The organism is Modestobacter sp. SYSU DS0290, assembly GCF_054050955.1.
In genome coordinates, this window is record NZ_JBJHAI010000005.1 from 1 (window position 1) to 55887 (window position 55887).

The following is a 55887-nucleotide window of genomic DNA, read 5'->3' on the forward strand; positions in this document are numbered from 1 at the left end:
CCCCCCCCCCCCCCCCCCCCCCCCCCCCCCCCCCCCCCCCCCCCCCCCCCCCCCCCCCCCCCCCCCCCCCCCCCCCCCCCCCCCCACGACTGTGCCGGGGAGAGCCTCTGGCTCCCGGGCTCAGCGCTTGCGGCGGCGACGCAGCACGAGGGCGAGCAGCACCAGGACCGCGGTGACCCCGGCGGCCGGCGCCGCGTAGCGCGCCATCGCCGCGCCGCCGGCGACCTCGAGCAGGTCGATCGGCTCGGGCTCGGGCGCCGGGGCGACCGCCGTCGGACGGGGCGTGGCCGGCGGGGTGCTGGCGGCCGGGGTGCCCCTGGCCGGCCCGCCACTGGCGGGCCGGTTCGGCGGCGCGGTGGTGCCGGCCGGCGGACGGCTCGGCGCGGACTTCTTCGCCGGGACGGCCGGGGTGTCGTCCGGCGCCTCGGCCGCGGGGACGGTGTCCGGCGTGGTCACCCCGGTGGGCGAGGCGGCCTTGGCCGGGGCGGCCTTCGACCGGCGCGGCGGCGCCAGCGGGTCGGGCACCGAGGTGGTTTCCGCGGCGGCCGTCCCCTCGGCGGCGCGGGCCGCGGCCGACTTCGCCGGCGCGGCCTTGGCCGCCTTGGCCGGCGCGGCCTTCTTCGCCGGGCCGGCGGCCGCCTCCGCGTCCGCGGCCTTGTCGGCGGCCGCGGCGGCGGTCTTCTTCGCCGCCGCGGCAGCCTTCTTCGCCGGACCCTCCCCGGCACTGCCCTCGGCGGAGGTGGCCACCTCCTCGACGACCCCGGCGGTCGTCGCGGCGGCCTTGGCCGCGGCGGCGGCGACCTTCTTGGTGGCCGTCGGCTCCTGCGGGGTGGCGGCGGCCGCCTGGTCGACGGCGACGTCGCCACCGGTGCTGGCCAGCTGGGCGGCGAGCTTGTCGGCGAACTGGCCCAGCAGCTTGTTGCCCACGTCGGTCATCACGCCGCGGCCGAACTGGGCCGGCCGGCCGGTGATGTTCAGGTCGGTGAGCACGTCGACCCGGGTGGTGCTGCCCTCGGCGGCCAGCGTGGCGGTGATCGTCGCCGCCGCCGTGCCGTTGCCCCGCTGGTCCTTGCCCTTGGCGTCGATGACCGCGCGGTGCGCCGCCTCGTCCTTCTCCACGAACGCCGCCTTGCCCTGGTAGGTCAGCGCGATCGGGCCGAGCTTGACCTTGACCCGGCCGGTGAACTCGTCACCGGTCACCGAGTCCAGCGAGGCGCCGGGCATGCACGGGGCGATCCGCTCGATGTCCAGCAGCACCCGCCAGGCGTCGTCGATCGGCACCGGGACGGTGAACGAGTTCTCCAGCTGCACTGCAGGACCTCCGGGGACGGGTGTGCTCGTGGCCCCCCATCCGACCACGTCAGCAGGGAGTGCGCAGCAGTTCGGCCTGCGGCGCGCCGGACGGCCGGACCGGTGGGACGGACCGGTCCGGCTCGCCGGCGGCGCTACAGGCCGGCCGCCGCGGCCACCGCCCGCCGCGTGAGCACGGTGGCCAGGTGCTGGCGGTAGTCGGCCTGGGCGTTGAGGTCGCTGCTGGGGCTGGTGCCCTCGGCGGCCTGCGCGGCGGCGGCGGTGATCGTCTCCATGCCGACGTCGACGCCGATCAGGGCGGCCTCGGTGGCCCGGGCCCGCAGCGGGGTGGGCCCCATGTTGGTCAGGCCGATCCGGGCCTCGGCGATCCGCCCGTCCTCCCGGCGGACGGCGGCGGCGACCGCGACGATCGACCAGGCCTGGGCGACCCGGTTGAACTTCTCGTACCGCACCCCCCACTCCTCGCCGAGCTTCGGGATGCGCACCTCGACGAGCAGCTCGCCGTCGGCCAGCGCGGTGGTGAGGTAGTCGACGAAGAAGTCCGCCGCGGCGACGGTGCGCCGTCCGGCCGGCCCGGCGATCACGAACTCCGCGTCCAGCGCCAGCGCGACGGCGGGCAGGTCGCCGGCCGGGTCGGCGTGCGCCAGCGCCCCACCGAACGTGCCGCGCCGGCGCACCTGCCGGTCGGCCACCGTCTCGGTGGCCTCCACCAGCAGCCGGCCGTACCGGGCCAGCAGCGGGTCGGTGAGCACGTCGGCGTGGGTGGTCATCGCCCCGATGGCCAGCACGTCGCCCTCCTCCCGGACGCCGCGCAGCTCGGGCACCCGGGTGAGGTCGACGACGGTCTCCGGCGCGGCCAGCCGCAGCCGCATCACCGGGATGAGCGACTGCCCGCCGGCCAGGACCTTGACGTCCTCACCGCCGTCGGCGATCGCCTGCAGCGCCTCCTCGACGGTGGTCGGCCGGGCGTAGGCGAAGGGTGCGGGTATCACTGGGCTGCCTCCTCGACGCCGGACTCGGTGGTGCGGGCGCCGCCGTAGGCGTTGCTGCCCGCGGCGGCCCGGTCGCCGCCGTCGCCACCGCCGTGCAGCGCCCGCCAGACGCGTTCGGGGGTCAGCGGCATGCGGATGTCGCGGACGCCGAGGTGCCGGACGGCGTCGAGGGCGGCGTTGACCACCGCCGGGGTGCTGGCGATGCACCCGGCCTCGCCGACCCCCTTGGCGCCCAGCGGGTTGCCGGTGGCCGGGTGCACGGTGGTGCCGGTGTCGAAGTGCGGGAGGTCGCTGGCCGAGGGCACCAGGTAGTCGACGAAGGTGCCGGTGGTCAGGTTGCCCTCGGCGTCGTAGACCGCCTCCTCGTACAGCGCCTGCGCGATCCCCTGGGCCAGGCCGCCGTGCACCTGGCCCTCCACGATCAGCGGGTTGACGATCGTGCCGACGTCGTCGACGCAGGCGTACTTCCGGATCTTCACGAAGCCGGTGTCCGTGTCGACCTCCATCGCGCAGATGTGCGTGCCGTGCGGGAAGGAGAAGTTCTCCGGGTCGAAGGTCGCCTCGGCGTCGATGGAGGGCTCGATCCCCTCCGGGTAGTCGTGCGCGGCGAAGACGGCCAGCGAGACCTCCTGGATGTCCATCCCGGCCCCCGGCGTCCCGCGGACGGAGAACCGGCCGCCGGTGAACTCCAGGTCGTCCTCGCTGGCCTCCAGCAGGTGGGCGGCGACCCGGCGGGCCTTGGCGACCACCTTCTCCGCGGCCTTGACCACCGCGGTGCCGCCGACGACCAGGGAGCGTGAGCCGTAGGTGTCCATCCCCCGGGGGGAGACCGAGGTGTCCCCGTGGAGCACCTCGACGTCCTCGAACGGCACCCCCAGCTGGTCGGCGACGATCTGGCTCCAGGCTGTCTCGTGCCCCTGGCCGTGCGGGGTCGACCCGGTGACCACCTCGACCTTGCCGGTGGGCAGCATCCGGATCGACGCGGACTCCCAGCCGCCGGCGCCGTAGGCCAGCGAGCCGAGCACCCGGGAGGGCGCCAGGCCGCACATCTCGGTGAAGGTGGAGAACCCGATGCCCAGCTGCACCGGGTCACCGGCCTCACGGCGGCGGCGCTGCTCGGCGCGCAGCTCGTCGTAGCCGATCAGCTCCAGCGCCTGCGCGGTGGCGGTGGCGTAGTCCCCGGAGTCGTACTCGAGCCCGGCGACGGTGGTGAACGGGAAGCTCTCGATCCAGTTCTTCCGCCGCAGCTCCAGCGGGTCCATGTCCAGTTCGACGGCGAGCTCGTCCATGATCCGCTCGATCGCGAAGGTGGCCTCCGGCCGGCCGGCGCCGCGGTAGGCGTCGGTGGGCACCTTGGTGGTGAAGACCCCGTCGCACTCGAACCGGTAGGCCGGGAACCGGTAGATGCCGGGGAACATGAACGCCCCCAGCGCCGGCACCCCGGGGGTGATCAGCCGCAGGTAGGCCCCCATGTCGGCGAGCAGCCGCACCCGCAGGCCGCGCACCGTGCCGTCGCGGTCGGACGCGATGTCGATGAACTGCACCTGGTCGCGGCCGTGGTGGGCGGTCATCAGCGACTCGCTGCGGGTCTCGGTCCACTTGACCGGCCTGCCCAGCCGGCGGGCGATCAGCAGGCAGAGGATCTCCTCCGGGTTGACCTGCAGCTTCCCGCCGAACCCGCCGCCGACGTCGGGGGCGATCACCCGGAGCTTGTGCTCGGGGATGCCGGTGACCATCGCGGCCATCACCCGGAGGATGTGCGGCACCTGGGTGGCCGACCACATCGTGTAGTTGTCGCCGAGCGGCTGGACGACGACCGAGCGCGGCTCCATGAACGCCGGGATCAGCCGCTGCTGCACGAACCGGCGGCTGACCACCACCTCGGCGTCGGCGAACGCCTGGTCGGTGTCGGCACCCGTGCCGGCCTCCCCGGCGTCGAAGACGAAGTGGTAGCTGGTGTTGGACGTGGTGTGCTCGTGCACCAGCGGGGCGCCGTCCTGCACCGCCTGCTCCATGTCGAGCACCACCGGCAGCGGCTCGTAGTCGATCTCGATCGCCTCGAGGGCGTCCGCGGCCGCCGTCCGGCTGCGCGCGACGACGACGGCCACCGCCTCGCCGACGTGGTTGACCCGGTCGACGGCGATCGAGGGGTGCCCGGGGTTGACCATGTCCGGGGTGACCGGCCAGGCGCAGGGCAGCGAGCCCTGCTCGTCGGCGAGGTCGCGGCCGGTGTAGACGGCGACCACGCCGGGCCGCTCCCGCGCGGCGGTGACGTCGACGGCGGTGATCCGGGCGTGCGCCATCGGGCTGCGCAGCACCGCCAGGTGCAGCATGCCGGGCAGCACCAGATTGTCGGTCCACTGCGTGCGCCCGGTGATGAGCCGGGCGTCCTCCTTGCGCCGCCGTGCCTGCCCGACCTCGGGGGCGGGGGCGCCGGGCTCCTCGGTGACGGTCATGCCTGCACCACCACGTGGTCGGCGGCCGCGGTGTCCACCTGGGCGGGGACGACGTGCGCGTCCTCCGCCCGCATCTCCGCGGCGGCGGCGCGCACCGCCTTGACGATGTTCTGGTAGCCGGTGCAGCGGCAGAGGTTGCCCTCGATGCCCTCCCGGACCTCGTCGTCGGTCGGGTCGGGGTTGTCCTGCAGCAGGTCGATCGAGGCCATGATCATCCCCGGGGTGCAGAAGCCGCACTGCAGGCCGTGCATCTCGGTGAACGCCCGCTGGACGGGGTGCAGGGTGGCGCCGTCGGCCAGCCCCTCGACGGTGGTGACCTCGCAGCCGTCGGCCTGGACGGCGAAGACGGTGCAGGACTTCACCGCGTGCCCGTCGAGGTGGACGGTGCAGGCACCGCAGTTGCTGGTGTCGCAGCCGACGACGGTGCCGACCTTGCCCAGCTGCTCCCGCAGGTGGTGGACGAGCAGGGTCCGTGGTTCGACGTCGTCCGTGTAGGACACCCCGTCGACCCGCACGTTGATCTGGGTCACCGAGTCCTCCGCTCCGTTGCGTGGCAGGTGTGTCCGGCGTCACAGCCGGTGCGGAGCTGAGTGTGTCAGCGCAGGTCGGGAGATGGCCACCCCGGGGCGCACGGTCGCTACGGTGCCGTCGTGGCGCCTTCCCACCAGCTCGCCGAGTTCAACGTCTCGCTGCCCGCCGCACCGCTGACCTCCGCCCGGCTGGCCGGGTTCGTGGCCCAGCTCGAGCCGGTCAACGCCCTGGCCGACGCAGCGCCCGGGTTCGTGTGGCGGCTGCAGACCGAGGACGGCGACGCCACCGCGGTGCGTGCCCTCGACGACGACCGGCTGATCGTCAACCTCAGCGTCTGGGAGTCGGTGGAGTCGCTGGGTGACTTCGTCTTCGGCGACCTGCACCTGGCGGTGATGCGGCGCCGCCGGGAGTGGTTCGAGCACGTCCGGGAGGTCATGACCGTGCTCTGGTGGGTGCCCGCCGGCACCCGGCCCACCGTCGCCGAGGCCGAGGACCGGCTGCGCCGGTTGCGCGCGGACGGCCCCACACCGGCCGCCTTCACCCTGCGGCGGGCGTTCCCGCCGCCGGGGAGCACGGCCGAGCAGGCTCCCAGCGACGACTGGTTCTGCCCCGCCTGAGCGGTCAGCGGGCGGCGAGCTCCCGGCGGCGCAGCAGGGCGGAGGCGAGCAGGAAGCCCAGCCCCAGCACGGCCAGCCCGGCACCGACGCCGCTGGGCGCGCGGTAGCCCCAGCCGGCGGCGATGACCAGCCCGCCGAGCCAGGCGCCGAGGGCGTTGGCCGCGTTGAGCGCGGAGTGGTTCAGCGCGGCGCCGAGCATCTGCGCCTCGCCGGCGACCTCCATCAGCCGCAGCTGGAGCAGCACCACCATGGTCGAGGCCGACGCGGCGACCAGGAAGACGTTCGCGAGCAGCGTCGCGGCGTGCAGCGACCCGACCAGCATCAGCGCCAGCAGCGCACCGGTGGCGAGGGTCGCCCCGACCAGGGAGGGGAAGAGCGCCCGGTCGGCCAGCCGGCCGCCCAGCGCCGTCCCCAGCACCCCGCCGACGCCGAAGGCCAGCAGCACCACCGGGACGAAGCCGGCGGACATGCCGGTGACGTCGGTGACAGTGGGCGCGATGTAGCTGTACATGGCGAACAGCCCGCCGAAGCCGACGGTGGCCACGCCCAGGGTGAGCAGCACCTGCGGGCGGCGCAGCGCCCCCAGTTCGGCGCGCATGGAGGCGTCCCGGCGGCCCGGGGTCGAGGGGACCACCAGCAGGATCGCCACGATGGTGACCACCGCGATGCCGACCACCGCCCAGTAGGCCGACCGCCAGCCCAGGTGCTGGCCCAGCCAGGTGGCCGCCGGCACCCCGGCGACGTTGGCCGCCGCCAGCCCGAGCATCACCGAGCTCACCGCGCGACCGCGCAGGTTCGGGGCGACCAGGGAGGCGGCGATCAGCGAGGCCGCCCCGAAGTACGCCCCGTGCGGCAGCCCACCGACGAACCGGGCCAGCAGCAGGGTGCCGTAGCCGGGGGCGAGGGCGGCGAGCGCGTTGCCCACGAGGAACGCGGTCATCAGGCCGACGGCGAGCGCGCGGCGGGGCAGCCGGGCGCCCAGCGCGGCGATCACCGGGGCGCCGACGACGACGCCGAGGGCGTAGGCGGAGATGTAGTGCCCGGCGTCGGGGATGGTGACGCCGGTGCCGCGGGCGATGTCGGGCAGCAGGCCCATGGTGACGAACTCGGTGGTGCCGATGGCGAAACCGCCCAGCCCCAGGGCCCCGATCGCCAGCGTGGCGGTGCGTGCCGAGGGCAGCCCCGGGTCCCGGGTGGTGGTCGGGGACGTCGTGCTCGTCGGCGCTGCGCTCACAGCCGGTGCCAAGGTCGCTCCGGCGTCCCGGCATTCCCGGTCGCCGGTGTGGGACGCGCCTCGACCGCGGTCGCCGTTTCGGCGCGAGCCCGGCGCGCTGCTGCCGAGACTCCCGGGAGGACCCGAGGAGAGGCGTTGATGGCCGGAACCCGCAGGACCACCGCGACGCGCACCACCACCCCGAGGCGCCGGGCGCGACGCCGGGCGCGCCGCCCGGGGCGGTGGGTGGCGCCCACGCTGGCCGTCGCCGGTGGGCTGCTGGTGGCCGCCACCCAGGTGGCGCCCGCGGTGCTGGAGGTCAGCACCGCCAGCCGGGCGGTGGCCGTGGGCGCCCAGCTCAGCGTGAACAGCCCCGTGGGCACCGACCCGTTCACCGCGGCCGTGACCAGCGAGGGGCTGGCCCACGCCGGCTCGGCAGCAGCGCAGCAGGCGGAGACCGGCCTGGTGGTGCCCCAGCCGCCGCGGCCGCACCGGATCGTCGTGGTGCCCAACGCCAACGTGGGCCGGGCGCCGGAGCTCGAGCACCGCCCGGACCCCTGCGGCGGGTCCACGTCGCCGCGGCGGATGGCCCCCGGCGTCGTCGCCGGGCCGGGCTCGGCGACGGTCAGCTGGATGTCGGACGGCCGGGCCGAGGTGCTGTCGTACCGGGTGTCCGCGGTGAGCCAGCGGCTCGTCCCGGGGGAGCAGGCCGAGCCGGTCCGGCAGGTGGTCCCGGCCGCCGAGGGCTGCCAGGAGCAGGCCGTGGTGCTGGCCGGCCTGGCTCCCGGCGTCCCCTACGTGTTCTGGCTGGAGGAGGAGACCCTCAGCCCCAGCACCGGGGTGGCCCGGCTGTACCAGGTGGGCACCTCGGCGCCGGTGGTCATCGGCTGACCACCGGCGCCGGGGTCAGTGCGCGACGGCCGGGGTGTCGGCGGCGTCGACGTCGGTCAGCTGCCACGGCCGGACCACGGTGAACAGCACCACCAGCGCGAGCGCCAGCGAGCCCACGATGACCGTGCCCATGGCCACCGCGTCGTTGCCGAGCAGCCCCACCAGCGGGGAGACCGCGGCGCCCACACCGAACTGGACCGCGCCCAGCAGCGCCGCGGCGGTGCCCGCCGCGTCGCCGTGCCGGGACAGCGCCAGCGCCGGGGCGTTGGGCAGCGCCAGCCCGCACGCGGCGAGCACGGCCCACAGCGGGACGGCGACGCCGAGGAGCCCGCCGAACCCGGTGGCCGCCGTGAGCAGCAGGACCGCGCCGGCGACCGCACCGGCGATCGTGGCCGACACCAGGATCTGCGCCGGGCCGAACCGACGCAGCAGCACCGGGTTGAACTGGGTGGCGCCGATGAGGAAGAACGCGCCGGCACCGAAGAACAGGCCGAACTCCTGCTCGCTGAGGCCGAAGTCCCGCTGGTAGACGAACGAGGACCCGGAGACGTAGGCGAACAGCCCGGCCATGGTCAGGCCGGCGACCAGCACCAGGCCGACGTAGGCCCGGTCGCGCAGCAGCGCCCGGTAGCCGCGCAGCGTGCCGACGACGCCGTTGCTGCGCCGGCGCTCCGGCGGCAGCGTCTCGCGCAGCGCGAACCAGCCCATGACCAGCAACAGCGCGCCGTAGACGGCCAGGATCACGAACACCCCGCGCCAGGAGGTGAACCGGAGCACCTCGCCGCCGATGGTCGGGGCGAGCACCGGTGCGGCGCCGATCACCAGGAACAACCGGGACAGCATCGTGGCGGCCGCCCGCCCGGAGAACAGGTCGCGGACGACGGCGATCGCGATCACCGCGCCGGCCGCGGCGCCGACCCCCTGGAAGAACCGCAGCGCGCCGAGCACGGCGACGTTCGGGGCGAGGAGCACCAGCAGCGAGGCGAGCACGTGCACGGCGGTGCCGGCCAGCAGCGGGCGGCGGCGGCCCAGCGCGTCGGCCAGCGGGCCGAGCACCAGCTGGCCCAGCGCCAGGCCGACGAGGGTGCCGGTGAGGGTGAGCTGGACCGTGGCCGAGGTGGTCTGCAGGTCCTCGGTGATGGTCGGCAGCGCCGGCAGGTACATGTCGATGGTCAGCGGGCCGAGCGCGACGAACGCGCCCAGCACCAGCGCGGTGCGCGCCTGGCCGAGCGGTGCGGGCTCCGGTTCGCGGTGCGCCCGGGCGCCGGTGGTGCGCGCCGCGGCAGCGGTGTCCTGGGTGGTGCTCAAGTGGGGCTCCCCGTGGTCGGTCGTCTTGCGGGGCCGACGCTGGCGTCACCGCACCTTCGCGCTCTCCAAGGCCGGGCCGCGGCGGCTTGTTCCACCTCGTCCGTACGCCGGGTGGTTGTTCACCGAAACGTCACCCCGGCGTGTCCGCCGGCCGGGGCGTGTCAGCCGGCGACCGGCGGTGGCGCGACGGGGAGCAGTGCGGTGGCGTCCCGGGCCCGCCAGGCACCGGCCCACAGCCCGGCGCCGTAGGCGAGGTCCTCCAGCCGGCGCCCGGCGGCGAAGGCCGGCAGGTCCACCTCCGCCCGGTGCGGCCACCAGGCGGCGACGGCGTCCCCGGCCAGCACCGCGAGGACCAGCGCCCGCGCCCGGCGGGAGACCAGCGCCGCGGCGAGCGCGAGCGGCCAGTGGTGGCGGGTCACCGAGCGGGCCAGCATCCGGCCGGCCCCCGCCGTCCCGCGCAGCACCAGCCCCGCCGCCCACCGGTACGGCGGCCGCCGGCCGGGGACGGCCACCCGGACGGCCAGGCGGCGGGCGGCCTCGGCGAGCACCGCGGTGGCGGCGAGCGCCCCGGCCGGCCGGCCGGTGAGCGCCAGCGCCCAGGCGGCCCCCGACCAGGGCGAGAGCACCACCGGCGCGACGAGCGGACCGTGCCGCTGCGCCAGCAGCGCCGCGCCGCTGCCGTAGAAGGCGCGCCGGGTGAGGAAGTCCCGCGGGTCGACCCGGTGCTCGTGGGCCACCCGGGCGGCGGGTTCGTAGCGGACCCGCCATCCCGCGCCGATCAGCCGCCACACCAGGTCGACGTCCTCGGCGACCTGCATCGCCTCGTCGAACCCCCCAGCCAGTGCCGACCGCCGGGCCAGCAGCGCCGCGCTGGGCACGTACGGCACGGCGCTGCGCGGGTGCACCAGGGCCGTCCGCTCCCCCATGTCCAGCGCGCTGGACAGCGCCTCGTAGCGGGCGACCCAGCCCTCGACCCGCGCCGGCAGCGCGGTGATCCGGGGCGCGACCAGCGCGAGCCGCGGGTCGGCGCCCAGGTGCCCGGCCAGGTGCCCCAGCCAGCCCGGTTCGGGCACACAGTCGGAGTCGATGAAGGCCACCAGCGGCGTGGTGGCCGCCCGCAGCCCGGCGTTGCGGGCCGCGGCCGGGCCGCGGGCCTGCTCGTGCCGGACCAGCCGGGCCCCGGCGGCGGCCGCGGCCACCGCGGTGGGGTCGGCGGAGCCGTCGTCCACCACGACCACCGGGCAGTCCGCCGTCCCGGGGTCGGCGCGGAGCGCGGCGAGCAGCCGGGTGAGCCCGTCGGTGCGGTCCTTGACCGGGACGACGACGGTGACGTCGTCGGCGGACGCGGGCGATGCCTCCGGATGGGCGATGCCGGCGCCGACCAGCCGGCCGGCGAGGGTGGCGCTGCGCCGATCGGTGACGGTCACCCGGTCACCGTGCAGCAGTGCCCGGGCGGCCGGGGCCAGGCGCAGCTGCCGCAGCGGTGAGCCGCCGACCAGCACCGCGCCGTCCTCCCGGCGCTGGACGGCCGGGTCCAGCCGGACGACGAGACCGGTGGGCAGCGGCTCGTCCGGCGGGGCAGGCAGCGCGGTCACCACCCGGCGGACCCTAACCGGGAGGGACCACCGCTCAGCAACTCGATGCATCGACAGCCGAGGTATGGCCTCGCTACCGTCGCCCCATGGCGTCCCGCCCGCTCACCGAGCCCGCCTTCCTCGTGCTGGCCGCGCTCGCCGACCGCCCCCGGCACGGGTACGGGGTGATCGGCGAGGTCGAGCAGCTCTCCGGGGGCCGGGTCACCCTCCGCGTGGGCACCCTCTACGGCGTGCTCGACCGGTTGGTCGCCGAGGCGCGCGTGGAGCCCGACCGCGAGGAGGTCCACGCCGGCCGGGTGCGCCGCTACTACCGGCTGACCGGCGCGGGCCGGGAGGCGCTGGAGCAGGAGGTCACCCGCCAGGAGGCGAACGCCCGCGCGGCCCGGGCCCGGCTCGCGGTGCGGCCGGCATGAGCCCGCTGGAGGAGCGCTACCGGCGGCTGCTCGGCCGGCTGCCCGAGCCGGCGCGCTCGCAGTGGGCCGACGACATGACGGAGACGTACCTGTCCGTCACGACGGCCGACGACCCGGAGTACGCGGAGTTCGGCAGCCCGACGGTGGCCGACCGGCTGGACGTCGCCCGGCTGGCCCTGCGCCTCCGGCTCGGTGCGCCCGGCGCCTCGGTGCGCGCGGTCGCCACGGGGGCGACGGTGCGGCTGGTGGCCGTGGCCGGCACGGTCGCGCTGGCCGCCACGGCCCTGGTCGGGCTGGTCTCGACGGCATGGCTGCACGGCGCGCTGCCCTTCGTCGACGCCCCCGACGTGGGTGGGCCGGTGCACTGGGGGCCGGAGGACGCCCTCCGCACGGTGGGGAGTGCGCTCACCGTCGTCCTGGCCGGGTGCGTGGTGCGCGGGCTGGCCGTCACGCGGCCGCTGGCCCTGGTGGTCCTCGTCGGGGAGCTGGTCCTGGCACTGCTGCGGCCGGTCCAGCCACTGGACCTGTTCCCCCTGCTGACCCTCGCGGTGCCGTTGGTCGCCGCCGCCCTGGTCCCCACCGGTCGCCCGGTCCGCCACCCGGGGTGGCTCTCCTGGCTGGGCCTGCTGCTCCTCTCCCCCTGGGCCTTCGGCGCGGCGGCGGTGGCGTCGTCGCCGGGTGAGCCGGCCGGCTGGCTGCTCGCCCTGGGCGACCCGTTCGTCCAGCTGGGGATCGTGCTGGTGGGCAGCGGCGCAGTGCTGCTGGCCCGCCGGCGGACGGCGCGTGGCCCGGCCGAGCTCGCCGTGGCGGTCCTGGCCGCCGCGCTGCTGCCCGCCCTGGCCGTCCACCTGCCCTACGCCGCCCCGGCCGGGTACTCCCCCACGGTGCTGGCGGTGGCGATCGGCACGGCGGGGACGGCCGCCCTGACCGGGGTGGTCGGCCTGCGCGCCGTCCGGACCCTGCCGGCCGACGTCCCGGCCTGACCCGACACCGCCCAGGACGCAGCGACGCCCCCGCCGGCCCGGGGAGGGCCGACGGGGGCGTCGGGAGAGCGGAGCGGTCAGCCGCGGGTGCGGGCGCCGTACCGCTGGTTGAACTTCTCGACCCGCCCGGCGGTGTCCAGCACGCGCTGGTTGCCGGTCCAGAAGGGGTGCGAGGAGGCGCTGATCTCGACCGGGACCACCGGCAGGGTCTCGCCGTCCAGCTCGACCGTCCGCTCGGTGGCGATCGTCGAGCGGGTGCGGAACGTGGCACCGGTCGACGTGTCCTGGAAGACGACGGTCCGGTACTCGGGGTGGATGCCGTTGCGCATGGTGGGGTCCTCTCGGTCTGCGCGGGACGTCCGCCCCCGGCGGGGCGGGCTGATCGCGACTGCCCGGTACAACCGGCCGCTGGGGTCCGCTGTTCCCCGCCGGCCGCCGTGCGGGTCAACCCGCACCAGCGGACGTGTGGCCGCGCCGTGGCACGGCTCCACGTGAGGTTGCGCGGGTCGACCCGGACGACGGTCGAGCCAGCTCAGAGCCGGGGGTCGACCGGCTCGGACTCCAGCGCCAGCACGGCGAACACGCACTCGTGCACCCGCCACAGCGGCTCACCGCGGGCCAGCCGCTCCAGGCCCTCCAGCCCCAGCGCGTACTCCCGCAGCGCCAGCCCGCGCTTGCGGCCCAGGTTCCGCTCGCGCAGCCGGGCCAGGTTCGCCGGCTCGGTGTACTCGGGGCCGTAGACCAGCCGCAGGTACTCCCGGCCGCGCACCTTGAGCCCGGGCTGCACCACGCCGCGGCGTCCGCGGGTGAGGTTGCCGGCGGCCTTGACCACCATGCCCTCCCCGCCGCCGGCGGTCAGCTCGGTCCACCAGGCGGTCGCGGCCTCCTCCTGCGCCGGGTCGGTGACGTCGACGAACCGGTGCGTGGTGCTCCGCAGCAGCTCCGGGTCGGCGGCGGCCAGCCGGTCGGCGAGGGCGAGGTGCTCGGCGTGCGGGCGGTCGTGGAAGGTCGCCCCGGCGGCGGCGAGCAGCTGGAACGGGGCGAACGCGGTGCCGGTGAGCCCGTCGGTGGGCCAGCAGTAGCGCCGGTAGGCGGCGGTGAACCCCTCGGCGTCGGCCCGGCGGGAGCGCTGGCGGGCCAGCAGCGCACCGACGTCCTGACCCCGGCCGGCCGCCTGGGCGAGCACCGCCTCGGCCACCGGCAGCGCGGCGCGGGCCGCGGTGCCGACCGGTGCGTACTGGCCGCGGATCAGCTCCCCGGCCTTGGCCGACCAGGGCAGCAGCTCGCCGTCGAGCAGCAGCCAGTCGCTGCCCAGCTCGTCGAAGAGCCCGGCCGTCCGCGCCGCCACCGCCAGCCGGGCCAGGAAGGCCGCGGTCAGCTCCGCACCGAAGAACGACCGCCCGGTGCGGGTGTACAGCGCCCCGCGCTCGGTGACCGGCCGCGCCGGGTCGCCGTCCGCGTCGGCGCGGCGGACCAGCGCCACCGCCCGGGAGCCCATGTGCTTCTCCTGGCAGACCACCCGGTCCACGCCCTCGCCGCGGTAGTAGGAGAACGCCTCGGCCGGGTGCTCCAGCAGGTCCTCCCGCGCAGCGGTGGCCACCGGGCTCATCGTCGGCGGCAGGTACGCCAGCTGCTGCGGGGCGAGCGCGAAGCGGCTCATCACCTCGATCGCGGCGGCCGCGTTCTCCTCGCGCACGGTCACCCGCCCGGACAGCCGGGTCTCCACGACCCGCTTGCCCAGCACGTCGGCGACGTCGAGGACGGCGTCGGGGCGCGCCGGGGGCTGCTCGTCGGGGGTGAGGAACGGGCGGGCGGGCTCGTACCAGGTGCGCTGCGCGGGCACCCCGACCAGTTCGCGCTCGGGGTAGCGCAGCGCGGTGAGCCGCCCGCCGAACACGCAGCCGGTGTCCAGGCACATCGTGTTGTTGACCCACTCCGGCTCGGGCACCGGGGTGTGGCCGTAGAGCACCATCGCCCGGCCGCGGTAGTCCTGGGCCCAGGGGTAGCGCACCGGCAGGCCGAACTCGTCGGTCTCCCCGGTGGTGTCCCCGTACAGCGCGAAGCTGCGCACCCGGCCGCTGGACCGCCCCTGCAGCTTCTCCGGCAGGCCGGCGTGCGCGACGACGAGCGCACCGCCGTCGAGCACGAGGTGGCTGACCAGGCCGTCGCAGAAGGCCTCGACCTCGGCGCGGAACTCCGCGCTCTCCCCGGCCAGCTGCTCCAGCGTCTCGGCCAGGCCGTGGGTGAGCTGCACGTCCCGGCCGCGCAGCGCCTTGACCAGCTTGTTCTCGTGGTTGCCGGGCACGCACAGCGCGGTGCCGGCACGGACCATGCCCATCACCAGCCGCAGCACGCCCGGGGAGTCGGGTCCGCGGTCGACCAGGTCGCCGAGGAAGACCGCCGTCCGGCCCTCGGGGTGGTGCGCCCCGACCGGCCGGCCCGCGTCGTCCCGCGTCAGCTGCCAGCCCAGGGTGCTGAGCAGCTGCTCCAGCTCCGCCCGGCAGCCGTGCACGTCGCCGACGACGTCGAACGGGCCGGTGAGCTCGCGCTTGTCGTTGTACTGCTTCTCCCAGGTGACCACCGCCGACTCGACGTCCGCCACCGAGCCGAGCCGGTGCACCTTGCGGAACCCCTCCCGGGACAGCCCGCGCAGCCCGCGGCGGAGCTCGGCGCGCTGCCGGCGGACCACGCCCGGGTCGAGGTCGCGGTCGGTGCGGGCGGCGTTGCGCTCCTGGCAGACGCCCTCGGGCAGGTCGAGCACGATCGCCACCGGCAGGACGTCGTGGTCGCGGGCCAGCTGCACCAGCGAGGCGCGGTCCTCCCGCTTGACGTTGGTCGCGTCGACGACGGTGAGCCGGCCGGCGCGCAGCCGGGTCGCGGCGATGAAGTGCAGGACGGCGAAGGCGTCCGGGGTGGCCGCCTGGTCGTCCTCGTCGTCGGCGACCAGACCGCGGCAGACGTCGCTGGAGAGCACCTGGGTGGGGCGGAAGTGGGCACGGGCGAACGTGGACTTGCCCGAGCCGGAGGCGCCGATCAGCACCACCAGCGCCAGCTCCGGGACGGCGAGCTCGGTCATGCCGCCACCTCCACCGTGGCGCCCCGGCGGAAGACCGCCAGCTGGGTGGGCGGGCCCACCTCCGGGTCGTCCTCGCCGACGCCGAGCAGGCGCACGGTGTAGCCGTTCCGCTCGGCGACGCCCTCCGCCCAGGCGGCGAACTCCGCCCGGGTCCACTCGAAGCGGTGGTCGCGGTGCCGGAACCCGCCGGCGGCCAGCGCGGGGTAGCGCACGTTGTGCTCGACGTTGGGCGTGGTGACGACGACGGTCGCCGGTGCGGCCGCGGCGAACAGGGCGTCCTCCAGGGCGGGCAGCCGGTCGGGGTCCAGGTGCTCGACGACCTCCATGAGCACGGCGGCGTCGTACCCGGCCAGCCGCGCGTCCCGGTAGGTGAGCGCGCTCTGCAGCAGGGTGAGCCGGGCACGCTGGCGGTCGGGCATCCGGTCCAGGTGCAGCCGGCGGGCGGCCACCTGCAGCGCGCGGGCGCTGACGTCGACGCCGACGACCTCGGTGAACGACGCCTCGGCGAGCAGCGCCGGCAGCAGGGCGCCGCTGCCGCAGCCCAGGTCGACGACCCGGTGCGCGCCGGCCGCCCGCAGGGCCGCGAGCACCGCGCCGGCCCGCAGCTGGGCCAGCGGGGTGGGCCGGTCGGCGGGCGCGTCGTCCACCGGGGCCACCACCTCTGGGGTCACCACCTCTGGGGCAACCGCGTCGTCGAACGCCTCGGCGGCCGCGTCGTCGACCTCGGCGAGCCGGGCGAGGGCCTGTCCGGCCAGGGCACGGCGATGCGCCAGGTAGCGGGCGGTGATCAGCTCGCGCTCGGGGTGGCCGGCGAGCCAGCCCTCGCCGGCGCGCAGCAGCTTGTCGATCTCGTCGGTGCTGACCCAGTAGTGCTTGGCGTCGTCGAGCACCGGCAGGGCGACGTAGAGGTGGTTGACGGCGTCGGCCAGCCGCAGCGTGCCGGTCAGCCGCAGGTCGACCAGCCGGGAGTCGCCCCACTCCGGGAACTGCTCGTCCAGCGGCAGCGGGGTGGCCCGCACGGTCCAGCCCAGCGGGGCGAAGAAGCGCTCGGCCAGCTCCGCGCCGCCCCGGCAGGACAGCGCCGGCAGGTGCACCTCCAGCGGCAGCGGCTCCCCGACCAGGTCCGGCCGCTCCTTGCTGATGCCCCGGCGCGCGCTGGCGAAGGCCTTGCCCAGGGCGACCGCGAGCAGGCTGGAGGCGGCGTAGGGCCGGTCGTTGACGTACTGGCCGAGGCTGAAGCCCTCGGTGGTGCCGCGGGCGCCACGGACCAGCCCGATCGGGTCGACCTCCAGCAGCAGCGCGACGGTGCAGCGCTGCTCGGTCGCCTCCGGGTAGAAGACGTGCGCGACCCCGGTGGACACCTCGACCTGCTGCGCCCGGGCGGGGTTCTTGTGCAGCAGGAAGCCCAGGTCGGTGGCGGGCTCGTGGGTGGTCGACAGGGTCAGCAGCACCGCGGCAGTCTGGCGGTTCCGGTACGCCTCCGGCCAGTGCGTTCCCGGGTAGCGCGGTGACCACTTCGCGACCTCCACGTGGTTAGGTGAGCCTCACCTGACCTGTCCACGAGGAGATCACCTTGCCCCACCGCCCCGCGCGGCTCGCCGCCGCCCTCCTGACGAGCGCGCTCGCCCTCACCGCCTGCGGCTCCGCCGACCCGGCCGACGCCGACACCGCCGCCGACAGCTCGACCAGCGCCTTCCCGGTGACGATCGAGCACGCGTTCGGCGAGACCACCATCGAGGAGGAGCCGCAGGACGTCGTCACCTGGGGCTTCGGCAGCACCGACGCCGCCCTGGCGCTCGGCGTCGTCCCGGTGGCCATCCCCTTCCAGGCGTACGGCGGCAACGAGGAGGGGCTGCTCCCCTGGATCGCCGACGAGCTGGCGGAGCTGGGTGCGGACACCCCGACGGTCCTGCCCGACTCGGTCGAGGTGCCCTTCGAGGCGATCGCGGCCGCCCAGCCCGACGTCATCCTGGCCAACTACTCCGGCATCACCGCCGAGGAGTACGAGCTGCTCAACGACATCGCGCCGACGGTCGCCTACCCCGGCGAGGCGTGGGCCACCCCCTGGCGGGACGTCGCCACCACCGTCGGCCTGGCCCTCGGCAAGCAGGAGGAGGCCGCCGAGCTCGTCGCGGAGACCGAGCGGGCGGTCGCCGACGCCGCTGCGGAGCACCCCGAGCTGCAGGGCAAGACCGTCGCGGCGGTGTGGGACACCGCCGGCACCTTCTACGTCTACGAGGCCGCCGACCCCCGGGTGGAGTTCCTGACCGACCTCGGACTGGAGGTCGCCCCCAGCGTCCGCGAGCTCTCCACCGGGGAATCGACCTTCTACTACACACTGAGCCTCGAGGAGGTCTCCAAGCTGACCAGCGACATCCTCCTCAGCTACGCCTCCACCCAGGAGGAGTCGGACACCTTCGTGGCGCAGCCCTACGCGCAGACGATGGAGCAGATCACCACCGGTCATCACGCCACACTGATCGGCGACGAGCTCATCGCCGCCGTCTCCCCGCCGACCGTGCTCTCCATGACCTGGGGTCTGGACGAGTACCTGGCCGCACTCTCCGCGGCCGCCTGACCCCGACCTCACCAGAACCAGGAGCTCCTGCATGTCCTCCCGACCCGCCCTCCGCGCCACGGCCGCGCTGGCCGCCGCGCTCGTCCTGGCCGGCTGCGGTTCCGACTCCGGGGAGGAGTCCGGCACCGCCGCCGGCACCGACCCCACGACCAGCTCGTCCGACGCCTTCCCGGTCACCGTGAGCACCGCCTTCGGTGACGTGGAGGTGCCCGAGGAGCCGACCCGGGTGGTGGCGCTGGGCTGGGGCGACGCGGAGACGGCGCTCGCCCTGGGCGTGCAGCCGGTGGGCGCCAGCGACTGGCTCGGCTTCGGCGGCGAGGGCGTCGGCCCCTGGGCCGAGGGGCTCTACGACGAGGCCCCGGAGCTCATCGCGACGATCGAGCCCAGCTATGAGGCGATCGCGGCGCTCGAGCCGGACCTGATCCTGGACACCAAGTCCCCGGCCACCCAGGAGCGCTACGACGCGCTGAGCCGCATCGCGCCGACGATCGGGCAGCCCGAGGGCGCCGACCAGTACCTGACCAGCCCGGAGCAGCAGCTGGAGATGATCGGCGCCGCGCTCGGCAAGAGCGAGGAGGCCGCCGAGCTGCAGGCCGAGGTCGACCAGGCGTTCGCCGACGCCGCTGCCGCCCACCCCGAGTTCGACGGGAAGACGGTGGTCGTCGGCACCCGCACCGCCGAGGGCTACGGCGCGTACGTGGAGGGCGACACCCGGGTGGAGTTCATGGAGCAGCTGGGCTTCACCAACTCCCCGGCGGTGCAGGAGCTCGCGGAGGACAGCTTCTCCATCTCGCTCAGCAACGAGCAGCTCCCGCTGCTGGACGCCGACCTCACGGTGATGTTCCCGATCTTCATCGACGCCGCCGAGATCACCGACGACCCGCTGTTCCAGGCGGTGCCCTCGGTGCAGGACGGCCGCGCGGTGGTGCTCGACGACACCACGCTGACCAACGCCTTCTCGATCGGCACCCCGCGGGCCACCCAGTACGCGCTGGAGAACGCCGTCCCGCTGTTCGCCGGCGCCCTGAGCTGACGAACCCCGCCGACATGGCCATTCTGGCGCCCGGAGGAGCCGCCAGAACGGCCATGTCGGCACTCAGGGGGTCAGCCGCGGAGCCGGCCGGTGGGGTCGACGTCCCAGCCGGCGACGGCGGTCAGCAGCCGCCGCACGATGCCCGCGAGCAGCTGCGCCCCCTCGTCCGCCGAGGCGCCGGTGGGGTCGCCCAGCACGCCGTCCGGGCTCACCCCGCGCACCCCCTCGGTCCGCAGCCGGGGCAGCAGCTCCGCGATCGGCGTGGTCTCCCCGGGGGCGGCGAGCGCCTCGCGCACCTCGTCCGGTTCCACGTGCAACATCAGTGACGTCTCGGTCCGGCCGGCGTGCGCGTCGCCCCCGGCGACGCCGCAGGGGAACCAGGCGACGTCCCGCCCCTCGGTGCGCAGCAGCGGCACCGCCGCCCGCAGCGCGTCGAGGTTGCCGCCGTGGCCGTTGACCACCAGCACCCGGCCGGCCCACCGCCCGGCCGAGCGGCCGTACTCGGTGAGCAGGGCGGTGAGCGCCTCGGTGCCCAGCGAGATGGTGCCGGGGAAGCCCTCGTGCTCGCCGCTGGCCCCGTAGCCCAGCTCCGGCGCGAGCCAGGCGCCGTCCAGGTCCGGGACGACGGCCTCGGCCACCGCACGAGCGACGACGGTGTCGGTGGCCAGCGGCAGGTGCCGGCCGTGCTGCTCGACCGACCCCAGCGGGACGACGACCAGCGGCCGCGACCCGATCTCCGGCCAGGTGGCCTCGCTCAGCCTCACGGCCGGGAACCCTGCCAGACGGGGTGTCGCCGCCACCGGCACGGGGCACGGGGCAGCCCATGACCACCGACGGCACCCGCAAGGTCGCCGAGCTGCTGACGGGCCAGCGGCTCGGGATGCTCACCACCACCGCACCGCAGGGCACGCTGACCAGCCGCCCGATGGCGCTGCAGGAGGTCGAGTTCGACGGCGGCGAGAACGAGACCGTCCGGCTGTGACGGACGGCGGCGCACTCCGGTCGTTCGCCGACCGGGCGTTCACCGTCGACCCGGCGCTCCGGCACCGCGTCGCCGACGCCACGGTGACCGTCCGCGGCGCCGACGGCCGACCGCTGACCGGGGCGGAGGTGACCGTCGCCCAGACCCGGCACGCGTTCGGCTTCGGCTGCATCGGCTTCGACTTCGTCCCGCTGGCCAACGGTGAGGTGGGGACGGCGGGCGGCCCGGGCTCGGTGTTCGGGGCGGCGGCCGACCCGGCGGGCGCCGAGGAGCTGGCCGACCGCTGGTTCGACCTGTTCAACACCGCGACGCTGCCGTTCTACTGGGGCGACTTCGAGCCCGAGCGCGGCCGGCCGGACACCGCGCGGCTGCGGCGGACCGCGGAGTGGTTCCGCGCCCGGGGTGCGGCGGTGAAGGGCCACCCGCTGGCCTGGCACACGCTGGCGCCGGACTGGCTGCTGGAAATGTCGAACACCGAGATCGAGGCAGAGCTGCGGGGCCGGATCCGGCGGGAGGTCGCCGGCCTGGCCGGGGTGGTCGACACCTGGGACGCGATCAACGAGGTCGTGATCATGCCGGTGTTCGACAAGTACGACAACGGGCTGACCCGGCTCGCCCGGGACCTGGGCCGGATCGGCACCATCCGGCTGGCGTTCGAGGAGGCGCGGGCGGCGAACCCGTCGGCCACCCTGCTGCTCAACGACTTCGACATGTCCACCGCCTACGAGTGCCTGATCGAGGGCGTGCTCGAGGCGGGCGTCCAGGTCGACGCGCTCGGGCTGCAGAGCCACATGCACCAGGGGTACTGGGGCGAGGAGCGGACCCTGGCGACGCTGGAGCGGTTCGCCCGCTACGGCCTGCCGATCCACTTCACCGAGAGCACCCTGCTCTCCGGTGACCTGATGCCGCCGGAGATCGAGGACCTCAACGACTGGCAGGTCGACGAGTGGCCGTCCACCCCCGAGGGCGAGGCACGGCAGGCCGACGAGGTGGTGCGGCACTACCGCACGCTGCTGTCGCACCCCTCGGTGGAGTCGGTGACGTACTGGGGCCTGTCGGACGCGGGGGCGTGGCTGGGTGCGCCGGTCGGGTTCGTCCGCGCCGACGGCTCACCGAAGCCGGCGTACGACGCGCTGCACGGGCTGGTGAAGGGCGAGTGGTGGCGGCCGCCGACGACGCTGCGCACCGACGACGCCGGCCGGGTGCCGGTGCGCGGCTTCCTCGGCGACTACGAGCTCACCGCCGTCGGGACGACGGCGGTGTTCAGCCTCGACCGACCGGGCCCCGTGGCGCCGGAGGCTCGGCTGACCGCGGGATGAGCGCGGCCCGGCGCTGCACCCAGAGCACCAGGGGGGCGGTTCCCGCTCCGGCGATCAGCCCGGTGACCACCGTCGTGGTCGTCGACGACCAGTCGGTGACCAGCAGCACGACGACGGCCACCAGCACGGTCCAACCGAACAGCAGCGCGGAGCCGAGGACGATCAGCCGCCGCCGGGTCACCGCGGCTCCCCATCGGCTCCCCGGGACCCGAACCGCACCACCAGCAGGCCGGCCAGCCCACCACCGAGCAGAGCCAGGCCGAGGAGCAGGTACGCCAGCGGCGCGTCGGCCGAGGCGAGGTAGAGCACGAGCCACCCGAGGCCGACGACGCCGTTGAGCAGCGTGACCACCCGCAGGATCGTGATGCTCTCCACGCGCGGCACCCTGGCAGCCCGCCGCGCCGTGGGCAACAGCGCGGCGGGCGGCCGGGTCAGTCCAGCTGCAGGCCGGCGAGCGGCGACTCGTCGCAGATCTTCGCCGGCGGGATCGACGGCATGCCCAGCAGGGTGGGCTGGCCGCGCACCGGGCCCTTGTGCGAGTGGTCCAGGTGGCTCTTGGGCGTGACCAGCTCGAGGTCCCGGGCCGCCAGCGCGCTCTCCCCGTAGCCCTGCACGCACTCCGGGTCGGGCCCGTCCAGGGGCAGGCCGGTGAAGAACTTCGCCGCCATGCAGCCGCCCCGGCAGGCGTCGAAGTGGGCGCACTTGGTGCAGGCGCCGCCGGTCTGCGGGCTGCGCAGCTCGGTGAACAGGTCCGAGGTCTGCCAGACCCGCTGGAACCCACCGGGAGAGCGCACGTTGCCGGCGAGGAAGTTCTCGTGGATGGCGAACGGGCAGGCGTAGACGTCGCCGACCGGGTCGATCAGGCAGACCACCCGGCCCGCGCCGCACAGGTTCAGCCCGGGCAGCGCCTCCCCGAACGCGGAGAGGTGGAAGAACGAGTCGCCGGTGAGCACGTTGTCGCCGTTGGCCAGCAGCCAGGAGTAGAGGTCCTTCTGCTGGGCCATCGTGGGGTGCAGCTGGTCCCAGACGTCGGCCCCGCGACCCGACGGGCGCAGCCGGGTGATCCGCAGCTGGGCGCCGTAGCGGTCGGTGAGCTCCTTGAACTCGTCGAGCTGCCCGGCGTTCTCCCGGGTCACCACGACGGAGACCTTGAAGTCCTTCATGCCGGCTTCGGCGAGGTTCTCCAGCGCCCGGGTGGCGGTGGCGAAGGAGCCGGCCCCGCGGACCCGGTCGTTGACCTCGGCGGTGGCGCCGTCCAGGGAGATCTGCACGTCGACGTAGTCGGTGCGGGCCAGCTGCGCGGCGCGGGCCTTGTCCAGCTTCACGCCGTTGGTGGAGAACTTGACCCCGACGTCGTGCCCGATGGCGTAGTCGAGCAGGTGCCAGAAGTCCGGCCGGACGGTCGGCTCGCCACCGCCGACGTTGACGTAGAAGACCTGCATCCGCTGCAGCTCGTCGATGACCGCCTCGGCCTCGGCGGTGGACAGCTCCCGGGGGTCACGCCGCCCGGAGGAGGACAGGCAGTGCACGCACGCCAGGTTGCAGGCGTAGGTGAGCTCCCAGGTCAGGCAGATGGGGGCGTCGAGGCCGTACTCGAACTGGTCGACCAGCCGGCCGCCGACGGGACGGTCGTGGGTGGGGCGTGACGGCAGCACTGCGGTCATGCGGGGGTTCCCTCCGAACGAGGTTCGATCATCTGCGACCGGGCGAGGTCGGCCAGCGCCTTCACGTAGGCCGGGTGCTGGGCGTCGGGCACGTCGCAGGCGGCGAGCGTGGCGGCGACGTCGGGGTGGTCGGCGAGGGACTCCACGACGCGGACCAGCGCCTTCGACTTCAGGAAGGAGAGCTTCCGGTTGCCGAAGTGGTAGACCAGCGCGCCGAACGGCTCCGGCCGCAGCGCGACCGACCGGGCCCGCCGCCAGGGGAGTGCGGGGTCGAATCCGGCTGCGGCCGGAGCGGGGGCGGTCACGGTCGGCTCAGTAGACGCCGCACATGCCGTCGATGGAGACCTCCTCGACGAGGGACTCCTCGACCAGCGCCTCCTCGGCGGGCACGGCGTGGTCGATCTGGCTGTCCTGCTGGGTGGTCTCGGGCACCATTGCCTCCGGGTGAGCTGGGTCACGTGGACTCCGGCGACGCTAGGTGACACCCAGTGCCACGGACAAGGGCGATGAGGGCCCCTTTCCGCGCGGCGGAAGAGAGAGGATGGCGGGGTGGTCGAGACGGTGGTCGGGGACGCGCGGGACCTCACGCGGGCCCGGATCGAGCAGGCCGCGCTGGAGCTGTTCACCGGCACCGGCTTCGAGCAGGTGACCACCGACGAGGTCGCCGACGCCGCCGGGATCAGCCGGCGCACCTACTTCCGCTACTTCGCGACCAAGGCCGACGCGGTGTGGGGCGACTTCGCCGGGCACGTCCGCCGGCTGGAGGAGCGGCTGGCCGCCACCGATGGCCGGCAGCCGGTGATGGCCTCGATCTGCGCGGCCTACGTGGAGGTCAACGACTACGCCGAGGCCGACCTGCCGATGCTGCGGCAGCGAATGCGGCTGATCCTCACCGAGCCGGCGCTGCAGGCGCACTCCCAGGTGCGCTACGCCGACGTCGACCGGGTGGTGGCCGAGCACGTGGCCCGGCGCACCGGGACGACGCCGGACGACCTGCTGCCGCGGCTGGTCGCCACCAGCACGCGCGCGGCGGCGACGACGGCGTTCGAGGTGTGGCTCGCCGACGGCGGCATCACCCTGGCGACCTCGCTGCACAGCGCCTTCGACCAGCTCGCCGACGGCTTCCCCGCCCTGCGCCGCTGATCCCCGGGGCTCCCCCCTCCGGGTGGCCGCCCCGGCGGAGGTGGCCAGCAGTCGCCCGCAGGAGCCGATGACCCCGGGGTGACCACCAGCGCCCCCGCGAGCGACGTCGCCGGGCAGCGCCGGGACGATGTCCGGGTCGCGGTGCGCCGGGAGGCGCTCGACCAGGCCCGCTCCTCCGGACTGCTCGTCGGCGCGATCGCGGCGGTCGGCTACCCCGCGTGGAGCGTGCTGGACCTCCTCCTGGAACCCGCGGTCGCCGGCTCGCTGGTGCCGGTCCGGACGGTCGGCACGGTGCTCATCTGGATCGCGCTGGCGCTGCTGTGGCGGCACCCGCTGGGCCGGCAGCAGCCGGGGCTGCTCGGCTTCGCCGGCCTGGCGGTCGTCCAGCTGACCACCGCCTGGATGCTCGCGCTGGTCGACCACGTCGAGTTCTACCTGCTCGGCCTCTCGCTGGCCCTGCACGGCAGCGGCGTGCTGCTCACGGCGCGCTTCCGGTGGACCGTGGCCCTGGTCTCCACGACGTGGGCTGCGGTGGGGCTGGCGGTCGCCGCTGCCCCCTCGCAGATGAGCGGGCGCACCACCGCGGCCGTCGTCGTCTACATCGCGCTCACCTCGCTGGTGGCCCTGCTGGCCCACTGGCGGCGCGGCAGGCTCGCGGCGGCCGAGCTGGCCACCCGCGTCCGGTTGGACGCCGAGCAGCGCCGCACCCAGCAGCTGCTCGTCCGGCTGGAACGGCTCAGTCACGAGGACCCGCTGACCGGCCTGGCCAACCGCCGGCGCTGGGACGCCGAGCTCGCGGAGTGCTGCACCCGAGCCCGGGAGACGGGTGCCCGGCTGGCGGTCGTGCTGCTGGACGTCGACCACTTCAAGCGCGTGAACGACCGGCTCGGCCACGCCGCCGGCGACGCTGCCCTGCAGGCGGTGGCCGGACTGCTGCGCAGCCGGGTCCGCGCCGGTGACCTGGTCGCGCGGCTGGGCGGCGACGAGCTGGCCGTGCTGCTGCCCGGGGCCGGGCTGGACGACGCGGCCCGGCTGGCCGAGCGGGTCCGGGCCGACTCGCACGCGCTGTGCCCCGAGGGCTTCACCGGGCCCGGGGTCAGCCTCTCGCTCGGCGTCGCCGCCGCCGTGGGCGCCGGAGCCGATCCCCGTGGCCTGCTGGCCTCGGCGGACGCCCAGCTCTACCGGGCCAAGGGGAGCCGGGACGCCGTTCGCACGGCGGACGCCGCGCTCGTCTGACCCGGGGTCAGCCGGCCGACGAGTCGCCGGTGAGCTCCGCCCGGCGCCGCCGCAGCCGCGCCGGCTCCCGGTACCAGGACACCGCCGCGCCGAGAACGACCGCAGTGCCCAGCCACCACCACGGGGTGCCGGTCAGCGCGAGCACCACGGTGTAGCCACCGACCAGCACGAGAACCGCCAGGGTGACTCCCGGGAGGTGCGTCGCCGCGGTCAGCCGCCCGTCGAGCAGCCGGACGGCGGCGCCGCGCACCCGCGGGTCGGCCGGCACCGGCCCTCGTCGCGCGGCGCGGTGGGCGGTCCGCGCCTCGTCGTCGCCGAGCCCTTCGGTGACCTCCCGGTACAGGGCGTCGTCCCGGCGGGCGTTCGGCACGCGGCCCAGCGCACCCGCCACCCCCACGACCAGCCCGCTCAGCAGCACAGGGGGCAGAGAACGGGCCGGGTCGTCGTCGGTGACGAGCAGCGCCGCACCGAACGCGGCGGAGGCACAGAGGAGCCCGACCAGGAGGGACTGCGCCCACCACGGCAGACGCGGAACGGGAACGGCCACTGCGCGAGAGTGGCAGGCCGCGACGCGGGACACCAGCTCCCGCGCCACGGCCGGTGGCCCACCCGGTGCGACTCAGGCGGTGGTGGCCTTCTGCGCGATGCCGCGCTGGACCTCCGACGGCCGCTGCTGCTCGCCGGCGTAGGAGCTGACCACGACCAGCGCGCCGGTCAGCGCCGGGATGACCCACTGCAGCTGGTCGAGCCGCTCCTGGGCGGCGGCGATCTCGGCGCGCGCCCGCTTCGAGGGCTTGGTGCCCCGCCTGGACGGGGTGGCACCGCCGGCGGCGACGACCTTGCCGAGCAGGCGGCTGTAGGCGGTGACGCCCAGGGCCGCGGCGGTGAGCACCGTCTTCACGGTGGACATGGCGCCGGCGCCCTGCTGCTGGGCGACGCGCTGCTTGTTGGCCTGGAGCTGCCCGACGCTGCCGATCAGGTGGGCACCGATCGCGGCGGCGTTGACCGGGGTCCACCGGTTCCAACCGGCGTTGGCGACGGCGCCGGTGGCCTTGGCGCTGCCGGCCTCGGCGGCGGCCTCGTTCAGGGCGACGGCGTTGGCGAGGGTGCCGCCGAACCAGGCCGCGAGGCCGACGTCGTGCAGGGAACGGGACAGGGTGTTGCGGGCCATGGGTGATCTCCAGTCGTCCGGGGTGGGGCGGTGACCGGGGGCCACCGCACATGATCCGCCCGGTACCCCGTGGTTCCGCATCCCACCCACCGACACGCCAGCGGCCCCCGGACATGGCAGCCTCGGGTCATGGCCGACGCCGACCTGCACTTCTACTTCGACCCGGTGTGCCCCTTCGCCTGGATGACCAGCAAGTGGGTGCGCCTGGTCCAGGCCCAGCGCGACTACACCGTCGACTGGCGGTTCATCTCGCTGCGGCTGGTCAACGCGCACGTCGACTACGCGGCCCAGTTCCCGCCGGAGTACGAGGCCGGGCACACCGCCGGGCTGCGGCTGCTGCGGGTGGCCGCCCGCACCCGCGCCGAGCACGGCCGCGCCGCCGTCGGCACGCTGTACGAGGCGCTCGGTCAGCGCATCTTCGACACCGCGCCCGACCCCGGCGCCACCGGCGCCGAGCGCGGTACCCGCGGGTACCTGACCCCGGTGCTGGAGCGCGCCGGCCTCCCGGTCGAGCTGGCCGACGCGCTGGAGGACTCCTCGTACGACGCCGTCGTGCAGGCGGAGACCGACGAGGCGCTGGCGCTCACCGGCAAGGACGTCGGGACGCCGATCCTGCACGTCCAGCCGCCGCACGGGCTGGCCTTCTTCGGCCCGGTGATCAGCCGGCTGCCCGCCGAGGAGGACGCCGTCCGGCTGTGGGACCACGTGGTCGGCCTGGCCGGCTTCCCCGGGTTCGCCGAGCTCAAGCGGAGCCTGCGCGAGCTGCCCCAGCTGCGCGGGCTGGGGGTCGAGGAGGGCGAGGTCGGCGCGCAGGAGGACTGGCACGGCGGCAGCCGCCGGCAGCACAAGTAGAAACTCCCCATGGACAGCCACGCCCACTCCGACTCCGTCGTCGTCCGCGCCACGCCGGAGGCGCTCTACGACCTGGTCTCCGATGTGACCCGCACCGGCGAGTGGAGCCCCGTCTGCACCGCCTGCTGGTGGGACGAGGGCGCGACCGGGCAGGTGGGCGACTGGTTCACCGGACGCAACGAGGTGCCCGGCCGGACCTGGGAGACCCGCAGCCAGGTGGCGGCCGCCGAGCGGGGCCGGGAGTTCGCCTGGCTGGTCGGCGGGAAGCTGGTGCGCTGGGGCTTCACCATGACGCCGGTCGAGGGCGGCACCCGGCTGACCGAGTCCTGGGAGTTCCTCCCCGCCGGACTGGCCTTCTTCGCGGAGAACTACGGCGACCAGGCCCAGGCCCAGATCGAGAACCGGACGAAGGCCGCGCACGAGGGGATCCCGGCCACGCTTGCCGCGATCAAGCGGATCGCCGAACGAGGCTGACTCAGGTCGCGAGCCACTCCCGCAGCCCGGCGAGCAGCCGGTCGACGTCGGCGTCGTCGCTGTAGGGGGCCAGCCCGACCCGCAGGCCGCCGGCGTCACCCAGCCCGAGGTGGCGGCTGGCCTCGAGCGCGTAGAAGGAGCCGGCGGGGGCGTTGACGCCCCGCTCGGCCAGGTACCGGTGGGCGTCCCGGGGGTCCCGGCCGGCGAAGGTCAGCAGCAGCGTGGGGGTGCGCCGGCCGGCGCGTGACCACAGCGTCACCCCGGGCAGGTCCCGGACGCCGTCCTCGATGCGGGCCCGCAGCCGGTCCTCGTGCTCCTCGACGGCGGTCATCGCGGCGGTCAGCCGGGCGCGCCGATCCCCCTCGGGGCCCGCGATCCCGGCGAGCACGTCCACGGCGGCGGTGGTGCCGGCGAGCAGCTCGTAGGGCAGGGTGCCCAGCTCGAACCGCTCGGGGACGGCGTTCGTCGAGGGCAGCAGCTTGTCCGGGTGCAGCGTCTCCAGCAGCGCGGGAGAGGCGACCAGGCAGCCGCAGTGCGGGCCGAGGAACTTGTACGGCGAGCAGACGAAGAAGTCCGCGCCGAGAGCGGCGACGTCGACCGGGGCGTGCGCGGTGAGGTGCACGCCGTCGACCCAGGTCAGCGCGCCGACGCCGTGGGCGAGGGCGGTGATGGCTGCGACGTCGGGCCGGGTGCCGATGAGGTTGGAGGCGCCGGTGACGGCGACCAGCCGGGTCCGCTCGGAGAGCAGCGCGCCCACGGTGGCCGGGTCCAGCTCGCCGGTGGCGGGGTCGAAGTCGGCCCAGCGCACGGTCGCGCCGCGGGCCGCGGCGGCCTGCACCCAGGGGCGGATGTTGGCGTCGTGGTCGAGCCGGGTGACCACCACCTCGTCGCCGGGGCCCCAGCCGGCCGACAGCACCCGGGACAGCTCGTAGGTCAGCGCGGTGGCGCTGCGGCCGAAGACGACGCCGCCCGGGTCGCCGCCGGTCAGGTCGGCGATGGCCTGCCGGGCGCCGACGACCACGGCGTCGGCGTTCCGCTCGGCCTGGGTGACCGAGCCGCGGTTGGCCATCGGCGCGGTCATCGTCGCGGCGACCGCCTGCGCGACGGCCAGCGGCGTCTGCGACCCGCCCGGCCCGTCGAAGTGGGCGGCCCCGCCGGCGAGGGCGGGGAACTGGGCGCGCAGCGCGGCGACGTCGAAGCTCACCCGGCCACGCTAACCGTGGGAGTCGGGGCCCACTGCCGCTAGGTTCCGCCGCATGGTCGACCTCCCCCGAGCCACCCAGCTGCTCGTCTTCGGCGGCGACCGCCTGCCGCGGCCGGAGGAGAGCACCCTCCTGCTGCTGGCCGAGGGAGTCGTGCACGTCGACTTCGGCGACCCCGACCACGTCTTCCTCGCGACCGTCACCCGCGTCCCGCGCATCCACCTCCCGACCGGCGACCCGGTGGTGGCCGAGCTGGGCAGCGTGGAGGTACGGCTGACCGACGTCGAGCTCGCCAACCACGTGACGATCGTGCTCGAGGGCACCGGGCCGGTCGCCGAGGAACAGGTCCGGGCCTACACCGACGCGTTCACCGCGTGGGGTGCGGCTCCTCAGCACCTCGAAGCGCCACCCCCTGCTCCGGGGGAGCGCCTGAGTGCGCTCCGGTACGGGGTCACCGACGACGTGGGGACGGCGTACAGCGTCTCGACCGGGGAGTTCGGCGGCAGCGAGCACCCGTGGCGGGCACTGCTGCAGTTCGTGCCCACGCCCCCGACGGACGCCCGCCGGCTGCAGATCACGGTCGGGGACGGCCCCGCCATCGACGTGCCGCTGCGCGAGCGGCGGTGAACGGGCGGGTCGTGGCGGTGCACACCGCCGCCGAGCACGCGTTCTCCAAGCCCACCGTGGCCGCGATCGAGCTGGTGGCCGGCTGGGGAGTCCGGGGCGACGCGCATGCGGGGGTGACGGTCCAGCACCGGTCCCGGGTGGCGGCCGACCCGTCGCAGCCGAACCTGCGGCAGGTTCACCTCATCCAGGAGGAGCTGCACGACGAGCTGCACGCGCTCGGCTTCGACGTCGCGCCCGGCCAGCTCGGGGAGAACGTCACCACCCGGGGCATCGACCTGCTCGGGCTCCCGCGCGGCGCGCGGCTGACCCTGGGCGACCGCGCCGTGGTCGAGGTGACCGGGCTGCGCAACCCCTGCCAGCAGATCAACGACTTCCGCCCCCGGCTGCTCTCTGCGGTGCTCGACCGCGACGACGACGGCACCGTCCGCCGCAAGGCCGGGGTCATGGGGGTCGTGCTCGACAGCGGCGTCGTCCGCCCGGACGACCTGATCGGGGTGGAACTGCCGAGCGGACCGCACCACGCCTTGCAGCGGGTGTGAGGCTCAGCTGGGATCGGGAGTCGCTCCACCCGTGCGGAGCCGGCCGGTCAGCGTCGAGAGCCGGGTGCCGACCACCACGAGGTTCAGCACGATGACCGCCAGCCAGACGGCCCGCCATCCACCGGTCTGGGTGACCGCCCCGATGGACAGTACGACCGTGGACACGATCAGCCAGCCGAGCTCCGCGGTCAGCAGCCACTGGGTTCGACGCCGGGACATGCGCGGATGATGGCCCAGCCGGGTGCACCGGTACAGCTCTGCGGGAGGATGCGGCTCGTGTCGGGAGCCCCTCCGGTCGTACGCGTCGCCGAGCCGGACGACGTCCCGGGCATCTGCCGGTTCGGTGAGGCGCACGTCCCGCCCCACTACACGCCGCTGATCGGCGCGGGGGCCGCTGCCGACCAGGTCCGCCGGTGGTGGACCGAGACACAGATCGGCCCTGCGGTGGCCGCGGGCCTGGTGGTCGTCGCCGAGGTCGACGGGGAGCTCCTCGGTGTCGCCCAGCGTGGGCACGACGGCAGCGACCACGTGCTCTGGAAGCTCTACGTCCACCCCGGGCACCGCAGCCGCGGGCTGGGTCCCCAGCTGCTCGACGCGGTCATCGGCCAGCTGCCGGACGACGCCGAGCGGCTCTGCATCGAGCACTTCGCGGCGAACGAGCGCGCGGGTGCCTTCTACGAGCGACTGGGCTTCACCGTCGAGCGGATCGAGCCGAGCCCCGCCGGGGACCCCGCGCTCGCGGTGGTCTGGCGCGCCCGGCCGCTGGCCCGTCCGGACGCCGGGGAGCCCCGCCACACGTAGTGCAGTCGGGCTCCCGCTCCTCGTTCCGGCTGCCGTCGTCCTCGTCGACCAGGACCGAGCCAGCGGCATCGGAGAAGTGGGCGGTCGCCCCGGTCACGACGAGCGGTCCTCGAGGAGCCGTCGCCCCGGCCCGTCCAGCTCCGGGAGGACAGCACCGCGACCGCAGGCGGCCAGCAGCAGGTCGACGCCCCGCCCACGGACCTCGGCGCCGTCGCCCGCCGACCAGTCCAGGTCGGTGGCGACCAGGCGGAGGCCGCGCAGCCGGCCGCGCGGCACGAACCCCACCGGCCGGCCGGTGGTGACGAACTCCAGCGCCACCCGCACCGCTGCGGGATCCGGGGCGAACGGCAGGCCGAGCGGGAGCCGCATGTCGCCCTCGTGCACCAGCACCTCGGTCAGCGGCGCCCGCGGCCCGGTCACCGGCGGGGTGAACCGGCTGTCCGCCCGCTCCCGCAGCAGCGCCACCGTCTCGGCCACCGGACGGCGGCCGGCCCGGCGCGCGGCCTCGTCGTTGGCCCGGTGCAGCCGACCGCGGGCCCGCACCAGGTCCCGGGCGAACTCCCCCAGGGCGCCGGGTGCGGCGGCGTCGGCGAGGTGGGCGCCGACCGTCCGCACGTCCCACCCCGCGCACAGGCTCGGCGTCGCCAGCTGGGCGTCGTCCAGCCCGGCGATCAGGTCCGCGACCGCCCGCCGCCGCACCGCGGCCAGCACGAACGGGTCGGGATCCTGCACGGCGCTGCTCCTCCCCTGCGGTCAGCTGACGCGCGCCGCGATGGCGCGGGCACAGTCCAGCGCCTCGGTGCGGGTGGTGTCCACCTCGACGTCGTAGCGGACGCCCCGGTGCACCACGTCGGCCTGCGCGGCCGCCATCCCGGTGACGCGGTCGCCCCGGGCGACCTCGCGGCCCGCGGCGACCACCGGATCGCAGCGCACGCCGACCCACAGCACCGCCAGCCCGGACAGGTGGGCCCGGATGCGCTCCTGGGAGGCCGCCCCGCCGAGGAACACGTCGTCGATGATCACGCGCGCCCCCGCCCGGGCCATCGCCGCCACCCCCGCCAGCCAGGCGTCCTCCAGGTCCCGGAAGGCCGCGCCGACCGCCACCTCGCCGCCCTGCCCGAACGCGATGCCGTCGGAGCCGTCGAGCAGCGCGGGTGGGAGCCGGTCGACCAGGTCGTCCACGCCGAGGCGGAGCCACGGGTCCGGCAGCACCACCTGCAGACAGCGGGCGATCCCGGACTTGCCGGAGCTCGATCCGCCGTTGAGCACGATGACCTGCGTCGTCACCGGGCCACCGCCGCGACGACCCGGTCCGGCCGCACCAGCACGGACCGGCCACGCAGCCACCGGACCAGCTCGGGCGAACCGAGCGCAGCCGCGTCGACGACCGGCCCGGGCCAGTCGGCGGGCACGCGGCCGCCCGCGGCGAGGACCGCCCACCCGTCGCCGAGCACGTCGTCCAGCCGCGCACCGGCCACCGCCGGCTGCGGCACCAGCGTGCCCACCGGCGACCCCGGCGCGAACCGGCGACGCCGCACCAGCGGCCCCGGCCGCAGCGGCGGCGTCCGGCTGTCCGCGGCGAAGCCGGCGACCCCGGGCAGCGCGAGCACGCCCCGGCGGAGCAGCGCCGCGGAACGCCCGCCCCCGTTCATCAGCCGGCCGAGCAGCACCGCGAGCCGGATCAGCGCGGTCGCGTGCGGCGCCCGCTCCGCCTGGTGGGTGTCCAGCAGCGCGTCGTCGGCCCCGGCCAGCACCGCCGCCAGCTTCCAGCTCACCTGGTGGGCGTCCCGCAACCCGAGCCCCAGCCCCTGACCGATGAACGGCGGGGTCAGGTGCGCCGCGTCCCCGCACAGCAACACCCGCCCGCTGCGCCAGCGGTCGGCCACCTGCGCGCGGTAGGTGTACTCCGCCGTCCGCACGACGGTGCAGCCCGCGGCGCCGAACCGGCCGAGCAGCGCCGGGAGGTCCAGGTCCGCGGCCGACTCCCCCGGCGCGAGCCGGAACTCCGCCCGGTACCGGTCGCCGGTGACCGGCATGAACGTCGCCGGCCGCGCTGGGTCGCACACCTGGTGCACGCCGGGCCACACGTCCAGCGACACCTCCGACGTCAGGTCGACCACCAGCCAGCGCTCCGCCGGGCCGAGGTCGCGCATCCACCCGCCGATCAGCCGGCGCACCGTGCTGTTCGCGCCGTCGCAGCCCAGCACGGCCTCGGCGACCAGCTCCTCCGCCGCCCCGGTCGCCCGGTCCCGCACGCCGAGCCGGACCGCTCCGTCCCGCTGTTCCACGTGCAACACGTCCACCCCACCGCGCAGCGACGCCCGTGGCTCCGCGTCGAGCGCGGCGCGCAGCACCGCCTCCAGGTCGGGCTGGCTGAACATCGAGCCCTGCGGCCAGCCGTTCACCCCGTCCCCCCGGGTGGCCTCCAGCAGCACGCGGCGGTCGGCGTCCAGCAGGCGCAGCCCGGCCATCGGCCGGCTGACCGCGGCGAACGCGTCGGCGACGCCGGCCGCCTGCAGCACCCGCAGCGACTCGTCGTCCAGGTGGACGGCGCGCGGCTGCGGGTAGGGCGCCGGGTGGCGGTCGAGCACCAGGACGTCGACGCCGCGGCGGGCGAGCAGCAGCGCCGCCGTCACCCCCACCGGGCCCGCGCCCACCACCACCACGGTCACCGGAGGAGTCTCGCTCAGCGCCCCGCGCGCCGGTCGAGCACACCGGCGAGCAGCACCAGGCCACCCCAGGCCGCCGCCGAGGCGGCCACCGGGCCGCGGGTGCGCCGCCCGGCCAGCCCGGCGCCGAACAGCACTGCGTCACTGCCGTCGGCGAGCACCCGGGCCGCGGTGGCCAGCGTCCGCGCGCGGCCGGCGGGCGCGGCGGCCAGCAGCAGGCCCAGGGCGACGTCCCGGGCGCCGAGCACCCGGGTGAGGGTGCGGGTGTCCCGGGAGTCCTCGATCCCGGCGGGCCGGATCAGCACCCCGGGAGCAGCCACCAGGACGGCGGAGTACGCGGCGGTGGCCGCGCCGACGAGCGAGGTGAGCGAGGGCATGGGCCCATCCGACCAGCGCCGTCCCGGCCGGGCCACCGGAGCCATGCCGTCTGGTGGAAGGCAACTCGCCGGAGGTGTGACCGGCGGCATAGGTTCCGGCTCCGGGCGCGGGAGCGCGCCCGTCCACCGACGCCCTCGACGAGGAGGGCAGGAGGAGGTCCCCGTGCCCGTCCCCACCCGCGGCGCGATCCTGCGCGAGGCCCCCGGCACGTGGGAGGTCACCGACCTGCTGGCCGACGACCCCCGCTCCGGCGAGATCCAGGTGAAGCTGGCCACCTCGGGGCTCTGCCACTCCGACGACCACATCGCCACCGGCGACATGCCCAGCGGCCACTACCCGATCTGCGGTGGCCACGAGGGCGCCGGTGAGGTGATCGGCGTCGGGGCCGGCGTCACCGACATCAAGGAGGGCGACCACGTCGTCTTCTCGTTCCTGCCGGCGTGCGGCCGCTGCCGCTGGTGCGCCACCGGCAAGCAGTACCTCTGCGACTCCGGCGCCAACATCGGCATGGGCTCGCGCTGGGACGACGCCAGCAGCTTCCGCTACTCGCTGCCCGACGGCACCCCGGTCGGGCAGATGTGCGGGCTGGGCAGCTTCTCCGAGGTCACCACGATCGACGTCCGGTCGGCGGTGAAGATCGCCCCGGACATCCCGATGGACGTCGCCTGCCTGGTCTCCTGCGGCGTCGGCACCGGCTTCGGCACCGCCACCCAGGCCGGCGCCGTCGAGCCGGGCGAGACGGTGATCGTGATGGGCATCGGCGGCATCGGCATCAACGCCGTCCAGGGCGCGGCGTTCGCCGGCGCCAGCCACGTCATCGCCGTCGACCCGGTGCCGTTCAAGCAGGAGAAGGCCCGCGAGTTCGGCGCCACGCACGCCTTCGGCGACATCGCCGAGGCCGCCGACTTCGCCCGCAGCGTCACGAACGGGCAGGGCGCGGACAAGGCGCTGGTCACCGTGGGCGTCACCACCGGCGAGCACGTGGCCCAGGCGCTGGGCGCCGTCCGCAAGGCCGGCGTGGTCGTGGTGACCGGGCTCGGCCCGGTGTCCGCGGTGGGCCTGCCGATCTCCTCGATGGACTTCACGCTCTTCGGCAAGGAGATCAAGGGCGCGCTGTTCGGCGACCAGAACCCGACCACCGACATCCCGCGGATGCTGCGGCTGTGGCAGGAGGGCAACCTCAAGCTCGACGGCCTGATCACCTCCCGCTACCGGCTCGACGACATCAACGCCGGCTACCAGGACATGCACGCCGGCAAGAACCTGCGCGGCGTCCTCGAGTTCAGCTGACGAGCGCATGACGACGACCTCCGCCGCCCGGCTCGACGGCGTCGGCATGGTGCACACCGCCCGGCAGCGGGTGGTGGCGCGCGTGCGGGAGGCGGAGGTCGTCGCCGCCGCGCTGGCGGCGGGCCGCAACGTGGTGCTGGAGGGGCCACCCGGCACCGGCAAGACCACCCTGCTGCGCGCGCTGGCCGACGGCACCGGGGTGCCGCTGGTGCTCGTCGAGGGCAACGCCGAGCTCACCCCGACCCGGCTGGTCGGCCACCACGACGCCTCCCGGGTGCTCACCGAGGACTACCGGCCGGAGAACTTCGTGCCCGGCCCGCTCACCCGGGCGATGACCGAGGGGGCGCTCCTCTACGTCGAGGAGTTCAACCGGGTGCCGGAGGAGACGATGAACGTGCTGCTCGGGGTGCTCTCCGAGCGCGAGATGCACGTGCCCCGCTTCGGCCGGGTCCCCGCCCGGCCGACGTTCCGGCTGGTCGCGGCGATGAACCCGTTCGACGCCGTCGGCACCGCCCGGATCACCCCGGCGCTGTACGACCGGTCCTGCCGGGTCGCGATGGGCTACCAGGCCGAGGACGACGAGCGGGCGGTGGTCACCACCGCCACCGGCGGCTCCCCGCCGCTGGTGCACCGCGCGGTGCGGGCGGTGCGGATCACCCGCGACCACCCGGAGCTGCGGATCGGCTCCTCGGTCCGCGGCGCGATCGACACCGTGCTCATCGCCCGTGAACTGGCCGGGGTGCGCGGGTCGGACGCGGGCGACGAGGAGGTCGGGGTCGACGCCGCGCTCGCCGCGCTGACCGGCAAGGTCACCGTCACCGACGGCATCGCCCGCCCCGTGGAGGACGTCGTCCGGGACATCTGGCGCCGGGCCGGTGAGGAGCTGGGAAAAGCCTGACCCCCGGGCCGGAGCCGGGGGAACCGGCACCTCCGCCGCCGCCCGACCGCCTGGCCGACCCGCCCGGACGGCGGCCGGCGCAGCCCGCGCCGGTCAGCGAGGACGCCGACGTCGAGGCGCTGCTGCGCGACCAGCGGACCCCGCGCGCCGGGCGGGCCGAGCTCACCCGCGCCCACCCGGACCTGCCGCAGGTGAGCCCGGAGCCCGGTCAGCTGGACGAGGCCGCGCTGGCCGAGGTGGCCGGCCGGGACCCGGACGCGGCGGTGCGGCTGCTGACCGCGCTGGGCCGGGCGGTCGACCCGGCGCTGCGGGCCGCCGCCCGGTCGCTCGCCGCCCGGTTGCCGGTCACCGCGCCCCGCCGGGGTCTGCCGGACCGGCCGGGCAGCCGGCGGGTGGTCACCCGCCGCGACCCCACCGGCGCCGACGTCGACCTGGACGCCACGCTGGCCGCCCGCGGCGCCGAACCGCACTGGCGGGCCGAGCACCTGCACACCCGCGGCTGGCGGGCGACCGGCCGGGCCTGCGTGCTGCTGGTGGACGCCTCCGGCTCGGTGGCCGGCGACGAGCTGGCCGCGGCGGTGCTGACCGCGTCGGCGCTGGCCCAGCGGATGCGCCCGGGCGACGAGCTCGCCGTCGTCGCCTTCTGGTCGACGGCGGTGGTGCTGCAGCCGCTGTCCGCGGTCGCCCGGCCCGAGCTCGTCGTGGACCGGCTGTTCGACCTGCGCGGGGGCGGCACGACCGACCTGGACCTGGCGCTGCGGACCGCGGCGCGGGAGCTCGCCCGGACCCGGACGGCGGCGCGGGACGTGCTGCTGCTGTCCGACGGGATGCCCACCGACAGCCCCGACCCCCGGCCGGCGGCCGCCGCGCTCATCCGCGCGGGGGCACGGCTGCACGTGCTGGGGCTCTCCGCGGCGGAGGAGTCGGTGGCGAACTGCGCGGCGCTGGCCGCGGCCGGCGGGGGGCGCAGCGCACCGCTGCACCGCCCCGCGCTGGCCCCGGCCGCGGTCCGCGCGCTCCTGGACTAGCTGCCCGTCCCTCAGGCGCCCAGGTCGGTCAGGTCGACCGGCGCCTCGGGGGCGACGATCTCGACCTCCTCGCCGAACTCGCTGAAGTCCAGCGTCTCGGACGCGTCGCCGGCGTTGACGACCTGCAGCGGGTACGGCTCGCCCTCGGCGGCGACGGCCAGGGTGCTGCCGTCGGTCTGCGTGACGATCAGGACCTGCTCGCCCTCGAGCTCGTCGGTGGTGACCTCGTCCTCGACCTCGGTGGTCGGGTTGCGCAGCTCCTCGACGAGGCTGGCCAGGGTCAGCTCCTCGAAGCCGGTCGCGCCGTCCTCGGGGACGAGCACCCAGGCGCCGTCCAGCTGGGCGGCGAACTCGGCCGGGACGCCGAAGGAGGTCCAGAAGTCGGCGGGGGCCTGCATGTAGACGACGCCGCCGGTGCGCAGCAGGCCGACGGTCTGCCCGCCCATGCCCACGGTGCCGCTCACGTCGTCGCCCTGCATGACCAGGTCGATGCTCTGCATCTCCGCGCCCACGCCGGTGCTGCCGGTGACGTGCACCGAACCGGCCTCCTCGAGGGCGTCGGCCGCGGCGGCGGAGACCTCGGCGCCGGTCTGGTCGGCGAGAGCGGACTCGCTGCTGCTCTCGGCGGCGGGCGAGGACGTCGACTCGGCGTTCGAGTCGCTGTCGCCTCCGCAGCCGGCCAGCAGGACGGCGGCGAGTCCTGCGGTGGCGCCGGCCGTGGCCAGCCTGCGGATCTGCATGGGGTCTCCGTTCCTCGGTACCGCGGACGCGCTCGTCGCGTCCCGGCCGGCCGCATCATGCCCGGTGCGGTGCCTGACCCCCTCGGCGGCGCACCGGCGGCCGGACCGCCTCCCGCGCCCGGGTGGCGTCCAGCGGCACCGCCGAGCGCAGCACCGCCGGCCCCAGCCGGAGCACCCCGTCGGTGCGCGGTGCGCAGCGCACCCCGCCCCGGCCGCGCATGCCGCGGTGCGCGCCCGGGGCGAGCACCCGGTCCAGCCAGGCGCACGGGTGCGCCGGGCGGCCGCCGGCGAGCACCACCTCGCCCTCGCCGCAGTCCAGGCTGAACAGCTGGCCGCGGAGCGCCTCGACCTCCGCGCCGCGCAGCACCACGTTGCGGCGGGCGGCCAGCGGGTCGAGCGGGTCGGCGCCGAGATCGGCCGCGAGCGCCTCCACGGACTCCACGGCGAGCACGGTCACCGAGGCGTCGCGGTGGGCGGGCTTCCCGAAGTACCGGTCACCGACGACGCCGAGCCCGGCCCGCACCTCGATCCGGTCCCGCCGCTCCACCGGCTGCGCGGCGACGGCGTCGTCCGGCCGCCCGTCGTACCGGTGCTCCGGTGAGGCGAGCAGGCCCACGACCTCCACGTCGTGGGCGTACGGGAGTTCGGCGCTCACCGGTCGGCGGTGCGGTGGATGGGCCCGCCGACCTCGGCCAGCCGCTCGCCGGTGCCGCCCCAGCGACCGGCGATGACCTCCGCGGCGATCGAGATTGCCGTCTCCTCGGGGGTGCGCGCGCCCAGGTCCAGCCCGATCGGCGAGGACAGCCGGTCCAGCTCGGCCTCGGTCAGCCCCGCCTCGGACAGCCGCGCGAGTCGTTCGGTGTGCGTCCGTCGCGATCCCATCGCGCCGACGTAGGCCACCGGCAGCCGCAGCGCGACCTCCAGCAGCGGGACGTCGAACTTCGGGTCGTGGGTGAGCACGCACAGCACGGTGCGCTCGTCGATCCGCCCGGCGTCCACCTCGGCCTGCAGGTACCGGTGCGGCCACTCGACGACCACCTCGTGGGCGTCGGGGAAGCGCCGGGCGGTGGCGAAGACCGGCCGGGCGTCGCAGACGGTCACCCGGTAGCCGAGGAAGGCGCCCACCCGGGCGACGGCGGCGGCGAAGTCGATCGCGCCGAAGACCACCATCCGGGCCGGCGGGGCGAAGGAGGAGACGAACAGGGTCAACTCGTCGCCGCGCCGCTCGCCGTCGTGGCCGTAGGTCAGCGTCGCGGTTCGCCCGGCGGCCAGCAGGCCGCGGGCGTCGTCGGCGACGGCGTCGTCCAGCCGCTGCAGGCCGAGCGTGCCGGAGGCCCGGTCCGGCCAGAGCACCAGCCGCTTGCCCAGCCGGTCCTCGGGCCCGCGCACGCAGGTGACGACGGCGACCGGCTCGTGTGCGCCCACCGACGCGGCGACCTCACCGAGCTCGGGGAACGACTCCCGGGAGATCGCCTCCACGTAGACGTCGAGGATCCCACCGCAGGTCAGGCCCACGGCGAAGGCGTCGTCGTCGCTCACCCCGTACCGCTGCAGGGACGGCGTCCCCGTCGCGACGGCGTCCCGGGCCTCCTCGTAGACCGCGCCCTCGACGCAGCCGCCGGAGACGCTGCCCACCGCCGTCCCGTCCGGGCCGACCAGCATCGCTGCGCCCGGCGGGCGCGGCGCGGACCGCCAGGTGCCGACGACGGTGCCCACACCGACCGTCTCACCGGCCTGCCACCACCCGACCAGGTCCTCGAGAACCTCACGCACGTGTGATCACCCCGGCCAGCTCCTCGAAGGCGGCCAGGCTGTGCCCGGCGACGAAGTGGTCGACCGACGGCAGCGCCGCCACCATCCCGCTGGTCAGCGGCTCGTAGCCGGACCTGCCCTTGTGCGGGTTCACCCAGACGACGGCGTGCGCCAGCCGGTGCAGCCGGGCCATCTGCTCGCCCAGCAGCTCCGCTCCCCCGCGCTCCCAGCCGTCGCTGCAGACCACGACCACCGCGCCGCGGGCGGTGCCGCGCTGGCCCCAGCGGTCCAGGAACGCCTTGAGCACCTCGCCGATCCGGGTGCCACCGGACCAGTCGGGGATCGCCGCACCCCCGGCGGCCAGCGCCCGGTCGGGGTCGCGGAGCCGGAGCTCGCGGGTGACCCGGGTGAGCCGGGTGCCGATGGTGAACACCTCGGTCGACGCCGGCCGCGCCCGGACGGCGGCGTGCGCGAACCGCAGCAGCGCGTCGGCGTAGGGGCTCATCGAGCCGGAGACGTCGACCAGCAGCACCACCCGGCGCGGGCGGGGCCGGGCCCGGCGGTGGTGCAGCCGGGTCACCTCCCCGCCGCCGTCCCGCAGCGCCCGGCGCACGGTGCGGGCGGCGTCGACGGCGCCGTGCGGGGAGGGGCCGCGTCGCCGCGACCGCCGCATCGGGGTGGCCGGGGCGAGCAGGGCGAACAGCCGGCGCAGCTCCGCGCGCTCCGGGCCGGTCAGCTCGGCGACGTCCCGGTGCCGCAGCACCTCCTCGCCGCTGGCCTTCGTCGCCAGGTCCGACGGCTCCTCGCCGGGCTCACCGCCGTCCCCACTGCCCAGCGGGGCCATGGTGGCCGCCCGCGGCGGCTCGGCCGGCGCACCCCGCCGCTGGCGGGGCGCCTCGCCACCGAACCAGGCGGCGAACGCGGCGTCGTAGCGGTCGAGGTCGTCGGGGCTGCCGCACAGGGTCAGCCGGCCGGCCCAGTAGACGGCGGTGGCGTCGAGGACGTCGAGGTGCGCGACGGCGGCGAGCATCGCCTCGACCCGGTCGGGCGAGGCGGCGACCCCGGCGTGCCGCAGCGTGCGGGCGAACCCGAGCACGGTCGAGACGACGTCACGGATGTCAGGCACCGAAGAGCGCCCCCCGGGCCAGCGAGCGGACCCGCTCGCCGTCCTCCCGGTACTTGAGCACCGCGCCCAGGGTGCGGGCGGCGGTGTCCGGGTCGAGCTCGCGGCAGCCCAGGGCGTGCAGCGCGCTCGCCCAGTCCATCGCCTCGGCGACGCCGGGGGGCTTGAGCAGGTCGAGCTCGCGCAGCCGGCCGGTGGCCCGGGCGACCTGGCGAGCCAGTGACTCGGTCACCTCCGGCAGCCGGCGGCGCAGGATCGCCACCTCGCGTTCGAAGTCCGGGTGTTCCAGCCAGTGGTAGAGGCAGCGGCGCTTGAGCGCGTCGTGCACCTCCCGGGTGCGGTTGGAGGTGAGCACGACCAGCGGTGGCGTCTCCGCGCGGATGGTGCCCAGCTCGGGCACCGAGATGGTGAAGTCGCTGAGCACCTCGAGCAGGAAGGCCTCGAACTCGTCGTCGGCCCGGTCGACCTCGTCGACGAGCAGCACCGACGGGGAGCCCTCCAGCGCCTGCAGCAGCGGGCGGGCCAGCAGGAACCGCCGGTCGTAGAGCCCGGCCTCCAGCTGCTCGGTGTCACCGGTCGCGTGCGCGGCCTCGGCGGCCCGCAGGTGCAGCAGCTGCCGGCCGAAGTCCCAGTCGTAGAGGGCGTGGCTGGCCTCCAGCCCCTCGTAGCACTGCAGCCGGTACAGCGGGCGGCCGGTGACCTCGGCCAGCGCCCGGGCCAGCGCGGTCTTGCCGACGCCGGCCTCGCCCTCCAGGAACAGCGGGCGGTGCATGACCAGCGCCAGGTACGCCGCCGTCGCCAGGCCCTCGTCCGGCAGGTACCCGGTCGACTCGAGGGCGTCGGCGAGCGCGGCGGGGTCGGTGGGCTGCGTCACGCTGCGCAGCATCTCACCGCGGACGGCGGCTGGTCACTCCTCGGCCATCGCCGGCAGGTAGTCCTCGTAGCTGGCGATCACGTCCTCCAGCTCGACGACGTCGGGGAAGTCGGCGACGTCCTGGTGCCGGCGGAGGAACCGGACCGTGCGCAGCACGACGTCCTCCTCGTCGTCGGTGCCCAGCCGGTCGAGCACCTCGGGGGTGAGCTTGAACCAGGTGGTCACGTCCTCGGCCTCGGTGGCCTGCACCACCACGTACTCGTGCTCGCCCTGGCCCTGGATCTCGATGTCGTCGTCCGCCACGGCAGTGGCTCTACCCGCCCCCGCTCGGCGAAACGCAGGCCAGGCGGGTGGCCCCCCAGGTCCGCCGGCACTGGGCCGGGCTCGCGGCGTCCACCTGGTCGAGGGTGGGCGCCGGCACCGACCCCGGTCTCCCGGGGCACGATGGGCGCATGCCGGAGACCCCGACCGACGACCTCGCCCTCGGCGACGACCTGCGCGCCTTCATCGACGCCTCCCCCTCCCCGGGGCACGCGGTGGCCGAGATGGCCCGCCGCCTGGTCGAGGCCGGGTTCACCGAGCTGGTCGAGACCGACGCCTGGGAGTTGGCGCCGGGCGGGGAGCACTTCGTCGTCCGGCACGGCAGCCTGATCGCCTTCCGGGTGGGCAGCGCGCCGTCCGCCGAGGCCGGGCTGCGGCTGGTCGGGGCGCACACCGACTCCCCCACGTTCAAGGTGCGCCCGCACTCCGACGTCCGGCAGGCCGGCTACCGGCTGGTCGGCGTCGAGCCCTACGGCGGCGGGCTGTGGCACACCTGGCTGGACCGCGAGCTGACCGTGGCCGGCAGGGTCGCGCTGCGCGGAGGGACGACGGCGCTGGTCCGGCTGCCCGGGGCGCCGCTGCGGCTGCCGTCCCTGGCGATCCACCTCGACCGCAGCGTCCGCGACGGGCTGACGCTGGATCCCCAGCGCGAACTGGTGCCGGTCTGGTCGAACGACCTCGACTACCCCGACCTGCTGGAGTGGCTCGCCACCGAGCTCAGCGCCGACCCGCTCGACGTCGTCGGGCACGACCTGGTGCTCGCCGACACCCAGCCGGCCGGGGTCACCGGCGCCGACGGCACCTGGATCGCCGCACCCCGGCTGGACAACGAGGCGAGCTGCCACGCCGGCGTGACGGCGCTGATCGCCGCGACCGGCGGCCCGCGCACCCAGCTGTTCGTCGCCAACGACCACGAGGAGGTCGGCAGCGGCTCGATGTCCGGGGCACGCGGCAGCTTCCTGGAGGACGTCGTGACCCGGCTGGTGGCCCTCACCGACGGCGGCGACGTCCAGGCGCTGCCCCGGGCGCTGGCCCGGTCGCGGCTGGTGTCGGCGGACATGGCGCACGCGGTGCACCCGACCCGGTCCGACCGGCACGAGCCGGCGCACGCCCCCGTGCTCGGCGGTGGCCCGGTGCTGAAGCTGAACGCCAACCAGGCCTACGCCACCGATGCAGCCTCCAGCGGGTGGTTCGCCGAGCGGTGCGCCGGGGCCGGGGTGCCGGTGCAGCACTTCGTCTCCCGGGCCGACCTGCCGTGCGGCTCGACGATCGGCCCGCTGACCGCGACCCGGCTGGGCATCCCCACGGTGGACGTCGGCGCCCCGATGCTCGCCATGCACTCGGCGCGGGAGCTGGCCAGCGCCCGCGACGTCCCGCTGATGGTGGCTGCGCTGACCGCCTGCTTCACCGACTGAGCCGCACTGCTGCTGGTGCTGGGCAGCAGCGCGGCCCTAGGGTGACCACGACCCGCGGGAGCCTCACGAACCGAGGCTGAGAGGGCGGCAGGACCGGCCGCTGACCGTTCGTACCTGATCCGGTTCGCACCGGCGTAGGGAGGAACCCCTGATGACTGCTGCCCCCAGCCCGTCCGAGGCCGAGAACGGCGCGTTCCCCGGCTCCCGCAAGACGTACCTCGCCGGCAGTCGCCCGGATCTGCGGGTGCCGATGCGGGAGGTCCAGCTCACCACCGGCGACAGCGTCGTCCTCTACGACACCTCCGGGCCGTACACGGACCCCGCCGTCGTGACCGACGTCCGCCGGGGCCTGCCCCGGCTGCGCGCGACCTGGATCGGCGAGCGCGGTGACACCGAGGCGTACACCGGCCGCCCCGTGCAGCCGGTGGACGACGGCCGCCGCGCCGACGACGGGCGCGACCTGGACAGCGTCTTCGCCACGGCCCACCAGCCGCGGCGAGCGCTGCCCGGACGCACGGTGACCCAGCTGGCGTACGCCCGCCGGGGCGAGGTGACCGCCGAGATGGAGTTCGTGGCGCTGCGCGAGGGCGTCCCCGTCGAGCACGTCCGCAGCGAGATCGCGCGCGGCCGCGCCGTCCTGCCGGCCAACGTGAACCACCCGGAGTCCGAGCCGATGGCGATCGGCCGCAACCTCCTGGTCAAGATCAACGCCAACATCGGCAACAGCGCGGTCGCCTCCTCCATCGAGGAGGAGGTCGCGAAGATGACCTGGGCGACCCGGTGGGGCGCGGACACGGTCATGGACCTCTCCACCGGCCGGAACATCCACACCACCCGCGAGTGGATCATCCGCAACAGCGCCGTCCCGATCGGGACGGTGCCGATCTACCAGGCGCTGGAGAAGGTGAACGGCAAGGCCGAGGACCTGTCCTGGGAGATCTACCGGGACACCCTGGTCGAGCAGTTCGAGCAGGGCGTCGACTACGTGACCGTGCACGCCGGGGTGCTGCTGCGGTACGTGCCGCTGGCCGCCGGGCGCAAGACCGGGATCGTGTCCCGCGGCGGGTCGATCATGGCGGCGTGGTGCCTGGCGCACCACGAGGAGAACTTCCTCTACACGCACTTCCGCGAGATGTGCGAGCTGATGGCCGCCTACGACGTGACGTTCTCCCTCGGCGACGGGCTGCGCCCCGGCTGCATCGCCGACGCCAACGACGAGGCCCAGTTCAGCGAGCTGCGCACGCTCGGCGAGCTCACGAAGATCGCCTGGGAGCACGACGTGCAGGTGATGGTCGAGGGGCCGGGGCACGTCCCGATGCACAAGATCAAGGAGAACATGGACCTCCAGCTGGAGGTCTGCGACGAGGCGCCGTTCTACACCCTGGGCCCGCTGACCACCGATGTCGCGCCCGGCTACGACCACATCACCAGCGCGATCGGCGCGGCGATGATCGGCTGGTACGGGACGGCGATGCTCTGCTACGTCACGCCCAAGGAGCACCTCGGCCTGCCGGACCGGGACGACGTCAAGGACGGCGTCATCACCTACAAGATCGCCGCGCACGCCGCAGACCTGGCCAAGGGGCACCCCGGTGCCCAGGCCTGGGACGACGCACTGTCCGATGCCCGGTTCGAGTTCCGCTGGGAGGACCAGTTCAACCTCTCGCTCGACCCGACCACGGCCCGGGAGATGCACGACGAGACGCTGCCGGCGCCGGCGGCGAAGACGGCGCACTTCTGCTCGATGTGCGGACCGCACTTCTGCTCGATGCGGATCAGCCAGGACGTGCGCGCCTACGCCGCCCGGAAGGGGCTGGACGACGCGGAGGCGCTGCGGGCCGGGATGGCGGAGAAGTCCGCCCAGTTCCGCGACGAGGGCGGGCGGGTGTACCTGCCGGTGACCGAGCTGGCGCAGACGGTGGCACCAGGGGAGCCGACGCACTCCTGACCGTCCCTGCACCGGTAGCGGACGAGCCGGTGGCCGACGGTCCGACGGGCCAGGCCGCCCCGAGGGCCGGAGGTGGGCGGAACCAGCGGGGGCGCGGCCCCGTCCAACGGCTCGCGCAGCTCGCTGGACGGGAGCCCACCCCACGACGCCCCACGTCGACTAGGCGATCCGCGGCGCCGCTCACCGGAGTTTCTCCACGAAGATCACCGGTCCTCCTCAACAGCGCGGTCACCGCGTCGAAGCAACAGGTATTGCCCCCGAGGGTCGGGGCGTGGGACGAGGAGCGAGTGATGAGCGACCGCAGCGCGGAGACCGACGAAGGGGTCACCGGACCACGTCCGGGCACGTCCTTGGGCCGGTGGTGGGCCGACCGTGGCGTGAAGACCAAGATCTTGGCGGCGGTGGCGGTCCCGTCCGTGGCGGCAGCGGCCATCGGTGTCATGGGTATCCAGTCGATGTGGGACGCGACGGCGAAGTCACAGGCGCTCTACGAGGACAACCTGCAGGGCGTGGCTGCAGCCGGGGACATGAACCGCCGCATCCAGGACATGCGCGTCCTCGCCCGGGACACCGTGCTGGCCCCGACCCCGGAGGAGACCCGAGCCGACATCGCCCAGCTCGACGAGGTGCGCGCGGAGTTCGACACGTTCGTGCAGGACTACACCGCCGGTGGGCTCGGGGAGCGTCGGCAGGAGGTGCTGGACCACCTGATCGCCTCGGTCGACCGGTACGAGCAGTTCCAGCGTGAGGTGCTGGCGCCCTACGCGCTCGCCGGCGACATCCGCAGCTGGATCGCGGTCAACGACGAGCAGGGTGTCGCCCTGGTCGAGGAGATGACCGAGGACATCCGCGCCCTCCGCGCACTCGAGGACGAAGACGCCCAGGAGGCCATCGCCGCGATCGAGAGCTCCTCGGCGACGCAGACCGTCAGCTCCAGCATCGTGCTGGCCGTCGCACTGCTGATGGCGGTCGCGGTGGGGCTCTTCGTCGCCACCCGGATCGCCGGGGCGACGCGGAAGGTCAAGCAGGTGACCGACGCCCTGGCCGCGGGGGACCTGACCCGCCGGACCGGCCTGATCTCCCGTGACGAGCTGGGCCAGATGGGCCAGGGACTGGACGTCGCGGTGGCCGACCTCCGGCAGGTGCTGGCGACCGTCGTCGGGTCTGCAGACGCGGTGGCCGCCTCGTCCGAGGAACTGAGCGCCTCAGCGGCACAGATCTCGGCGTCGGCGGAGGAGACCAGCGCCCAGTCCGGGGTGGTGTCGGCCGCCGCCGAGGAGGTGTCCCGCAACGTGGGCACCGTCGCCGCCGGGGCCGAGCAGATGGGGGCGTCGATCCGGGAGATCTCGCAGAACGCGAACGAAGCGGCCCGGGTGGCGGCACAGGCGGTCACCGAGGCGGAGTCGACCAACGCCACGGTGACCAAGCTCGGCGAGTCCTCCCGCGAGATCGGCAACGTGATCAAGGTGATCACCTCCATCGCCGAGCAGACGAACCTGCTCGCGCTGAACGCCACGATCGAGGCGGCCCGGGCAGGTGAGGCCGGCAAGGGCTTCGCCGTCGTCGCCAACGAGGTGAAGGAACTGGCTCAGGAGACCGCCCGGGCGACCGAGGACATCGCGCGGCGGGTCGAGGCGATCCAGGGAGACACCGGCTCGGCCGTCGACGCCATCGCCCGGATCAGCGAGGTGATCGGGTCGATCAGCGACTACCAGACCACGATCGCCAGCGCCGTCGAGGAGCAGACCGCGACCACCAACGAGATGTCCCGCTCGGTCCAGGAGGCCGCCGGTGGGTCAGGGGAGATCGCCGCGAACATCACCGGGGTGTCCACCGCTGCCGACTCGACCAACCAGGCCCTCGGGCAGACCAAGGTCGCCGTCGACGAGCTGTCCCGGATGGCGACCGATCTGCGGGGCTTGGTGAGCCGCTTCACCTACTGATCCGGCCCGGCCACCCGCCGACCACGACCACCGCGGCCGTCGTCCTCCTCGGAGGGCGGCGGCCGCCCTCGCATCCCGGGGAGACTCGGGCCGTGGCTCCCCGACCCTGCCCGTGCGATTCCCTGCTGCCCTACGCCGAGTGCTGCGGCCGGCTGCACGACGGCACCGCTCCCGCGGCGACCGCGGAGCAGCTGATGCGCTCCCGCTACAGCGCCTTTGCCGTCGGCGACCCGGCGTACCTGCTGGCCACCTGGCACTCGACCACCCGCCCGCGCACGATCGAGCTCGACCCGGACGTCCGCTGGACCGGCCTCGAGGTGCTGCGCACCACCGGCGGCGGGCTGCTGGCGGCCGAGGGCACCGTGGAGTTCCGCGCCTCCCACGTCGTCGACGGCGTGCCCGGCAGCCAGCACGAGGACAGCCGGTTCACCCGGGAGGACGGCGCCTGGCGGTACCTGGACGGCGTCGCCCTGCCCTGAGGCGCCTCTCGGCACTGTTCACCTGCGCGTCGTCTGCGGGTTTGTTGCAACCCCCTCGCAACAGATACGTTCTTGCGAGCTTCTTGCAGCAAGCCCCGACCACCCGCTGAACGGAGCCCCCGTGCGCTCGCGCGTCCCGCTCGTCCTCCTCGCCGCCACCGCCCTGGCCGGGTGCAGCGCTCCCGGCGGCGACGGCGGCGCCCCCGCCGCGGAGGGCGCCGACCGGCTGGTGCTGGCCGACGCCTACGAGCCCGAGTCGTTCAACCCGGTGGCCGGCCACGGCGAGACCGGGTACTCCCGGGTCTACGACGGCCTGGTCCGCCTCGCCGGCGGCGGGGAGGGCATCCCCGAGCTGGAGCCGGCGCTGGCCACCGAGCTGCCGCAGGGCAACGACGACGCCACCGAGTGGACCGTCCCGCTCCGCGAGGGCGTGACCTTCTCCGACGGGACGACGTTCGACGCCGACGACGTCGTCGCCACCTACGAGGCCGTGCTCGACCCCGCCTCCGCCTCCCCCATCGCCAGCAACTACGCGATGGTGGAGAGCGTCGAGGCGGTCGACCCGCAGACCGTCGTCTTCCGGCTCGCCTACTCGTACGTCCCCTTCCCGACCAAGCTGCTGCTGGGCATCGCGCCGGCCGAGGCGCTGGCCACCCCCGGCCCGGCCGAGGAGTCGGAGCTGAACACCGCCCCCGTCGGCACCGGCCCGTTCGTGCTCACCGAGCGGCGCGGCGACCGGACCGTCTTCCGGGCCAACCCCGACCACTGGGACGGCGCTCCCGAGGTCGACGAGCTGGTGGTCGTCTACGTGCCCGACGACAACACCCGCGCCCAGCGGATGGCCTCCGGGGAGTTCGACGGGACGACGCTGCCGCCGCTGCTGGCCGACACCCTGGCCGACGAGGAGGGGCTCACCGTGGTCGGCCACCCGTCGGCCGACTGGCGCGCGGTCTCCCTGCCGGCCGGCAACCCGGTGACCGGCGACCCGGCCGTGCGGCGGGCGCTCAACGCCGCGGTCGACCGTGACGCCATCGTCGAGTCGGTGCTCGGCGGTCACGGCGAGGCGGCGTCCACCTTCGTGCCGGCGGTGTTCGGCGAGTACGCCGAGCCGTCGGCGGTGTTCGAGCACGACCCGGACGAGGCCCGGCGGATCCTCGACGAGGCCGGCTGGGTGCCCGGCCCGGACGGCGTGCGGGTGCGCGACGGCGAGCGCGCGGAGTTCACCGTCATGTACTTCCCGGAGGAGACGCTGCGCCGCGATCTCGCCCAGGCCTTCGCCTCCGACGCGCTGGAGGTGGGCGTGGAGGTCGACCTGGAGGCGGTGGACCGGCCGCAGTTCCGGCCGCGGATCCCGGTCGACGCCTCCCTGCTCGGCGGCGGTGACGTCCCCTACGACCCGGACACTCAGCTGTACAACGCGCTGCACTCCTCCTTCACCGCCGACGGCGTGGGCGGGCCCTTCGACAACCCGGCCGACTACCGCAACCCCGCCGTCGACGCCGCGCTCGACGAGGCCCGGCGGAGCACCGACGACGACGTGCGGGTGGACGCCTACCGCGAGGTGCAGCGCCAGCTGGTCGCCGACCCGCCCGCGGTCGTGCTGGTGTTCCTCGAGCACGTCTACGTGATGCGGGACGGCGGCTGGACCGGCACCGAGCCGGTGCTCGAGCCGCACTCCCACGGCGTGAGCTGGGGCCCGTGGTGGAACCTGGCCGAGTGGCGGCGCGACGGGTGACCCTGACCGACCTCCCGGCCCCGCGGGTCGACGCTCCCCCGCCGCCTGCCCCACCGGTCCCGCCGCGACAGCCCCGGCGGGACCGGTGGCGGGCGGCCGGGCGGCTGGCCCGGCGGCGCCTGCTGTTCGTGCTGCCGGTGCTCGCCGTCGTCTCCGGCGGCGTCTTCGCCCTCGCCGCCGCCTCCCCGTTCGACCCGCTGGTCGGCTACCTCGGGGACCGCTACCTGACCGCCAGCGAGGCGGCGCAGGCGCAGATCGCCGAGGAGCTGGGCACCGGGCGGCCGTGGTGGGAGCAGTACGGCGACTGGCTGGGCAACCTGCTGACCGGCGACCTCGGTACGTCGCGGTCCTTCGGCCAACCGGTCGCCGAGGTGCTCGCCGAGCGGCTGCCGTGGACGCTGCTGCTGGTGACGATCGCGCTCGGCCTCGCCGTCGTCGCCGCGCTCGTGCTCGGCACGTGGAGCGCGGCCCGGCGCGGCGGCTGGGTCGACCGGGTGGTCACCCCGGTCTGCCTGCTGCTGCAGGCCGTGCCGCCGTTCGTCGTGGCGCTCGGCGCGGTGGCGCTGTTCGCGATCACCTTGTCCTGGCTGCCGGTGGCGGGCCTGACCGACGCGGGCGCCGAGCTGTCGGCCGGGCAGGTGGCCCGGCACCTGGTGCTGCCCGCCGCCGTGCTGGGCGCCTCCCAGCTGCCCTGGCTGCTGCTCAACGTGCGTCAGTCGGTGCTCACCGCGCTCGCCGACGACGCGGTCGTCGCCGCCCGCGCCCGCGGGCTGGCCGAGCGCACCGTGGTCCTGCGGCACGCGCTGCCGACGGCGCTGCTGCCGTTCGTCACCCTGCTCGGCGCCCGGCTGCCCGAGCTGGTGGTCGGCGCCGTGCTGGTCGAGGAGGTCTTCAGCTGGCCGGGGGTGGCGCAGGCGGTGGTCACCTCCGCCGTCCAGCTGGACTTCCCGCTGCTCGCGGTGCTGACCCTGCTCACCACGGCGGCGGTGCTGCTCGGCTCGCTGCTGGCCGACGCCGCCTACGTGCTGCTCGACCCGCGGGTGGCCGCCGATGGCTGACCGCCGCCTGCTCACCGGGCTCGCCGTGCTCGCGCTGCTCGCCGGCTACGCCCTGCTGGTGCCCTGGGTCGCCGGCGTCGACGACCGGGTCACCGACTTCGCCGCCGCCCGGCAGGCGCCGTCCTGGGCGCACCTGTTCGGCACCGACTCCGCCGGGCGGGACCTGTTCGTCCGCACCGCGGCCGGGCTGCGGATCTCGCTGCTCATCGCCGTGGTCTGCGCGGTGCTGTCGGTGCTGATCGGCGCGCTGGCCGGCGCGCTCTCGGCCGCCGCCGGGGGCTGGGTCGACCGGGTGACCATGCGGGTGGTCGACGCGGTGAACGCCGTGCCGCACCTGCTGCTGGGCATCGTGCTGGTGGCGCTGTTCCGGGGCAGCCTGGTGGCGATCATCGCCTCGATCGCGCTCACCCACTGGACGCAGGTGGCCCGGATCGTCCGCGCCGAGGTGCTGTCGCTGCGCGACCGGGAGCACGTGGACGCCGCGCTGCTGGGCGGGGCCGGGCGGTGGCGGGTGGTGCAGCGGCACCTGCTGCCCGCCGCGGCCCCGCAGGCGCTGGTCGCCGCCGTCCTGCTGCTGCCGCACGCGGTCTGGCACGAGTCGACGCTGAGCTTCCTGGGGCTCGGCCTGCCCCCGCACGCGGCCAGCCTGGGCACCCTGCTCCAGGAGGCCCGCAGCTCGCTGCTGCTCGGCGGCTGGTGGACGCTGGTCTTCCCCGCGCTCGGCCTGGTGCTCGCCACCCTCGCCGTCGCCGCGGTCGGGTCGGCGCTGCGCGACCGCACCGCGCTGCCCGAGCGGGCCGGGGCCCGGCTGTGACCGCGCCGGTGCTCGCCGTCTCCGGGCTCACCGTCCGGTTCCCCACGGGACGCCGCGGGCGGGCCGCCGTGCACGCGGCCACGGACGTCTCCTTCACCCTCACCCCCGGCCGGGTGCTGGCGCTGGTGGGCGAGAGCGGCTGCGGCAAGTCGGTGCTGGCCGCCGCGCTGCTGCGGCTGCTGCCGCCCGGCACGCTGGTCAGCGGCACGGCGGTGCTCGCCGGGGAGCTGGACCTGCTCGGCGCGTCCGGCCACGTGCTGCGCCGCACCGTCCGGGGACGCCGGGTGGCGCTGGTGCCGCAGAGCGCGGCGACCGCGCTGACCCCGGTGCGCACCGTGCGGTCGCAGCTGGAGGAGACCGTCGCCGAGCTGACCCCCGGGTACGAGCGCCGGGAACGCGCCGACGAGCTGGCCACCCGGGTCGGGCTGGACCCGGCCGACCTGGACCGCTACCCGCACGAGCTGTCCGGCGGCATGGCCCAACGGGTCGTGGTGGCGCTGGCGCTGGCCGGCGACCCCGACGTGGTGCTCGCCGACGAGCCGACCGCCGGGCTGGACCGCCCGCTGGTCGACCGCACGCTGCGGCTGCTGCGCAGCGTGGCCGACCGGGGCTGCGCCGTCCTGCTCATCACCCACGACCTGGGCGCGCTGCAGCGGTCCCCGGAGCTCGTGGACGACGTCGCCGTCATGTACGCCGGCCGGCTGGTCGAGACGGGCCCGGCGGACGCCGTCCTCGCCGACCCGGCGCACGACTACACCCGGGCGCTGCTGGCCGCGCTGCCCGCGGGCGGGCTGGTGCCCATCCCCGGGGTGGCGCCGACGCTCACCGACCTGCCACCCGGCTGCGCCTGGCACGCCCGCCGGCCGGACAGCGGCGCCTGCGACGGCGGGCAGACGGTGCACGTCGCCGGCGCGCGGACCAGCCGCTGCCGGCCCCCGGCAGGTGTGCGGTGCTGACGCTGACCGGCGTGACCGCCGGGTACGAGGCGGACCGGCCGGTGCTGCGCGACGTCGACCTGCGCGTGGCACCCGGCCAGGTGGTCGGGCTGGCCGGGCCCAGCGGCACCGGCAAGACGACGCTGGCCCGGGTCGCCGCGCTGCTGCTGGCGCCCGAACGCGGAACGGTCGAGGTGGACGGCGTCCACGCCGGCGGGGTGCGGTACGCCCGTCCCGCCGCGCTGCGCACCGCCGTCGGCATGGTCTTCCAGTCGCCGCGCCGGTCGGTCGACCCGCGGCTGTCGCTGCACGACGTCGTCGCCGAGCCACTGCGCCTGCGGGGGCTGCCCACCGCCGGACGGCGCGGCGCAGCGGCCCGGGCGGAGCGGGTCGCCGACCTCGCCGAGCGGGTGGGGCTCACCGCCGACCTGCTCCGGCGGCGGCCGCACGAGGTCAGCGACGGCCAGCTGCAGCGCGCGTGCCTGGCCCGGGCGCTGGCCGCGCGGCCGCACTACCTGGTGTGCGACGAGATGACCGCGATGCTCGACGCGTCGACGGCGGCCGCGCTGGTCGGCGTCGTCCGCGAGGAGGTGGCCGCCGGGCGGCTGGGCGTGCTGGCGATCAGCCACGACGAGGACCTGCTCGCCGTCTGGGCTGACCGGGTCGTCGACCTGGGGACGGGCTCCACGACCGGCGCGCGGGCGACCGGGTAGGACCGTCACCATGACCGAGGACTTCCACGACGTCGTCCACGCGCTGCACGAGGAGGGTGCCCGCCTCGACGCCGACCGGGCGACCCCCGGGAAGCGGCCGCGCAACCTGAGCCCTGACGCGGCCGCACTGCTGGCGGTGGTCGTCCAGGCGATGGCCGCCGAGCGGGTGCTGGAGGTCGGCACGTCCAACGGTGTCTCCACGCTGTGGCTGGCCCGGGCGGTGCAGGGCCGGGACGGCACGGTCCACTCCGTCGACGTGGACGGCGACGGCCAGCGGGCAGCGGCCGCCAACCTGGCCCGGGTGGGTCTGGCCCGGCACGTGGAGCTCGAGTGCGCCGACGGCGGCGACGTGCTCCGCCGGCTGCCCGACGGCAGCCAGGACGTGGTGTTCCTGGATGCCGACCGCTCCCGGTACGCGGGCTGGTGGCCGGACCCGGTGCGGGTGCTGCGCCCCGGCGGCCTGCTGGCCATCGACAACGTGCTCTCCCACCCCGACCAGGTCGCCGACGTCCGGGGGCGGATCGAGGCCGACCCGCAGCTCACCTCGACCGTCACCGCGGTCGGCAAGGGCCTGCTGCTGGCGGTCCGCCGGGCGGACCCGGTCCCCCGGTAGTACCCCGGGGTTCAGGACGCCGCCCGGTGGGCAGGGCGTCTGCATGCGCGTGACCTTCGTGGTGCTCGGCGGCCGGGGCGACCTGACCGGCCGGCTGCTCCTGCCCGGGCTGGCCGAGCTGTTCGGCGCGGACGCCGCCGACGGCGAGGCGGTCGACGCCGAGCTCGACCTGCTGGCGGTGGGCCGGGAGGACTGGTCCGACGACGAGTACCGCGACTGGGCCCGGGAACGGCTGGCCGAGCACGCCGGGCACGTGCCGGAGGAGACCCGGGACCGGCTGGTGGCCCGGCTCGGGTACCAGCAGGGCGACGTCACCGACGCGGCCGACCTGCGCCGGGCGCTGGAGCGGGCCGAGGGCCGCCCGGTCGTGTACCTGGCCCTGCCCAACACCGTCTTCCTGCCCACGCTGCAGGCGCTCACCGAGGTCGACCTGCCCGAGGGCACCTCCATCGGCGTGGAGAAGCCCTTCGGCCGGGACCAGGCCGACGCCCGCGAGCTGAACGCCGTGCTGCACCGGCTGGTGCCCGAGGACCGCGTGTTCCGCACCGACCACTTCCTGGCCATGCAGACGGTGCTGAACATCCTGGGCCTGCGCTTCGCCAACCGGCTGTTCGAGCCGGTCTGGAACGCCGGGCACGTCGAGCGGGTCGAGATCGTCTTCGACGAGACGCTGGGCCTGGAGGGGCGGGCGGGCTACTACGACACCGCCGGTGCGCTGCGGGACATGCTGCAGAACCACCTGCTGCAGCAGCTGGCGTTGATCGCGATGGAGCCGCCGCAAGCGGTCGACGGCCCCAGCCTGTCCGCCCGCAAGGCCGACGTGCTGCGCGCGGTGCGACCCCCGGCCGACATGGCCCGCGACACGGTGCGGGCCCGCTACACCGCCGGCACCGTCGCGGGCCGCGAGCTGCCCGACTACACCAGCGAGGACGGCGTCGACCCCGCGCGGGAGACCGAGACCTACGCCGAGTACACGGTCACCATCGACAACTGGCGGTGGGCCGGGGTGCCGTTCCGGCTGCGCACCGGCAAGGCGCTGGGCGAGGGCCGGCAGGAGATCGCGGTCTGGTTCAAGCCGGTTCCGCACCTGGCCTTCGGACGCGAGCAGCCGCAGCCCGACGTGCTGCGCCTGCGATTCGACCCCGACCACATCACCGTGGAGATCAACCTCAACGGCGCCGACGACCCGTTCGACCTGGAGCGCCGGGCCCTGGACATCGGGCTGCCGCCGAACCCGCTGTCGGCCTACGGCCTGCTGCTCAAGGAGATGGCCACCGGCGACGCGACGCTGTCGATCAGCGACGTGGAGGCGGAGGAGTCCTGGCGGATCGTCGAGCCGATCCTCGCCGCGTGGGAGGCCGGTGACGTGCCGCTGCAGGAGTACCCGGCCGGCTCGGCGGGGCCCGGCCGCGGCTGAGGCGTCCCCCGGCCGGGGGACACCCGGGGCGGGATTCGCCGTCCCGATGGGGACGCGCCAGGCCGCGGCCACTCGACGGACACCTCACCCGCTGAACCTGGCGGCGTCCGGGCCCCGCCCAGGGGCCTCCCGGCAACCGAGGTGTCCCCGTGACCCCCACCCCGACCGCGCTCGACCCGATCCCCGCGCTCCGGTACACGACCACCCTGGCCACCGACGCCGCCGGCCTGGCCGCCGTCCAGCGGCTGCGGCACGACGTGTTCGCCGTCGAGGGCGGCGCCCAGCTCGGCGCCGCGGGCGCCGCCGTCGGCCGGGACGTCGACGAGTGGGACGACCTCTGCGACCACCTCCTCGTCCGCGAGGAACGCACCGGTGAGGTGGTCGGCACCTACCGGCTGCTGCCGCCCGAGCGCGCTGCGGCCGCCGGCCGCAGCTACTCCGCCGGCGAGTTCGACCTCTCCCGGCACGCCGCGCTGCGGCCCGGGCTCGTGGAGGCCGGGCGCAGCTGCGTGCACCCTGCGCACCGCACCGGCGCGGTGATCACCCGGTTGTGGGCCGGGGTGGCCCGCTACGTGCTGGACCGCGGCGCCACCCACCTGGCCGGCTGCGCCTCCGTCTCCCTGGCCGACGGTGGCGCCACCGCTGCCGGGGTGTGGGACCTGGTCCGCGACCGGCACCTGGCCCCGGTGGACCTGCGGGTCGTGCCGCACCTGCCCCTCGACGTGGACCTCCCGCCC

60 protein-coding genes and 1 riboswitch (1 of these 61 only partly in view) are annotated in these 55887 nt (G+C 75.6%); of the genes, 30 read left to right on the forward strand and 30 right to left on the reverse strand.

Annotated features, from left to right (window positions below):
* Positions 1-120: 120 nt before the first annotated feature.
* The 4 genes from ACI795_RS06435 to ACI795_RS06450 form a co-directional block, all read right to left on the reverse strand.
* Positions 121-1311 carry an SRPBCC domain-containing protein gene (locus ACI795_RS06435; RefSeq protein WP_457074490.1) on the reverse strand — a complete coding sequence of 397 codons (1191 nt, stop codon included), beginning with the start codon at positions 1309-1311 and terminating at the stop codon, positions 121-123.
* Between the two features lie 134 nt (positions 1312-1445).
* Positions 1446-2303 (reverse strand): FAD binding domain-containing protein, encoded by an 858-nt coding sequence (locus tag ACI795_RS06440; RefSeq protein ID WP_457074491.1) that lies wholly within the window; start codon positions 2301-2303, stop codon positions 1446-1448.
* Complete coding sequence (locus ACI795_RS06445; protein ID WP_457074493.1) at positions 2300-4759, reverse strand: xanthine dehydrogenase family protein molybdopterin-binding subunit; 2460 nt, start codon at positions 4757-4759, stop codon at positions 2300-2302. Before ACI795_RS06445 ends, ACI795_RS06440 begins: the two co-directional genes overlap by 4 nt.
* Positions 4756-5289 carry a (2Fe-2S)-binding protein gene (locus ACI795_RS06450; RefSeq protein ID WP_457074494.1) on the reverse strand — a complete coding sequence of 178 codons (534 nt, stop codon included), beginning with the start codon at positions 5287-5289 and terminating at the stop codon, positions 4756-4758. The genes ACI795_RS06445 and ACI795_RS06450 overlap by 4 nt, the downstream gene beginning before the upstream one ends.
* Before the next feature lie 120 nt (positions 5290-5409).
* Here ACI795_RS06450 and ACI795_RS06455 point away from each other — a divergent pair, with 120 nt between their 5' ends.
* On the forward strand, positions 5410-5907 hold the full coding sequence (locus ACI795_RS06455) for a DUF3291 domain-containing protein (RefSeq protein ID WP_457074495.1): 498 nt from the start codon (positions 5410-5412) through the stop codon (positions 5905-5907).
* Between the two features lie 4 nt (positions 5908-5911).
* Here the strand turns inward: ACI795_RS06455 and ACI795_RS06460 are convergent, their stop codons facing one another.
* On the reverse strand, positions 5912-7141 hold the full coding sequence (locus ACI795_RS06460) for an MFS transporter (protein ID WP_457074496.1): 1230 nt from the start codon (positions 7139-7141) through the stop codon (positions 5912-5914).
* A gap of 138 nt (positions 7142-7279) precedes the next feature.
* Between ACI795_RS06460 and ACI795_RS06465 the strand changes: the two genes are divergently transcribed.
* A complete protein-coding gene (locus tag ACI795_RS06465) occupies positions 7280-8011 on the forward strand; it encodes a hypothetical protein (protein ID WP_457074497.1) in 732 nt (243 codons plus the stop codon).
* 15 nt (positions 8012-8026) lie between these two features.
* Here the strand turns inward: ACI795_RS06465 and ACI795_RS06470 are convergent, their stop codons facing one another.
* Complete coding sequence (locus tag ACI795_RS06470; protein ID WP_457074498.1) at positions 8027-9319, reverse strand: multidrug effflux MFS transporter; 1293 nt, start codon at positions 9317-9319, stop codon at positions 8027-8029.
* Between the two features lie 161 nt (positions 9320-9480).
* Positions 9481-10914, reverse strand: a complete 1434-nt coding sequence (gene mftF, locus ACI795_RS06475; RefSeq protein WP_457074499.1) for a mycofactocin biosynthesis glycosyltransferase MftF — start codon at positions 10912-10914, stop codon at positions 9481-9483.
* 86 nt (positions 10915-11000) lie between these two features.
* On the opposite strand from mftF, the gene ACI795_RS06480 reads away from it, so the two are divergent.
* The gene (locus tag ACI795_RS06480) at positions 11001-11327 is read left to right on the forward strand and encodes a PadR family transcriptional regulator (protein ID WP_457074500.1); all 327 of its coding nucleotides are present in this window, start codon (positions 11001-11003) and stop codon (positions 11325-11327) included.
* Complete coding sequence (locus ACI795_RS06485; protein WP_457074502.1) at positions 11324-12310, forward strand: hypothetical protein; 987 nt, start codon at positions 11324-11326, stop codon at positions 12308-12310. The genes ACI795_RS06480 and ACI795_RS06485 overlap by 4 nt, the downstream gene beginning before the upstream one ends.
* 77 nt (positions 12311-12387) lie before the next feature.
* Here ACI795_RS06485 and ACI795_RS06490 read toward each other — a convergent pair whose 3' ends face one another.
* From ACI795_RS06490 to ACI795_RS06500, 3 genes are all read right to left on the reverse strand, one after another.
* A complete protein-coding gene (locus tag ACI795_RS06490) occupies positions 12388-12639 on the reverse strand; it encodes a type B 50S ribosomal protein L31 (RefSeq protein ID WP_457074503.1) in 252 nt (83 codons plus the stop codon).
* A gap of 203 nt (positions 12640-12842) precedes the next feature.
* The gene (locus tag ACI795_RS06495; protein ID WP_457074504.1) at positions 12843-15386 is read right to left on the reverse strand and encodes a polynucleotide kinase-phosphatase; all 2544 of its coding nucleotides are present in this window, start codon (positions 15384-15386) and stop codon (positions 12843-12845) included.
* The gene (locus ACI795_RS06500; protein ID WP_457074505.1) at positions 15383-16837 is read right to left on the reverse strand and encodes a 3' terminal RNA ribose 2'-O-methyltransferase Hen1; all 1455 of its coding nucleotides are present in this window, start codon (positions 16835-16837) and stop codon (positions 15383-15385) included. The genes ACI795_RS06495 and ACI795_RS06500 overlap by 4 nt, the downstream gene beginning before the upstream one ends.
* Positions 16838-16959: 122 nt before the next feature.
* Here ACI795_RS06500 and ACI795_RS06505 point away from each other — a divergent pair, with 122 nt between their 5' ends.
* Positions 16960-17964 carry an iron-siderophore ABC transporter substrate-binding protein gene (locus ACI795_RS06505; RefSeq protein WP_457074506.1) on the forward strand — a complete coding sequence of 335 codons (1005 nt, stop codon included), beginning with the start codon at positions 16960-16962 and terminating at the stop codon, positions 17962-17964.
* A gap of 31 nt (positions 17965-17995) precedes the next feature.
* Positions 17996-18997 (forward strand): iron-siderophore ABC transporter substrate-binding protein, encoded by a 1002-nt coding sequence (locus tag ACI795_RS06510; RefSeq protein WP_457074507.1) that lies wholly within the window; start codon positions 17996-17998, stop codon positions 18995-18997.
* Positions 18998-19068: 71 nt separating this feature from the next.
* Here ACI795_RS06510 and mftE read toward each other — a convergent pair whose 3' ends face one another.
* A complete protein-coding gene (gene mftE, locus ACI795_RS06515) occupies positions 19069-19761 on the reverse strand; it encodes a mycofactocin biosynthesis peptidyl-dipeptidase MftE (protein ID WP_457074508.1) in 693 nt (230 codons plus the stop codon).
* A gap of 59 nt (positions 19762-19820) precedes the next feature.
* On the opposite strand from mftE, the gene ACI795_RS06520 reads away from it, so the two are divergent.
* The gene (locus tag ACI795_RS06520; protein ID WP_457074509.1) at positions 19821-19979 is read left to right on the forward strand and encodes a pyridoxamine 5'-phosphate oxidase family protein; all 159 of its coding nucleotides are present in this window, start codon (positions 19821-19823) and stop codon (positions 19977-19979) included.
* On the forward strand, positions 19976-21298 hold the full coding sequence (locus tag ACI795_RS06525; RefSeq protein WP_457074510.1) for an endo-1,4-beta-xylanase: 1323 nt from the start codon (positions 19976-19978) through the stop codon (positions 21296-21298). The genes ACI795_RS06520 and ACI795_RS06525 overlap by 4 nt, the downstream gene beginning before the upstream one ends.
* Here the strand turns inward: ACI795_RS06525 and ACI795_RS06530 are convergent.
* The 5 genes from ACI795_RS06530 to mftA are packed head-to-tail and all read right to left on the reverse strand — an operon-like array spanning position 21243 to position 23394.
* Positions 21243-21479 (reverse strand): hypothetical protein, encoded by a 237-nt coding sequence (locus ACI795_RS06530; RefSeq protein ID WP_457074511.1) that lies wholly within the window; start codon positions 21477-21479, stop codon positions 21243-21245. The genes ACI795_RS06525 and ACI795_RS06530 overlap by 56 nt on opposite strands.
* Positions 21476-21673, reverse strand: coding sequence for a hypothetical protein (locus ACI795_RS06535; protein WP_457074512.1), 198 nt, complete (start codon positions 21671-21673; stop codon positions 21476-21478). The genes ACI795_RS06530 and ACI795_RS06535 overlap by 4 nt, the downstream gene beginning before the upstream one ends.
* A gap of 56 nt (positions 21674-21729) precedes the next feature.
* Entirely contained in the window at positions 21730-22962 is a 1233-nt protein-coding gene (mftC, locus tag ACI795_RS06540; protein ID WP_457074513.1) for a mycofactocin radical SAM maturase, read from the reverse strand.
* The gene (mftB, locus tag ACI795_RS06545; RefSeq protein ID WP_457074514.1) at positions 22959-23267 is read right to left on the reverse strand and encodes a mycofactocin biosynthesis chaperone MftB; all 309 of its coding nucleotides are present in this window, start codon (positions 23265-23267) and stop codon (positions 22959-22961) included. The genes mftC and mftB overlap by 4 nt, the downstream gene beginning before the upstream one ends.
* Positions 23268-23274: 7 nt before the next feature.
* Complete coding sequence (gene mftA / locus ACI795_RS06550) at positions 23275-23394, reverse strand: mycofactocin precursor MftA (protein ID WP_457074515.1); 120 nt, start codon at positions 23392-23394, stop codon at positions 23275-23277.
* Positions 23395-23511: 117 nt separating this feature from the next.
* Between mftA and mftR the strand changes: the two genes are divergently transcribed.
* Positions 23512-24105, forward strand: coding sequence for a mycofactocin system transcriptional regulator (mftR, locus tag ACI795_RS06555; RefSeq protein WP_457074518.1), 594 nt, complete (start codon positions 23512-23514; stop codon positions 24103-24105).
* Positions 24106-24183: 78 nt separating this feature from the next.
* The gene (locus tag ACI795_RS06560; protein WP_457074520.1) at positions 24184-25341 is read left to right on the forward strand and encodes a diguanylate cyclase; all 1158 of its coding nucleotides are present in this window, start codon (positions 24184-24186) and stop codon (positions 25339-25341) included.
* A 7-nt stretch (positions 25342-25348) separates the two neighbouring features.
* Here the strand turns inward: ACI795_RS06560 and ACI795_RS06565 are convergent, their stop codons facing one another.
* Positions 25349-25888: a hypothetical protein gene (locus ACI795_RS06565; protein ID WP_457074521.1), complete on the reverse strand. Its 540-nt coding sequence runs from the start codon at positions 25886-25888 to the stop codon at positions 25349-25351.
* A 72-nt stretch (positions 25889-25960) separates the two neighbouring features.
* A complete protein-coding gene (locus ACI795_RS06570) occupies positions 25961-26512 on the reverse strand; it encodes a hypothetical protein (RefSeq protein ID WP_457074523.1) in 552 nt (183 codons plus the stop codon).
* Between the two features lie 129 nt (positions 26513-26641).
* Between ACI795_RS06570 and ACI795_RS06575 the strand changes: the two genes are divergently transcribed.
* Positions 26642-27364 (forward strand): mycothiol-dependent nitroreductase Rv2466c family protein, encoded by a 723-nt coding sequence (locus tag ACI795_RS06575; RefSeq protein WP_457074524.1) that lies wholly within the window; start codon positions 26642-26644, stop codon positions 27362-27364.
* Positions 27365-27373: 9 nt separating this feature from the next.
* Positions 27374-27838: an SRPBCC family protein gene (locus ACI795_RS06580; protein WP_457074526.1), complete on the forward strand. Its 465-nt coding sequence runs from the start codon at positions 27374-27376 to the stop codon at positions 27836-27838.
* A 1-nt stretch (position 27839) separates the two neighbouring features.
* Here ACI795_RS06580 and ACI795_RS06585 read toward each other — a convergent pair whose 3' ends face one another.
* Entirely contained in the window at positions 27840-29042 is a 1203-nt protein-coding gene (locus ACI795_RS06585; RefSeq protein WP_457074529.1) for a cysteine desulfurase-like protein, read from the reverse strand.
* 52 nt (positions 29043-29094) lie between these two features.
* On the opposite strand from ACI795_RS06585, the gene ACI795_RS06590 reads away from it, so the two are divergent.
* Complete coding sequence (locus ACI795_RS06590) at positions 29095-29667, forward strand: hypothetical protein (protein WP_457074531.1); 573 nt, start codon at positions 29095-29097, stop codon at positions 29665-29667.
* Entirely contained in the window at positions 29664-30206 is a 543-nt protein-coding gene (locus ACI795_RS06595; RefSeq protein ID WP_457074533.1) for an MOSC domain-containing protein, read from the forward strand. The genes ACI795_RS06590 and ACI795_RS06595 overlap by 4 nt, the downstream gene beginning before the upstream one ends.
* 3 nt (positions 30207-30209) lie before the next feature.
* Here the strand turns inward: ACI795_RS06595 and ACI795_RS06600 are convergent, their stop codons facing one another.
* Positions 30210-30425 carry a hypothetical protein gene (locus ACI795_RS06600; protein WP_457074535.1) on the reverse strand — a complete coding sequence of 72 codons (216 nt, stop codon included), beginning with the start codon at positions 30423-30425 and terminating at the stop codon, positions 30210-30212.
* 57 nt (positions 30426-30482) lie between these two features.
* Here ACI795_RS06600 and ACI795_RS06605 point away from each other — a divergent pair, with 57 nt between their 5' ends.
* A complete protein-coding gene (locus tag ACI795_RS06605) occupies positions 30483-31007 on the forward strand; it encodes a GNAT family N-acetyltransferase (RefSeq protein WP_457074537.1) in 525 nt (174 codons plus the stop codon).
* Positions 31008-31100: 93 nt separating this feature from the next.
* Here ACI795_RS06605 and ACI795_RS06610 read toward each other — a convergent pair whose 3' ends face one another.
* The 4 genes from ACI795_RS06610 to ACI795_RS06625 are packed head-to-tail and all read right to left on the reverse strand — an operon-like array spanning position 31101 to position 34053.
* Positions 31101-31739 carry a maleylpyruvate isomerase family mycothiol-dependent enzyme gene (locus tag ACI795_RS06610; RefSeq protein WP_457074538.1) on the reverse strand — a complete coding sequence of 213 codons (639 nt, stop codon included), beginning with the start codon at positions 31737-31739 and terminating at the stop codon, positions 31101-31103.
* A gap of 21 nt (positions 31740-31760) precedes the next feature.
* A complete protein-coding gene (gene cpt, locus ACI795_RS06615; protein ID WP_457074540.1) occupies positions 31761-32294 on the reverse strand; it encodes a chloramphenicol phosphotransferase CPT in 534 nt (177 codons plus the stop codon).
* Entirely contained in the window at positions 32291-33679 is a 1389-nt protein-coding gene (locus ACI795_RS06620; protein WP_457074542.1) for a bifunctional 3-(3-hydroxy-phenyl)propionate/3-hydroxycinnamic acid hydroxylase, read from the reverse strand. The genes cpt and ACI795_RS06620 overlap by 4 nt, the downstream gene beginning before the upstream one ends.
* A 14-nt stretch (positions 33680-33693) precedes the next feature.
* Entirely contained in the window at positions 33694-34053 is a 360-nt protein-coding gene (locus ACI795_RS06625) for a hypothetical protein (RefSeq protein WP_457074543.1), read from the reverse strand.
* Positions 34054-34216: 163 nt separating this feature from the next.
* On the opposite strand from ACI795_RS06625, the gene ACI795_RS06630 reads away from it, so the two are divergent.
* The 3 genes from ACI795_RS06630 (at position 34217) to ACI795_RS06640 (ending at position 37270) form a co-directional block, all read left to right on the forward strand.
* The gene (locus ACI795_RS06630; protein ID WP_457074544.1) at positions 34217-35344 is read left to right on the forward strand and encodes an NDMA-dependent alcohol dehydrogenase; all 1128 of its coding nucleotides are present in this window, start codon (positions 34217-34219) and stop codon (positions 35342-35344) included.
* A gap of 7 nt (positions 35345-35351) precedes the next feature.
* Entirely contained in the window at positions 35352-36242 is an 891-nt protein-coding gene (locus tag ACI795_RS06635) for an AAA family ATPase (protein WP_457074545.1), read from the forward strand.
* 191 nt (positions 36243-36433) lie between these two features.
* A complete protein-coding gene (locus tag ACI795_RS06640) occupies positions 36434-37270 on the forward strand; it encodes a vWA domain-containing protein (RefSeq protein ID WP_457074548.1) in 837 nt (278 codons plus the stop codon).
* 11 nt (positions 37271-37281) lie between these two features.
* Here the strand turns inward: ACI795_RS06640 and ACI795_RS06645 are convergent, their stop codons facing one another.
* The 6 genes from ACI795_RS06645 to ACI795_RS06670 are packed head-to-tail and all read right to left on the reverse strand — an operon-like array spanning position 37282 to position 42062.
* Complete coding sequence (locus ACI795_RS06645) at positions 37282-38010, reverse strand: hypothetical protein (protein ID WP_457074551.1); 729 nt, start codon at positions 38008-38010, stop codon at positions 37282-37284.
* Between the two features lie 55 nt (positions 38011-38065).
* Positions 38066-38665, reverse strand: coding sequence for an MOSC domain-containing protein (locus tag ACI795_RS06650; RefSeq protein WP_457074554.1), 600 nt, complete (start codon positions 38663-38665; stop codon positions 38066-38068).
* Complete coding sequence (locus tag ACI795_RS06655; protein ID WP_457074557.1) at positions 38662-39783, reverse strand: XdhC family protein; 1122 nt, start codon at positions 39781-39783, stop codon at positions 38662-38664. The genes ACI795_RS06650 and ACI795_RS06655 overlap by 4 nt, the downstream gene beginning before the upstream one ends.
* Positions 39776-40888, reverse strand: coding sequence for a vWA domain-containing protein (locus ACI795_RS06660; protein WP_457074559.1), 1113 nt, complete (start codon positions 40886-40888; stop codon positions 39776-39778). Before ACI795_RS06660 ends, ACI795_RS06655 begins: the two co-directional genes overlap by 8 nt.
* A complete protein-coding gene (locus ACI795_RS06665) occupies positions 40881-41759 on the reverse strand; it encodes an AAA family ATPase (RefSeq protein ID WP_457074562.1) in 879 nt (292 codons plus the stop codon). The genes ACI795_RS06660 and ACI795_RS06665 overlap by 8 nt, the downstream gene beginning before the upstream one ends.
* Before the next feature lie 33 nt (positions 41760-41792).
* Positions 41793-42062, reverse strand: a complete 270-nt coding sequence (locus ACI795_RS06670; RefSeq protein WP_457074564.1) for a hypothetical protein — start codon at positions 42060-42062, stop codon at positions 41793-41795.
* A gap of 149 nt (positions 42063-42211) precedes the next feature.
* Here ACI795_RS06670 and ACI795_RS06675 point away from each other — a divergent pair, with 149 nt between their 5' ends.
* The 12 genes from ACI795_RS06675 to ACI795_RS06730 form a co-directional block, all read left to right on the forward strand.
* The gene (locus ACI795_RS06675) at positions 42212-43495 is read left to right on the forward strand and encodes a M18 family aminopeptidase (protein WP_457074565.1); all 1284 of its coding nucleotides are present in this window, start codon (positions 42212-42214) and stop codon (positions 43493-43495) included.
* A gap of 44 nt (positions 43496-43539) precedes the next feature.
* Positions 43540-43653, forward strand: a riboswitch (TPP riboswitch).
* On the forward strand, positions 43647-45443 hold the full coding sequence (gene thiC, locus ACI795_RS06680; protein ID WP_457074568.1) for a phosphomethylpyrimidine synthase ThiC: 1797 nt from the start codon (positions 43647-43649) through the stop codon (positions 45441-45443). (Overlaps the previous riboswitch by 7 nt.)
* Positions 45444-45733: 290 nt before the next feature.
* Positions 45734-47386 (forward strand): methyl-accepting chemotaxis protein, encoded by a 1653-nt coding sequence (locus ACI795_RS06685; RefSeq protein WP_457074570.1) that lies wholly within the window; start codon positions 45734-45736, stop codon positions 47384-47386.
* Between the two features lie 92 nt (positions 47387-47478).
* Positions 47479-47865: a YchJ family protein gene (locus tag ACI795_RS06690; protein ID WP_457074573.1), complete on the forward strand. Its 387-nt coding sequence runs from the start codon at positions 47479-47481 to the stop codon at positions 47863-47865.
* A 121-nt stretch (positions 47866-47986) separates the two neighbouring features.
* A complete protein-coding gene (locus ACI795_RS06695; protein ID WP_457074575.1) occupies positions 47987-49600 on the forward strand; it encodes an ABC transporter substrate-binding protein in 1614 nt (537 codons plus the stop codon).
* Positions 49582-50658 (forward strand): ABC transporter permease, encoded by a 1077-nt coding sequence (locus ACI795_RS06700; RefSeq protein WP_457074576.1) that lies wholly within the window; start codon positions 49582-49584, stop codon positions 50656-50658. Before ACI795_RS06695 ends, ACI795_RS06700 begins: the two co-directional genes overlap by 19 nt.
* Positions 50651-51472, forward strand: a complete 822-nt coding sequence (locus tag ACI795_RS06705) for an ABC transporter permease (protein WP_457074579.1) — start codon at positions 50651-50653, stop codon at positions 51470-51472. The genes ACI795_RS06700 and ACI795_RS06705 overlap by 8 nt, the downstream gene beginning before the upstream one ends.
* A complete protein-coding gene (locus tag ACI795_RS06710) occupies positions 51469-52428 on the forward strand; it encodes an ABC transporter ATP-binding protein (RefSeq protein ID WP_457074580.1) in 960 nt (319 codons plus the stop codon). The genes ACI795_RS06705 and ACI795_RS06710 overlap by 4 nt, the downstream gene beginning before the upstream one ends.
* Positions 52422-53120 (forward strand): ABC transporter ATP-binding protein, encoded by a 699-nt coding sequence (locus ACI795_RS06715; protein ID WP_457074582.1) that lies wholly within the window; start codon positions 52422-52424, stop codon positions 53118-53120. The genes ACI795_RS06710 and ACI795_RS06715 overlap by 7 nt, the downstream gene beginning before the upstream one ends.
* Positions 53121-53130: 10 nt before the next feature.
* Positions 53131-53733 (forward strand): O-methyltransferase, encoded by a 603-nt coding sequence (locus ACI795_RS06720; protein ID WP_457074585.1) that lies wholly within the window; start codon positions 53131-53133, stop codon positions 53731-53733.
* A 43-nt stretch (positions 53734-53776) separates the two neighbouring features.
* Positions 53777-55150, forward strand: coding sequence for a glucose-6-phosphate dehydrogenase (locus ACI795_RS06725; protein ID WP_457074586.1), 1374 nt, complete (start codon positions 53777-53779; stop codon positions 55148-55150).
* A 149-nt stretch (positions 55151-55299) separates the two neighbouring features.
* On the forward strand, positions 55300-55887 hold the 5' portion of the coding sequence (locus tag ACI795_RS06730; RefSeq protein WP_457074588.1) for a GNAT family N-acetyltransferase. 177 nt of this gene lie beyond the right edge of the window; 588 of the gene's 765 nt are visible here — the first part of the coding sequence; the start codon lies at positions 55300-55302; its stop codon lies off the right edge, out of view.

Coding starts and splice junctions, on each gene's coding strand:
- ACI795_RS06445 (WP_457074493.1), bottom strand. CDS start 4,759: ATGACCGTCACCGAGGAGCCCGGCGCCCCCGCCCCCGAGGTCGGGCAG.
- ACI795_RS06465 (WP_457074497.1), top strand. CDS start 7,280: ATGGCCGGAACCCGCAGGACCACCGCGACGCGCACCACCACCCCGAGG.
- ACI795_RS06480 (WP_457074500.1), top strand. CDS start 11,001: ATGGCGTCCCGCCCGCTCACCGAGCCCGCCTTCCTCGTGCTGGCCGCG.
- ACI795_RS06485 (WP_457074502.1), top strand. CDS start 11,324: ATGAGCCCGCTGGAGGAGCGCTACCGGCGGCTGCTCGGCCGGCTGCCC.
- ACI795_RS06490 (WP_457074503.1), bottom strand. CDS start 12,639: ATGCGCAACGGCATCCACCCCGAGTACCGGACCGTCGTCTTCCAGGAC.
- ACI795_RS06495 (WP_457074504.1), bottom strand. CDS start 15,386: ATGACCGAGCTCGCCGTCCCGGAGCTGGCGCTGGTGGTGCTGATCGGC.
- ACI795_RS06510 (WP_457074507.1), top strand. CDS start 17,996: ATGTCCTCCCGACCCGCCCTCCGCGCCACGGCCGCGCTGGCCGCCGCG.
- ACI795_RS06520 (WP_457074509.1), top strand. CDS start 19,821: ATGACCACCGACGGCACCCGCAAGGTCGCCGAGCTGCTGACGGGCCAG.
- mftC (WP_457074513.1), bottom strand. CDS start 22,962: ATGACCGCAGTGCTGCCGTCACGCCCCACCCACGACCGTCCCGTCGGC.
- ACI795_RS06570 (WP_457074523.1), bottom strand. CDS start 26,512: ATGGCCCGCAACACCCTGTCCCGTTCCCTGCACGACGTCGGCCTCGCG.
- ACI795_RS06575 (WP_457074524.1), top strand. CDS start 26,642: ATGGCCGACGCCGACCTGCACTTCTACTTCGACCCGGTGTGCCCCTTC.
- ACI795_RS06580 (WP_457074526.1), top strand. CDS start 27,374: ATGGACAGCCACGCCCACTCCGACTCCGTCGTCGTCCGCGCCACGCCG.
- ACI795_RS06590 (WP_457074531.1), top strand. CDS start 29,095: ATGGTCGACCTCCCCCGAGCCACCCAGCTGCTCGTCTTCGGCGGCGAC.
- ACI795_RS06600 (WP_457074535.1), bottom strand. CDS start 30,425: ATGTCCCGGCGTCGAACCCAGTGGCTGCTGACCGCGGAGCTCGGCTGG.
- ACI795_RS06625 (WP_457074543.1), bottom strand. CDS start 34,053: ATGCCCTCGCTCACCTCGCTCGTCGGCGCGGCCACCGCCGCGTACTCC.
- ACI795_RS06635 (WP_457074545.1), top strand. CDS start 35,352: ATGACGACGACCTCCGCCGCCCGGCTCGACGGCGTCGGCATGGTGCAC.
- ACI795_RS06645 (WP_457074551.1), bottom strand. CDS start 38,010: ATGCAGATCCGCAGGCTGGCCACGGCCGGCGCCACCGCAGGACTCGCC.
- ACI795_RS06675 (WP_457074565.1), top strand. CDS start 42,212: ATGCCGGAGACCCCGACCGACGACCTCGCCCTCGGCGACGACCTGCGC.
- thiC (WP_457074568.1), top strand. CDS start 43,647: ATGACTGCTGCCCCCAGCCCGTCCGAGGCCGAGAACGGCGCGTTCCCC.
- ACI795_RS06685 (WP_457074570.1), top strand. CDS start 45,734: ATGAGCGACCGCAGCGCGGAGACCGACGAAGGGGTCACCGGACCACGT.
- ACI795_RS06705 (WP_457074579.1), top strand. CDS start 50,651: ATGGCTGACCGCCGCCTGCTCACCGGGCTCGCCGTGCTCGCGCTGCTC.
- ACI795_RS06720 (WP_457074585.1), top strand. CDS start 53,131: ATGACCGAGGACTTCCACGACGTCGTCCACGCGCTGCACGAGGAGGGT.
- ACI795_RS06725 (WP_457074586.1), top strand. CDS start 53,777: ATGCGCGTGACCTTCGTGGTGCTCGGCGGCCGGGGCGACCTGACCGGC.